The organism is Streptomyces sp. NPDC054796 (genome assembly GCF_053611545.1).
This window is the reverse complement of the sequence record NZ_JBSHAO010000029.1, coordinates 1-56,405: the sequence shown is the minus strand read 5'-3', so window position 1 is coordinate 56,405 and position 56,405 is coordinate 1. Positions and strand designations below refer to the sequence as shown.

The following is a 56,405-nucleotide window of genomic DNA, read 5'->3' as shown; positions in this document are numbered from 1 at the left end:
CATGTAGAAGCCCGCCTGGGAGGCGGCCAGATAGGCGGTGAGGAACTCCACCCCGTTGGGCAGCACGACCGCGAACGCGTCGCCCGGTTTCAGGCCCGCCGCGCGCAGCCCGCCGACCAGGCGGTTGCAGTCGGCGTGCAGGCCCTCTGCGCTCCACTCCTCCCCGTCGGGCGCGACGAGCACGACGCGCCCGGGATCCTGCGCTGCCTGGGCCCAGAAGCCGTTCGGCGGCTGTGACATGGCGGGGAACCTCCTCGGGCTCTGCGGACTGGTGACGGATCAGGCGGCCTCGGGTCAGGCGCGTCCGGCGATGCGGTCGAGCCGGTCGATGGCGCGCTCGAAGCCGCGCGTGAGGTCGTCGAAGACGGCCTGGACGCTGCGCTCGGAGTTCATGGAGCCGACGATCTGGCCCACGGGCGTGCCGAGCAGTGCCTCGGTCTCGTGGTGCTGGATACGGGAGTTGGCCTCGGCCACCAGCAGCCCCTGGAGCGGCATCGGCAGCGTCCCCGGGCCCTCCGGGCCGTCCCAGGCGTCGGTCCACTCGGTGCGCAACTGCCGCGCGGGCTTCCCCGTCAGCGCGCGGGAGCGCACGGTGTCGCCGGAGCCCGCCGCCAGCAGCTTCTCGGTGAGCCTGCGCGAGTGCATCTCGGCCTCGTGTGTGGTGAGCCAGACCGAGCCGAGCCAGGCGCCCTGCGCGCCGAGGGCCAGCGCGGCGGCGATCTGCTCGCCGCTGCCGATGCCGCCGGCGGCGAGGACGGGCAGCGGGTCCACCGCGCGGACCACCTCGGGGGTCAGCACCATGGAGGCGATCTCTCCCGTGTGGCCGCCCGCCTCGTAGCCCTGCGCGACCACGATGTCGATGCCCGCCTCCTTGTGCCGCTGCGCGTGCCGTGCGCTGCCCGCGAGCGCGGCGACGGGGATGCCGCGGCCGTGTGCGCGCTCGACGACATCCGGTGGCGGGGAGCCGAGCGCGTTGGCGAGCAGCTTGACGGGGTAGTCGAAGGCGACGTCGAGCTGTGTGCGGGCGACGCTCTCCATCCAGCCCGTGATGCGCCAGCCGCCCTTCTCCCCCTCGGGCAGCTCGGGGACCTCGTGGCGGGCGAGGAGGTCGCGTACATACTGGCGGTGCCCCTCCGGGATCATCGCCTCGACCTCGGCCTCCGTCACCCCCTCGACCTTCTTGTGGGGCATGACGACGTCGAGCCCGTAGGGCAGCCCGTCGGTGTGCGCCTGCACCCAGTCCAGATCGCGTTTCAGCTCGTCCCCTGCGGCGTAGCGCACCGCCCCGAGCACGCCGAACCCGCCGGCCCTGGTGATCGCGGCGGCGACGGCGGGGAACGGCGTGAAGCCGAAGACGGCGTGCTCGACACCCAGCTTCCTGCTCAACTCCGTCTGCATGGGCGCAGGATGCCGCAGAGGGGCGTACGAGGGAAGAGATTTTCTGATGCAGCGTCAGTTTTCCCGGGGAACGTTTCCCGGGGACGTTCCCGGAGCCACCGCCGTCACCGTCACACGACGTCCCTCGCGTGCCGCGCGTCCCTCTCCAGCACCGCCATGGCGGCGTTGTGGCCCGGTACGCCGCTCACTCCCCCGCCGCGCACAGCGCCGGCGCCGCACAGCAGCACGTTCGGGTGGTCCGTCGCCACGCCCCAGCGCCGCGCCTCGGGGGAAGGGCCCGCGTCGCCCCGGCCCCGGCCCTGGTCCTCGCCGTACGCCGGGCCCGCGTCCTCCAGATACGGGAAGGACAGGTCGCCGTGGAAGATGTGCCCGCCGGGCAGGCGCAGCTCGCGCTCCAGGTCGTGCGGGGTCTTCGCCTCGACGCATGGTCTGCCGTCGGCGTCCTCGGCCAGGCAGTCGGCGATCGGCTCGGCGAGATGCGTGTCGAGCTGCGCGAGGGTGGCGGCGAGGTACTCGTCGCGGACCGCCGCGCTGTCGCGGACCCCGCCCCGTCCCCCGTCGCGCCCTGTGAACCCGCGCTCCGGGGCGAGCAGCCCGAACAGCGTCAGCGTCTGATACCCCTGCCCGGCCAGCTCGGTACCGAGGATCGAGGGGTCGGTGAGGGAGTGGCAGTACAGCTCGGACGGCGGGGTGCGGGGCAGTCCGCCGTCGTACGCCTGCCGGTACGCCGTCTCCAGCTCCCCGTAGCCCTCGGCCACATGGAACGTGCCCGCGAACGCCTCGTCGGCCGTCACTTCGGGGTCCTTCAGCCTGGGCAGCCGGCGCAGCAGCATGTTCACCTTGAGCTGGGAGCCCTCGGCCGGTGCCGGGCCGTCCTCGTCGAGGAGCGCGGCGAGGGCCTGCGGCGAGGCGTTCACCAGCACGTCCCGCGCCGGCACCATGCCCTCGCGGTCTGCGGTGCGGAAGTGCACCTGCGCCGTGCGGCCGTCCGTCTCGACGCGGTGCGCCTGGTGCCCGGTGGCGATCTCGGCGCCCGCCGCGCGTGCCGCGTCCGCGAGCGCGTCGGTGAGCGCGCCCATGCCGCCCACCGGTACGTCCCAGTCGCCGGTGCCGCCGCCGATCACGTGGTAGAGGAAGCAGCGGTTCTGGAGGAGCGACGGGTCGTGTGCGTGGCTGAAGGTGCCGATCAGGGCGTCGGTGAGCACGACGCCCCGTACGAGGTCGTCGGCGAAGTGCTCCTCGATCGTCTCCCCGAGCGGGCGCGCGAACAGCGCCCGCCACGCGGCGTCGTCGTCCACGCGCGCCCGCAGTTCGGCCCGCGTGGGAAGGGGCTCGGTGAGGGTGGGGAAGACGCGTTCGGCGACGTGCCGAGCGCGCGCGTAGAACCGCTGCCACGCCTCGAACTCCCGGTCCCCGCCGGTCAGCCGCGCGAAGGACTCCCGAGTACGCGCCTCGGCCCGGCCCCCCTCACCGCCCACCAGCAGCCCGGTCGGGCGCCCGTCGCGCACGGTCGGCGTGTACGAGGACACCCCGCGCCCGCGCACGGCGAACCGCAGCCCGAGATCCTCGGTGATCCGCCGTGGCAGCAGGCTGACGAGGTACGAGTAGCGCGACAGCCTGGCCTCGACCCCGGCGAAGGGCCGCGTGGAGACGGCGGCGCCCCCGGTGTGCGCCAGCCGTTCGAGGACGAGGACGCGGCGCCTCGCGCGAGCGAGGTAGGCGGCGGCGACGAGGCCGTTGTGTCCGCCGCCGACGATGACGGTGTCGTACGAGGCACGGTGTGGCATGACCCTTGCTAACACGGCCCCGCGGGTCCGGCCCAGACCGCAGGCGCCGCCCCCACGCCACCGGGCGCGCCACTCCCCCCGTGTGGCGGTACGCCCCCGTCACGGGCGTTCCCTGGACGGTTGCGACCGTCAGGCTGTGTTCCCGGTGGCGGGTGAGTCCTGGGCGGACAGCTCTACGGCCAGTTCCAGACAGCGCAGGCGGGCCGCGGAGAAGTCGTAGGGCATCTTGCCGACGGCTTCGACCACGCTCATGGAGTCGGCCTCCCGCCTGCCGGGGCCGGAGCCGGGGCCGGCCTCGCCCTCGCCCTCGCCCTCGCCGTCGTCGGCGTCGGCGTCGGCGTCGGCGTCGGCGGCAGGGTGCGAAGTGTCCCAGGCGTCGAAGAGCGCATCGTCGTCCTCGTCCAGGCCGGACTCCTCGATGACGGCCTGTAGCGCGCTCTCGAAGGCGTGCCGCTCGGCGGCCACTTGAGCCACCCGCGGGTCGTCGACGGCGACGCTGTCGTCGAGTGCCTCCTCGGCCTCATCGACGCGGTCGGATTCCTCGCGCAGAGCGGGATGCGTGGCCAGGGCGACGAAGCGGGTGGCCTGGACGGCCGCGCCGAGCGGGCCGAAGATCCGCTCGGTGACCAGCAGACTGTCCAGGTCCGCCTGCCGCAGGGAGCCCTCGGGCAGGCTCTTGAGGCGTTCGGTGACGACGTCGGAGAGCAGGCCCATCCGGCTGCCTTCGGTGCGCATCCGCCGCACGGCGGTCCGCTGCCGCCGCAGTTCCGCCTCCTGCTCGGCGAGGGTTTCCTCCAGCCGCTCCAGGATGTCCGCGATGCCGTCTCCGCTGTCCGCACCGGCGGAAGCGGTGCCGGTGGTGAAGGCGTCACGGATGTCGTCCAGGGCGATCCCGGCGTCGGCCATCTTGCGGATCCACAGCAGGCGGATCATGTCCTCGTACCCGTAGCGGCGGCGGTCGTCGCCGCCCCGCTCGGGCTCGGGGAGCAGGCCGATCTCGTGGTAATGGCGAATCGCCCGTGGCGTGCTGCCGGCGAAGGCCGCCGCGTCACCGATCTTGACCTGACGGGGTGGCACGAAGGACGGATGCATGAGCGGGGACCTTTCCGCAACGGACCGGGACGTGGGTCAACGGGACCACATGCCGCTACGGAAGGTGCAACCGCCTGCACAAACCCCCTGCACACCGCCCCGCGCCCGTGCCGGGTACCTGGAAGACGGCCTACCCGCGGCGGCCTACCCGCGGCGCGTCGCGACGCGGCGGTAGAGGGCGACCGCCTCGCCCGCGCGGCCGAGCTGTTCGAGGCAGTGGGCCTCGTCGATCCTGCTGGCGAGCGCGTCCGGATGCTCGCCGCCCAGCACCCGTTCACGCGCCGACGCCACCTGCCGGTACGCCTCGAGCGCCTCGGCCCAGCGCCCGAGCCAGCCCAGGCCGACGGCGATCTCGCGGCGGCTGACGAGCGTGTCGGGGTGGTCGCGCCCGAGGACGCGTTCCCTCATCGCGCAGACCTCGCGCGAGGTGGCCAGCGCTTCCTCCCAGCGGCCCAGCCGCCCGAGGTTGACGCCCAGGCCGTGCCGTGCGCGCAAGGTCTCCGGGTCCGTGGGGCCCTGGGCCCTGGCGCGTGCGGACACCAGATCGCGGTACACCTCCAGCGCCTCGGCCGAGCGCCCGAGCTTGCCCAGGCCCACGCCGCTCTCGTAGCGCGCGGCGAGCGTGTCCGGGTGGTCCGGGCCCAGGACGCGGGAGCGGATCGCGGCGACGTCGCGGTAGATGTCCAGGGCCTCTTCCCAGCGGCCCAGCCGTCCCAGCGCGTACGCGACCTCGTAGCGGGTGACCAGCGTGTCCGGGTGCTCGGCGCCCAGGACGCGGACCCGGGCCTCGGCGACCTCGCGGGCCATGCGGTAGGAGTCCTCCAGCCTGCCGAGGCGGCTGAGGTTGAAGGCGAGGTTGTGGCGGCAGCGCAGGGTGTCCGGGTGGTCCCGTCCCATCGTGCGCTCGCGGACGGCCAGCACCGCCGCGTACACCTGGTGCGCCTCCAGGTGCCGCCCCAGCCGGCCCAGTACGTAGGCCGACTCCTGGCGCGCGGCGAGGGTGTCGGGGTGCTCGGCGCCCAGGGCCCGCTCGCGGCCAGCGGCGACCCGCTCGTACTCGGTCAGCGCCGCCGCGTGCTGTCCGAGGCGGCAGAGGGTGAAGCCGACCTCGTAGCGGCTGGCGAGGGTGTCCGGGTGGTCGGGGCCCAGCGCGCGTTCGCGTTCGGCGGCGACCGCGCGGTGCACCTCGCCCGCCTCCTCCCAGCGGCCGAGGCGGCCGAGGCTCAGCCCTGCGTTGTGGCGGCTGGCGAGGACGGCGAGCAGTTCGGGCGAGGGCGTCGGGCGCTCCCCTGCCTCGTCGGTCTCCGGCTTCCCCGCCTCGTGCGCGGCGCCGCTTCCCCATGGGTCCCCGGCCGGAGGCTGACCGGGCTGGCCGGGCTCACCGTGCTGGCCGGGGTGGACGACGAGGGGCGGCTGGGTCGGCCCCGTCACACCGCTCCACCGGCCGGTGAGCGCGGCCTGCGGCTCGGGCGGCGTGGCCATGCGCACAGACCACGGTCCGGTGGCCGTCGCGCCCGCGCCCTCGCCCATGCCCTGCGTCCAGGAGGGCAGCCGCTGGGGCGCCCTGCGCGAAGGCGGCCGTGCGCCGACGCCGGACGACGTGCCGGGCGCGCCCGCGACGCCGGAGCCACCGGAGCCACCGGAGCCCTCGTTCCCCGCCGCCCCGCCGGGCTCGCCCGCCCTGCGTACGGCCTCCAGCGCGCCCCACAGGTGTGCCGCGCTCGAAGGCCGCTCCTCGGGTTCCTTGGCGAGCAGCCCCAGGATGACCCGCTCCAGCGGCTGCGGCACCTCCGGCCTGTGGCTGCTGGGCGGATCGGGCACGGTGTCGCGGTGGCCGACGAGGACCGCCCAGGCGTCGCCGTGGTCGAAGGGGGGCACGCCTGTGGTCAGTTCGTACAGCACGCAGCCCAGTGAGTAGAGGTCGCTGCGGTGGTCCACGGCGTTGCCCGCGATCTGCTCGGGCGACATGTAGTGCGGCGTGCCCATGGCGATGCCGCCGCCGGTGAGCTTGGCCGTGAAGCCGATGTCGTGCGCGAGGCGCGCGATGCCGAAGTCGCAGATCTTGACCGTGCCGTCGCCGGTGCGCATCACGTTGGCGGGCTTCAGATCACGGTGGACGATGCCCTGGTCGTGGGTGTACGCGAGGGCCGCCGCCACCTGGCCCGCGATGTCCACGACATCGGGCACGGGCAGCGGCTGCCGATTGTTCTCGTCCAGCAACTGGCTGAGATTGCGCCCGTCGAGCAGCTCCATGACGAGATAGAGCAGCCCCTCGTGCTCGCCGAAGTCGTGCACGACGGTCACGCCCCGGTGCTGGAGCGAAGCGGCGACCCGCGCCTCGCGCCGGAAGCGCTCGCGCAGCACGCGCATGAACGAGCGGTCGTTCTGGTTCCCCGTGGGCTTGAGGCACTTGACGGCCACCCGCCGGCCCAGTGACTCGTCGCGCGCCCGCCACACTTCGCCCATGCCCCCGCGCCCGATGAGTTCGAGCAGCCGGTAACGGCCGTGGATGAGCGTGGATTCCGCCATCGCCTGATGTCGCCCCCGTCGTCAGTGCGGCCCTCCCCCTGCCCGCCCAGTATGGCTGCCGCGATCCGCCATGTGTATGCCGGAAGTCGGCACCGTGCGACGGATGACGGCGTATGGCGCGATACGGACGGGAGGCGCGGGCGCGCTCAGCGCCGGACCCGGGGCATTCCCAGGCCGATCCAGGAGATGATCTCGCGCTGGATCTCGTTGTTGCCGCCGCCGAAGGTGAAGATCACGGCGCTGCGGTAGCCGCGCTCCAGCTCACCCCTGAGCACCGCGCCCGCCGAGCCCTCCTTCAGGGGACCGGCCGCCGCGGCGATCTCCATCAGCCAGGCGTAGGCGTCTCGGCGGGCCTCGGAGCCGTAGACCTTGACGGCCGAGGCGTCCTGCGGGGTCAGGGTGCCCTTGTCGAGGGCGTCGACCATCTGCCAGTTGAGCAGCTTCATGGCGTCGAGCCTGGTGTGTGTGCGGGCGAGCAGGGAGCGCACCCAGCCGAGGTCGACGACGCGGCGCCCGTCGCTCAGCTTCGTCTCCGCCGCCCAGCGCCGCACGTCGTGGAAGGCGCGGATCGCCATGGTGCCGTGGGCCGCCAGCGTCACCCGTTCGTGGTTGAGCTGCGTGGTGATGAGGCGCCAGCCCGCGTTCTCCTCGCCGACGCGCCGGGTGACGGGGACGCGGACGTTCTCGTAGTAGCTGGCCGTCGTGTCGTGGGAGGCGAGGGTGTTGATGAGGGTGCAGGAGTAGCCGGGGTCGGACGTCGGCACGAGGAGCAGGGTGATGCCCTTGTGCGGCTTGGCCTCCGGATCGGTGCGGACGGCGAGCCAGACCCAGTCGGCGGTGTCGCCGTTGGTGGTCCAGATCTTCTGCCCGTTGACGACGTACTCGTCCCCGTCACGCACGGCGCGTGTCTTCAGCGCGGCCAGGTCGGTGCCCGCGTCGGGCTCGCTGTAGCCGATGGCGAAGTCGATCTCGCCGGAGAGCACGCGGGGCAGGAAGTACGCCTTCTGCTCCTCCGTGCCGAACTGCATGATCGTGGGCCCGACCGTGTTGAGCGCCATCAGCGGGAGCGGGACGCCCGCCTGGGCCGCCTCGTCGAAGAAGATGAACTGCTCGATGGCGCTCATCCCCCGGCCGCCGTACTCGGTGGGCCAGCCCACGCCCAGCCAGCCGTCGCTCCCGAGACGGCGCACGGTCTCGCGGTAGTAGCGCTTCTGCGCCGCGGGATCGTCGTAGCGGGCGTAGGCGTTGTCGGGCACGAGCCCGGCGAAGTAGCCGCGCAGTTCGGTGCGCAGCCGCTGCTGCTCCGGCGTGTATTCGAGGTGCACGGTGACCCTGCCCTTCGACGGCTGAGGGCGGTGACCGCTCCGGCGTCGCGTCCACCGCTTCCGGCGGCGCACACCGTAGAACGTGTTCCACCACAAGGGAATGCCGACGACCGGGGAATGGTGGCCGGGATCGCCGACCAGGGGTCAGCGCGCGGGCGGGGCCCAGTCGTCGGGGCAGGCGCGGGCCGCTGAGCCGTAGACGTAGTCGACGAAATTGCGCAGGTCCTGGACCCACAGCTGCATGTCGTGGCCGCCGGAGCCCGTGCAGTAGCGGTGGGTGACGCCGCGGTCGAGGAGCGGCTGGTGCAGTGCCTGGTTCCAGCCGTACACGTCCGTCTCGCCCGTGCCCGCGTAGAGCGCGAGCCTGCCGTCGTACGCGCGGTACGAGGCGGCGCTGCCCGCCACCTGTACGGGGTTGAAGGCCGCCCAGTCCGACGGGGGCCCGAACACGGTGGACATGCGGTAGGCCGTGCCGCCGGTGACGCGGTAGGTGCCGTCGAGCAGGCCCGTCGTCGCGAACGAGGCGCCGTAGACCCACATGGAGTCGTTGACGATCCGCTGCGCGTCGGCGGGGCGTATGTCGGTGCCGCCGGAGAAGGAGCCGATCGCGGAGAACAGGTCGCTGTACGTCGCGCCGTACTTCAGCGCGCCCAGCCCGCCCATGGAGGCACCGGCGATGGCACGGCCCGAACGCCCCTCCCTGGTCCCGAAGTTGGCGTCGATCCACGGCAGGAGCTGACGGATGTGGAAGGTCTCCCACTGGGGCGCGAAGTTGCCGTCGGTGTGCCCCTTCCAGTCGCTGTACCAGCCCGCCCTGCCACCCTCGGGCATCACGACGATGCCCTGGAACGCCGTGCCCCTGAGCGTCTCGGCGATGTCGCCGCCGCCCGGCTCGGACCACTGCCCGACGTCGGCCGCGCCGCCGTGCAGCAGATACAGCACGGGGTAGTCCCCGGCCGGGTCGTAGCCGACGGGGAGGAGGACGCGGGCCTTCACGGGCTTGCGCACGGGGTCGATGGAGGGCTGCCCCGGACCGGCCGCCCGGTAGACGGCGTCGGTGCGGAAGGTGGCCTCGCCGAGGCGCCCTTGGTGGCCCGGCACCTCGGACCAGGACAGCAGGTCGAGACCGTGCGAGTCGGGCGCTGGCAGCGGCGGGAGCGCGGCGGCTTCGGCGCTCGCCTGCTGCCCCGGCAGCCCGGCGAGGACCAGCCCGACGGCGAGCGCGACGGCGGCGGACCAGGCGCGGACGGTCAGCGGGCGGCGACGGCGGTTGCGGCGACGGGGCGCGAGCCGCCCGTCGTGGTCCTCGCCGGACTGCCGGGGTCTGCGCGCGGTGGCGCGCTTCGCGGACGGACGCATGACGTCTCCTTCGCTGGTCCCTCGCTGGTCCCTCGCTGGCGCCCGACGGGCCCGCCCCCGGCCGGTACCGCGAGGAAGGGCCCGCTGAGCCGGGCCGGTTCGAGAGGACCGTAGGCCGGGCCCGCGCGCCCCCGCATCCAGCGGACGGTGGGTCCGGCGGGCACGGCGGAGGGAACCAGCGGGGTAGCCGCGTCGCACCAGCACGGTAGGCACGGTGATCGCGGGGCGGTGGTGGCGCGGTAAGGCGGCCCCTCACGCCCTGGCCCGGAGGTAGGGCCCCGGCCCCTTCAGGGTGCGGTGGATGGGCGCGGTCGCCGTGTGGCGCAGTCCGGGCAGCTTCGCCACCGACTCGGTGAGATAGCGGTAGAAGAGCGGCGCGCTCGGGACGTCGACGCTCGCGAAGAGATTGGCCGTGCCCGTCACGGCGGCGGCGAAGGCCACCTCGGGGTGCGCGGCGAGCGCGGCGCCCGCTTCGGCGAGGCGAGCGGGGTCGATCTCCAGCCACAGCACGGCCCGGAAGTCCCGGTGCAGGACGTCCGGGTGGTACTCGACGTCGAAGTAGAGGACGCCGCTCGTCCTGAGTTCCGCGATACGGCGGCGCACCGTCGACGGCGACAGGCCCGTCGCGGCGGCCAGTTCGCCGGGGGCCGCCCTCCCGTCGCGCGCCAGCAGGTCGAGCAGCTGCCGGTCGCCGTCGTCCAGCACCACGGGTGACGCGGCCTCCGCCACCCGTTCGGGCGTCTCCGGGAAGGCGAGCAGCGCGACCTGCTCGGGCGTCAGCGGCCCGCGCTTGGTGAGCGGGCTCAGGTCCTGGCCGAAGTAGACGTGCAGCAGGCAGTGCGCCGACACGTCGACGACCTGGGGCGTACGGGGCAGCTTCTCCAGCAGCAGGGTCTCCTCCAGGCCAGGGCCGCGGGTCCGCACCGAGCAGTTGATCTCCGTACCGCCCGAGCTGAGGTTGACCCACGTCGTGTCCGTACGCCGCGCCATCGCCGCCCCGATGGAGAGCGCCGCGTCGGGCGCGCACCGCACGCGGACGACCCACAGCGCGTCGCCCAGCCGCAGCGGGTCGGTCAGGCCCAGGACCCGCAGCTTCCCGGCGGAACGCAGCCGCGCCCAGCGGCGCGCCGCGGTCTGGTCGGACACGCCGAGGGCCTCGGCGATCTCCCGGAACGAGGCGCGGCCGTTGATCTGGAGCGCGTGCGCGAGCGCGGTGTCCTCGTCGGACAGCCCACGGACCACGGGGTGACCGGTACCGGTGTCGAGATACGTCTTCATGAACCCGATTCTGTCGGATCCGCGCACGAGACCCCTTCTGGCTCAGCGAAACGCCTGCCGACTGCTCACACTCGCCGGAGAAAACACACCAGGGCGCACCACGTCCGCCGCACCGGTCCCGCAAGAGCCCGGTCCCGGACAGCGCGCCCGACTCGAACGGAGAACCCGATATGCGCAAGTGGTGGCCCCTGCTGGCGGTCTGCCTGGGCGCCTTCATCCTGCTGGTCGACGTGACCATCGTGAACGTGGCACTGCCCCGCATGGCCGACGACCTCGACGCGTCCTTCACCTCGCTGCAATGGGTGATCAACGGCTACACCCTCGCCCTCGCAGCGCTGCTCCTGGCCTCCGGCTCCCTGGCCGACCGGTTCGGGCACCGGCGGCTCTACGTCTACGGACTGGGCCTGTTCGCGCTGGCCTCCGCCGTGTGCGGTCTCGCGCCCTCAGCAGAGGTGCTGATCGCCGCACGCGTGATGCAGGGCGTCGGGGGCGCCGCCATGTTCGCCACGGCGCCCGCGCTGCTGCTCTCCTCCTACCAGGGCAGGGACCGGGGGACCGCGTTCGGCGTGTGGGGCGCGGCCAACGGCGCCGCAGCGGCGGCGGGCCCCCTGCTCGGGGGGCTGCTCACCGAGCATCTGAGCTGGCCCGCGATCTTCTGGGTCAACCTGCCGATCGCCGCCGTCGCCATCGCGATGACGCTGCGGGTCATCCGAGCGGACCGGCCTGCGGGCGTACCCGGTGCGGGCAGCGCGGACGGCGCGGGCGCACCGGCCCGTATCGACGTGCCGGGCGCGGCGGCCTTCACCGTCGCCGCCGGTGCGCTCACCTATGGGCTCATCCGCGGCGGGGAAGCGGGCTGGTCCTCTTCCCTCACGCTGGGCGCCTTCGCCGTCAGCGCACTGGCGCTCGCGGTGTTCGCCGTCGTCGAGCACCGCACGGCGCGGCGCGGCGGTACGCCGATGCTGGATCTGGCGCTGCTGCGCCGCCCGTCGTTCGCCGGGCTGATGGCGGGGGCGCTGCTGCTCCAGGGCGGCGCGTTCGGCTGCCTGGTGCTCGTCTCGCTGTGGCTCCAGTCCGTACTGGACCTCACCCCTGTCGCGGCGGGCCTCGCCCTGACCCCGCTGGCCGGGGCCTCGTTCCTCGTCGCCGCCGTGTCGGGGCGGCACATCCAGCGGCTCGCGCCGCGACTGCCGATCGGCCTGGGCCTGCTGTGCGTCGCGGCGGGGATGCTGCTGCTGCGTGCGGGGATGTCGGCCGACGCGGGCTGGGCGTCCCTGACGGGCGGCCTGGTGGTCACGGGTGTCGGCGTGGGCCTGGCCACGCCCGTGCTGGTCTCGGCAGCCACCTCCACCGTGCCGCCGCGACGGGCTGGCATGGCGGGCGGCGCGGTCAACACCTTCCGCCAGCTCGGCATGACCCTGGCCATCGCGGTCCTCGGCGCGGTCTTCACCAGCCGGACGGCCACCGCGCTCGCCGGGCCCGGCACGGTGCCAGACCCTGACCGGGGTGCCGCCGCGCTGGCCGCGGGCCAGGCGGGGCACCTGCTGGAGGCGTCGCCTCCGGCGCACCGCGACGCCGCCCGCCACCTGGTGCACCAGGCGTTCGCCGCCGGACTCGACCGCGTCTTCCTGCTGGCGGCCCTCGCGGCGGCCGTCGGCGGGGTACTGGTGCTGGCGCTCGTACGCCCTTCGGGCCGGGCGTCGGACCGGGCCGCGTCCGCGGGAGCGCCCGGAGAGACACCCGCAGCCGATGGCGCAGCCGTCACCCCGAAGCGTGACGGCCGGCAGGACCGGGGCCGACGCCGGGTGTCCTCGGGAGTGTGAACCGGCAGGCGCCGGGCGGCCGGTTCACCGGGCGGGAGGGCCCGGAGGCTCAGCGGGCCGGGGCGACGGCCTCCGCCGGGACGCCGGAGCCACCCCCGGCCCCGGCCCCCGGCCCCCCGGCAGCCGCTTCGCCCCGTGCACGGCGGCGATGATCCGGACCGAGAGCTCTGCCGTCATGGCGCCGGACCTGCCGGCGACGGGGGCTTCACCGTTCGCCGGGGGCACCCGTGTCCCGGTCGCCGTCCGCGCGCGTCAGTACGGCGCCGGTGACGAGGTCGAAGAGGTGGTTGGCGCGGGGTGCGAGCGCGGATTGATCGCCGACCCACGCGAGCATCGCGATCAGGGCGAAGAGGTCATCACCGTCGATGTCGTTCCGGGCCGCGCCTGTGGCCTGAGCCCGGGTGAGGAGCCGGGCACCGGCCGCGCGCAGGGTGACGCACGAGGCATGCAGGGCGGATTCGGGGTCCTCGATGGCCGCGGCCATCAGTACGGTCACCCCTCGGTACTCGGTTGTCCAGGCGACGCAGTCGCGCACCCATGAGACGAGAGCGTCCTCGGCCGTGTGCGCCGTCTCAAGCTCGCTCGCCCTGGTCGTCAGGTCACCGAAGCTCGCGTGGAGCAGGCCCTCCAGGAGCGCCTCGCGCGTCGGGAAGTGCCGCAGCAGCGTCGCAAGGCCGACACCGGCTCTGCGCGCGATGTCGCGCATCGACACGTCGATGCCCTGCTCGGCGATGACGGGACCCGCCACGGCGAGCAGATGGTCGCGGTTTCTCTGCGCGTCGACTCGCATCGGTCTCCTCACTTGACTAAGTGGTTCACTGATCCATATATTCGGATCAGTGAACCACTTACGTGGACCACTGATCCGAATAAGCGTATACCGTGCCATAGCCAGGAGGAACACGATGCCGGCCCGCATGATGAAAGCGATCCAGCTGCACGAGTTCGGCGGCCCCGAGGTGCTGCGTCACGAGGAGGTCCCCGTACCCGAACCGGCCTCGGGCGAGGTACTCGTCCGCGTGAAGGCGGTCGGCCTCAACCCGCCCGACTGGTACGTACGCGAGGGCATGCCCGGCATCCCTCCCGAGTTCAAGCCCCCGTTCGACCTGCCCCTGATCCCGGGGACCGACGTCTCGGGTGTCGTGGAAGCCGTCGCCGCCGATGTCCCCGGTTTCACAGCCGGGGACGAGGTGGTGGGGCTGCTGCGCTTTCCCGTCCTGATGCAGAGCGGCGCGTACGCCGAGTACGTCACCGCACCCGCGTCCGACCTCGCGCCCAAGCCGGCCGCCGTGGACCACACACACGCTGCCGCACTGTCCATGTCGGGGCTGACGGCGTGGCAATACCTGATCGACGTCGGGCACGACCACCCCTCCCCGTTCCAGGAGGCAAGGCACCGTCCCATGGCGCTGGGCAGCGACACCACGGTGCTCGTCAACGGAGCCGGCGGCGGCGTCGGCCACCTCGCCCTGCAACTGGCCAAGTGGAAGGGAGCCCGCGTCATCGCCGTGGCCTCCGGCACCCACGAGGACTTCCTGCACGGCCTCGGCGCCGACGCGTACATCGACTACACCGAGCAGCGCCCCGAGGACATCGTCCGCGACGTCGACCTCGTCCTGGACACCGTCGGGGGCCCCGACAGCCGACGCTTCCTGCCCACTCTCAAGCGCGGCGGCGCACTGTACCCGGTGTACTTCGGAGAGTTCGACGACGCGGAGAACGCGAGGCTGGGCATCACCGTGTCCGGCACGCAGGTACGCGCGAACGGCGCTCAGCTCGCGGAACTGGGACGCCTGGTGGACGCGGGCACGATCCGCGTCGCCATCGACAGCACGTTCGCGCTCGCGGACGCCCGAGCGGCACACGAGCGCGCCGCCCAGGGGCACATCCAAGGCAAGATCGTGCTCACGGTCCCTTAAGGCTGGTCGACGACCCGGCCGCGCACCTCGCCCAGTCCGATACGGGTGCCGTGGGGACCGGGCGCGGTGGCCGTGATGGCCACCTCGTCGCCGTCCTCCAGGAAGGTCCGGGTGGAGCCGTCCGCCAGCGCCACGGGGTTCTCGCCGTTCCAGGTGATCTCCATCAGGCAGCCGCGCTCGTCCGCGCCGGGCCCGCTGACGGTGCCGGACGCGTAGAAGTCGCCCGTCCGCAGTGCGGCGCCGTTGACGGTCATGTGCGCCAGCATCTGCGCCGGTGTCCAGTACATCGAGGTGAACGGGGGCGACGCCAGGAGCTGCCCGTTCAAGCGCACTTCGAGCGTCAGGTCGAGGCCCCAGTCCGCGCCGTCGCGCAGGTAGTCGCGCAGGGGTGCGGTGCGCTCGGGCGGTGCGGTACGGGCGGCGCCCAGCGCCTCCAGCGGCACGACCCAGGGCGACACGGACGTGGCGAACGACTTGGCGAGGAACGGGCCGAGCGGCACGTACTCCCATGCCTGGAGGTCGCGGGCGCTCCAGTCGTTGACCAGGCAGACGCCGAACACGTGGTCCTCGAAGTCTCCGACGCCCACCCGGCTGCCCTGCGGCGAGGGGATGCCGACGACGAAGCCGACCTCGGCCTCGAGGTCGAGCCTGCGCGACGGGCCGAACGGCGGTTCGCCGTCGTCGGCGGGGCGGGTCTGGCCCCAGGGGCGCACGATGTCCGTGCCGGAGACGACGAGGGTCCCGGCCCGGCCGTGGTAGCCGATGGGCAGGTGCTTCCACTGCGGGGTCAGCGGGTCCTGGCCTGGACGGAGCATGCGCCCGATGTTCGCGGCGTGGTGCTCGGAGGCGTAGAAGTCCACGTAGTCGCCGGGCCGGAACGGCATCAGCATCCGCACGGCGTCCCGGGCGTGCAGCGCCGGCTCCGTCGTCGGCCGTGCGGCCTCGTCCGTGAGCAGGGCCGTGACGCGGGCGCGTACTTCCCGCCAGCGCTCCCGGCCCTGCGCCAGGAAGGTGTTCAGGTGCGGCCGGGCGAACGTGTCGTCGTCGCCGAGCGCGTGCGCCAGGTCGAGGACGTGGTCGCCGATGGCGACGCCGATCCGGGGCGGGCCTTCGGCGGGCGCGAACACGCCGTAGGGGAGGTTGTGCAGGGGGAACGGGGAGTCCTCGGGGACGGGGACCCAGCAGGGGGAGGTCATCGGGAGCTGTTCCTTTCAGACGGTGCCGAGGAGGGCGCGGGCCTCGGCCACCGGGGTGTCGGTGGAGCAGGAGCCGTAGGAGACGAGCAGGGCGCGGGCCGCGCGGACCGCGGACTCCGGCAGGCGGGCGAGGTCCTGGGCGAGGACCGCCGCTTCGGTGGTCTCCAGCGCGCGCAGGACGGGCCCCGGCGGGGGGCCGCCCGAGGCTCCGGGACCGGCAGCGGCGTGCGCGGCGGCCAGCAGCAGGTTGAGGTAGCCGTGGTGGCGGAACCCGGTGTCCGGGTCCTGGTGGCGCACCGCGTGGTGCAGTCCGGCGGTCGCCTTCAGCGGCACACCTGCGCGGGCGCACGCCGTGAGGAAGTGCCCCACCTCCGCCGGAGTGGGGAACAGTCCGGCCCGGACGCCGCCGCAGCGCAGCTTCGCCCCGGCGTGCGGGGCCCCGGCCCCGGCCAGTGCTTCGAGGAGGCCGTCGACGCCGGACGGGGCCGCGGGCTCCAGGAACAGCGGCAGCCCGGTGCCCGCGACGGCGGCCAGCGCGGCGGGCACCGCCGTGGCGGGGTCGGTGCCGAAGGCGCTCAGCGGCGCCTCGACCAGGGCCGCCTCCAGACGGCTGTCCGCGGCGACGGTGGCCAGGGCCGCGCGCAGGCGCGCGGCGGGTCCGGCGGGTCCGGCGGGTCCGGCGGGTCCGGCGGGTCCGGCGGGGTCAGCGGGTCCGGCGGCGTCGGCGATCAGCCCGAGGCGGAACCGGTCGTCGGGGCGCAGCTCGGCGCGGATCTCCTCCAGCCGGTGCACGGGGACGAGGAACCGCCGGGTGTGCATGGCCTCCCCGGCCGCGAGGTCCCTGCGGTGGCGTGCGACGGCCTCGGCCGGGGGCAGCGCGGTCGGCGGGAAGAGTCCGGCGTCGTCGACGAGTCCGGTGAGCAGCGCGCTCATACGCCCTGTCCCCGTCCCGCCCAGGTCCAGGCGTAGGCCGGGTCCTCGGCGGCGAGTGCGCCCTCGCCGAGTTCCAGCGGGCGGAAGGTGTCCACCATGACGGCGAGTTCGTCGAAGAACTCGGCGCCGATGGACCGCTCGTATGCACCGGGCTGGGGCCCGTGTGCGTGTCCGCCGGGGTGCAGGGAGACGGAGCCCTGGCCGATCCCCGACCCCTTGCGGGCCTCGTAGTCGCCGCCGCAGTAGAACATGACCTCGTCGCTGTCGACGTTGGAGTGGTAGTAGGGCACGGGGATCGACAGCGGGTGGTAGTCCACCTTGCGCGGGACGAAGTTGCAGATGACGAAGTTGTCACCTTCGAAGACCTGGTGGACGGGCGGCGGCTGGTGCACCCGCCCGGTCAGCGGCTCGAAGTCGTGGACGCTGAAGGTGTACGGGTACAGGCAGCCGTCCCAGCCCACCACGTCGAACGGGTGGGTGGCCTGGGTGAACACGGTGCCCAGCAGTTCGCCCCTCGGGCCGCGGTGCTTGACGTGCACCTCCACGTCCTCGCCGGTCGCCGACAGCACGTCGGCCGGACCGTGCAGGTCCCGCTCGCAGAAGGGCGCGTGCTCCAGGAGCTGGCCGTACTTCGACAGGTAGCGGCGTGCCGGCGCGATGTGCGAGTTGGCCTCCACGCAGTACAGCCGCAGCGGCTCGTCCCCCTCGGGCAGCCAGCGGTGCGTGGTGGCGCGGGGCAGCAGCACGTAGTCCCCCGCGCGGGCGGCGAGCGTCCCGAAGACCGTCTCGACGGTGGCCGAGCCGGACTCGACGTAGACGCACTCGTCCCCGGTGCCGTTGCGGTAGAGCGGGGAGGCGGCACCGGCGACGGCGTAGGAGATCCGCACATCGGCGTTGCCGAGCAGCAGCCGCCGCCCGGTGACGGCGTCGGTGCCGCGCCACTCCTCGCCCGGCCACAGGTCGTGCGGCCTGAGATGGCGCGGCTTCAGCGGGTGGTTGGCCGTGGTGTCCTGGCCGGTCTGCTCCCAGACGCGGGAGCCGGTGATCGCGGAGGGGATCTCCCGGTGGTAGAGCAGCGACGAGTCGGAGGAGAAGCCCTCCTCCCCCATCAGCTCCTCGTACAGCAGCCGCCCTTCCGCGTCGCGGTGCTGGGTGTGCCGCTTGGGCGGGACGTGGCCGACGGAGCGGTAGTAGGGCATGGCGGTTCCTTGCTTCGGGTGCGGGACGGGCACGGCGGGGCGGGCTCGGCGGGACGCGGGGCGGGGCGTCAGACCTTCGCCGGGGTGCGCTCGGCGGGAAGCCCGTCGGGCGTCCTCTCCCTGGGCACCTTGAGGACGGCGAGCATCACGGCGCACACCACGAGAGCGCCGATGGGGAAGTACAGGCCGACGGTGACATCGTCCTCGGTGGCGAACAGGCCGATCAGGTACGGGCTGACGAAGCCGCCGAGCGCGGCGATGGAGTTGATGCCGGCGAGGCCGACCGCGGTCTGCTCGCGCGAGAGCACCTGGGCGACCAGCGCCCAGTACGGGGCCATGTAGCCGAGGACACCGATCGCGACGAGCGAGAGCGACACCATCGCGGGCACGGGGTCGTGCCGGAAGACGATGGCGCCGGACAGCCCGAGCGCGGCCAGCAGCATGAGGCCCACGACGTGGAAGCGCCGCTCGCCCGTGCGGTCGGAGGTACGGGCCAGGACCAGCATGCCGACGGCGCCGACGAGGAAGGGGATGGTGCCCAGCAGGCCGATGTTGGTCGCCGAGTAGCCCGGGTCGAGCTGCTGCACGATCTTGGGCAGGAAGAAGGAGAACCCGTACAGACCGCACGCGGCGAAGAAGTTGGCGACGCCCAGGTAGAGCACCTTGCGGTTCTTCATGGCACGCAACTGGTCGCGCGCCGTCTCCTTCTTCGCGCCGCTGTCCGCGTACTCCTTGTCGATCGAAGTCTTGAGCCACTCACGTTCGTCGGGAGCGAGGAAGCGCGCTTCGGACGGCTTGTCGGGCAGCCACAGGAGGGTGGCGATGCCGATGAGGACGGCGGGCGCCCCCTGGAGGATGAACACCCAGCGCCAGCCGCTCAGGTCGAACCAGTGGACGTGGTCGAGGATCCAGCCGCCGGTCATGCTGCCGAGGACCATGGCGATGGGCTGGGCCAGCGCCAGCGCGGCGATGGCACGCCCCCGCTCCCTGCCCCGGTACCAGAACGTCAGGTACAGCAGCAGGCCGGGGAAGAGCCCGGCCTCGGCGATCCCGAGCGCGATACGGGCGATGTAGAGGTGGGTGATGGTCTCGACAAAACCGGTCACCACGGTCACCAGGCCCCAGCTGATGGCGATCCGGGCCAGCCACAGCCGGGCGCCGACCTTCTTCATCATCATGTTGCTGGGGATCTCCAGCACCACGTAGGCGAGGAAGAAGACGGCGGCGACGGCCCCGAAGGTGGCCGTGGTGATGCCCAGCTCGTGCTGCATGCCGAGCTGCGCGTAGCTGATGTTGGACCGGTCCATGTAGTTGAACACGTACAGCAGTCCGACGATGGGGAAGATCCGCAGGGAGACCTTCCTCATCGTCCTGCTGCCCAGGCCGGGGTCCTCGACGTTGAGGTGCGCCATGACGGCTCCTGAGATGAGGGGATGGGCGGCCCGCCGCCCCCGCGGAACGCGGGGGTGAGGGTCCAGCGGGTGCGGGGTCCAGACAGGTGCGGCGTCCAGACGAGTGCGGGGGTCCAGACAGGTGCGGGGTCAGCGCCGAGGTGCCGCGTGGCGCCCGGCGAGCCGTCCCATGGTGAGGGCGTTGGCGACGGCGTTGCCGCCGCCGACGTAGCGCATGCCGAGCACGCCGCCGCCCGCCTCGCCCGCGGCGAAGAGCCCGGGTACGGGAGTGCCGGTGCGGTCGAGCACGGCGGCGGTGCGGTCGATCTCCAGGCCCGTGTGCGTGCAGACGAGTTCCGCGGGCAGCACACGCGCCGCGTAGTAGGGCGGGGCCGCGATCGGGGCCGGGCTCTCCGGGCTGCCCTTCGCGGCGAGGGACTCCTCGCGGAGGAAGTCGGGGTCCGTGCCGTCGGCGGCGAGCCGGGTGTTCCAGCGGGCGACGGTGGCACTCAGCGCGTCGGCCGGGACGTCCATGGCCGCGGCCAGTCCGGGGACCGAACCCGCGCTGAGCAGCCGTCCCGCACGCACCTCCTCGGCGATCCGGTCCGGGGTCCAGTCGGCGTAGCCTGCCGGGAGGCCGGCCCTGGCCCTCTCGTCGAACACCGCCCACACGGGGCCGCGCTGGGCACGGATGATGCCGCTGGAGACGGCGTAGGAGGCGTCCTCGTCCATGAAGCGGCGTCCTTCGCCGTTCACGTACACGCGCGACTTCGGCGGGAATCCGGCCTGCCAGTGGTGGTAGCGCTGGAAGTAGGCGGTCGGCAGCATCAGGCCCCAGCCGTGTCCTGTCAGGGAGCTGCCGGTCTGCTCCGCGAACGCGAAGTGGTCGCCACGGCTGCCGGGGGCCGCCACGACGAACAGGGAGTCGCCCGCGTCGTGCGCTTCGGGGTAGTAGCGGTCGAGCAGCCCTGGATCCCGCGCGAAGCCGCCGCTGGCGACCACCACGGCGGCGGCGCGGACCTCGATGCCGTCGGCGACGACGCCGGTCACGCGGCCGTCCTCGCACAGCAGCCGCTCGACACGGGTGTCGAGGACGGCCTCCACACCGTGCCCGCGCCGTGCCCGGTCGAGCACCTGCACCAGGCCGTAGCCCTGGTCCCGGGGGACGTGGCCGCGCCAGACGTCCTCCACGCCGGCCCGGCACAGGCCCGGGGTGTGGGCGTCGGGCGACACGGTGTGCGGAACGTCCAGGCCCAGGCCGAGCAGCCACTCCAGGGTCGGCCCCGCGGCGGTGCAGAACTCCCGGATCAGGCCCGGTGCGAGCTGCCACTGGTTGAGGTCCATGTAGTGCTGGAAGTGCCGTTCGGCGGTGTCCTCGACGCCCAGGCCGCGCTGCACACTGGTGCCCGCTGCCGTGAACATCCCGGCGGAGAGCTGTGTGGAGCCGCCCAGTTCCCGCTCGGACTCGAACAGCGCCACCTGGGCACCCTGCTCGGCCGCGGTGACCGCGGCGGCGAGACCGGCTCCGCCACCGCCCACGACGATGACGTCGAGTGCGTCGAAATCCGTCATCACAGCGCTCCTTCCGCGTCGGCGAGGATGCGGTGGTAGAGGCCGTTGGAGACGAGGCCGCCGTCGAGGGTGACCTCGCTCCCGGTCATGTAGCCGCTGCGGTCGGACAGCAGGAACAGCACGGCGTCGGTGATCTCGCCCGGTGTGCCGAGGCGTCCGGCGGGGATGCTGCGCCGGGCGGACTCCACGAAGGCGTCAGAGCCGGCGAGCAGCCCCGTCCCGACGAGCCCTGGGTGGACGGAGTTGACGCGGATGTTCCAGGCGGCCAGCTCACCGGCCGCTGACTTCGTCAGCCCGGTCAGGCCCCACTTGCTCGCCGAGTAGGAGGGCGAGAAGTAGCCGATCTGCCCGGAGACGGAGGAGATGTTGACGACCGAGCCGCCCCCGCCGTCGCGCATGAGGGGCGCCGCGGCCCGGATGCCGTGGAAGGGGCCGTGGAGGTTGACGCGCAGGACCCGCTCCCACACCTCCTCGGTGGTGTCCATGAAGCGGAGGCGGCGGGAGACACCGGCGTTGTTGACGAGCCCGTCCAGGCGCCCTTCGGCGGCCCGCACGGCGTCCACGACGGTGTGCCAGTTGTCCGGGCTGGTGACGTCGAGGGTGTGCGCGGTGGCGTGGCCGCCCGCCGCGGCGATCTCCTCGGCCACCGGTCCGCAGTCGGCGATGTCGGCGAGGTGGACGCGGCTGCCGCGCCGGGCGAGCGCGCGGGCGTGCTCGGCGCCCATGCCGGCGGCGGCGCCGGTGACGAGGACGACAGAGGGGTAGCCCACGTCCTCGCGGTGCGCGGTCTCACGGTGCGCGGTCTCACGGTGCGCGGTCTCACGGTGCGCGGCCCGTGGCCGCGGCGCGGGTGCGGGCGCGGGGTCCTCGGGGCCGCCGTCCCGTCCGGCCTCAGACATGACGCGAGCCGCCGTCGACGGCGATGCTGTGCCCGGTGACGTAGCGGGCGCTGTCGGAGAGCAGGAAGAGCAGGACGCCGAGGACCTCCTGCGGGGAGCCGAGCCGGTGCAGCGGCACACTGTCCAGCGCGTGCTGGAGCGCGGCCGGGTCCTCGCGCACCCACCGGGTCATCTCGGTGTCGATGTAGCCGGGCGCGATGGCGTTGACGCGGATGCCCTGGTCGCCGAACTCGACGGCGAGGGACTCGGTCAGGTGCGCCACGGACGCCTTGGAGGCGCAGTAGGCGCCGCGCCCCTTGCGCACCCGGACGGCGGACACGGACGACATGTTGACGATGGCCCCGCCGGGCCGCATGTGGCGCGCCGCTGCCTGTGCCCCGAACAGCACACCCTGCACGTTGACCTTCAGCACGGCGTCGATCTGCTCGGCCGTGATGTCGGCGGCGAAGGCGTGGGGGAAGATCCCGGCGTTGTTCACCCAGTGGTCCAGGCGGCCGAACTCGCTGTGCGCGAGCCGGGCCAGTGCCTCGTGCCCTTCGGGGTCCACCACGTCCACGGCGGCGGGAACGACCCGGCCGCGCCGGCCGCCCTCGGGGACGGCGCCGGACTCGGCGCCGATCTCCTCGGCGGTGCGCGTCATCGCGTCGAGGTCGATGTCCCCGGCGACGACGTCGACGCCGCGCCGCACCAGGCCACTGGTGAAGGCGGCGCCCATGCCGCGTGCCGCGCCGGTGACGACGGCGACGGTGCCTGCCAGTTCGGGGTGCACGGCGACGGGCCGCCTGTCATCGACCCGGCCGGGCCCTTCGGCGCCGGTGGCCTGCGGTTCTGCGGTGTTGCTCATCGGTTCTGGTCCTTCGTCGTTGAAGTGCCCCTCGTGGCGGGGGTACCGGTGGCGCGAGGTGTCCGGCGCGTGGGCCGGGAGTGTCCGGCGCGTGGGCCGGGAGTGTCCGGCGCGTGGGCCGCGGGCCGGGTGTCAGCTCCCGGCGGTGCCGGGAGCGTCGTCGCGGCGTACGACACGGGCGGCGATCCGCCAGCCTTCGCCGTCGTGCACGACCTGGTCGGTGAGGGTGGTGAACCGCTCGATGCGCGGTGTGCCGCCCCTGGGCGTCGCGACGATCTGCAAGTACGCCTCGACCTGTAGTGTTCCGGCCCCGTCGTCGCCGGTCACGGCCACGTTGCCGACGACGTGACGACGCGTCACCCCCTCGGCGGCGCAGTCGGCGGCGAACCGCTCGGCGAACGCGGTCAGCGCGGCCGTGCCGGTCACCGGTGCCGGATAGGTCGGTGAGGTGAAGGTGCCCGCGGCGGTGAAGGTCGCGGCCCATTCCGCGGCGTGGCCGGCGTCGATGAGGTGGCTCTGGAGGTAGTAGAGCTGATGGATCTCGGCCAGCCGGGCGCCGGCGGGCGGCGCGAGGGCGCTGGGATTCATGCGGATGTCCCTTCGGCTCGTGACCCCGCTCCGGCGGCTGTCCCGAGCGGCCGGGGCGGGGAACTTGCCTCACCCGAAGGCGATGTGCGATATTCGCACTAGCCGTGCGAATAATGCGAGCTTAAGCAGCGTGCCCGAGCCCGTCAAGGGATGAATTCGTGACCTCACCAGCACCACAGGCCCGGCCGGTACCGGAACTCGACGGCGGGATGTCCAAGACGCTCCACCACGGACTGCTGATCCTCAGAGTCCTCTCGGAGCATCCGCAGGGCCTGACCGTCAGCGAGCTGGCGGACGCCATCGGAGTGCACCGCACCGTCGCGCACCGCCTGACGCGGACCCTGGAGGCGCACCAGTTGTGCCGCCGCGACCACCTGCGCCGCGTCGTCCTGGGCACCGGCCTGGTCACCCTCGCCGAACCCGTCCAGCAGGACCTGCGCACCCTGGCCCGCCCGATCCTGGACGAGCTGGCCGAGACCACCCGGGCCACCGCCCATCTCCTGGTACGGGAGGGCGCCGCCGAGATGCGGGCGCTCATGGTGGTGGAACCGCGCGGCGCCCTCGTCCACGTGTCCTTCCGCCCCGGTCAGACGCACTCCATCGAGCAGGGCTCCGGCGGCCTCGCCCTCCTCGCCCACGGCCCGCACCGCGAAGGGGAACGCCCCGAAGTCACCCGCGCCCGCGCCGCCGGGTACGCCGTCACCACGGGCGAGGTCATCCCGGCCGTGACCGGCGTATCCGCCGCCGTAGGGCGCCGCACGGGCGAGGCGACGACCAGCATCGGCATCTCGGTCTTCGAGTACACCTCCCTCGACGACCTGGGCGCCACCGTCATCCACGCCGCGGCACGGCTCGGCGAACTGCTGGATCAGTAGGCCCCGTCGGCGGACGGAGCGGAAGCAGCGGAAGCACCGCGGGATCTTGGCCGGGTCGGCACCAACGCCTGAACCCCGGCCGCCGATGCGGGCGCCGGGGTTCAGGGGTTCAGGGGGTGACGAGGACTTCAGTGCGGGGGCTCGGCCCCTTACTGCATCGCCTGCTCCATGGTGGAGTTCCAGTAGGAGACGCGCGAGTTGTCGCTGATGGCCAGACCGGCGCCCGCGGGAGCGCTGACCGTGGCGGTGGAACCGGTCCCTTGCAGCTTGGCGTTGGCCAGCTCCACCGTCAGCTCCTTCTCACGGTGCATGTTGCCCCCGTCGCCGTCCTCCAGGCTGAGCGACGCGTAGGCCGACTTGCCCGGCTCCAGCGAGACCACCGACTGCGGCTTGCCGCCGCCCACCGCGATCGGGGACTGCGCGTCGGGGTAGCCCACGAACGGGTAGCCGTACAGGTCGCAGCGGGTGCTGCCCCCGTTGGTGGCCTTGAGCAGGATGACCGGCGCGCTGCCACCGGTCTCCTGGAGCCGGACGGTGACCGTGCCCACGTCGCACGTCGTGCGCTTGGCCCCGGAGGCCGCCGCCTCGTTCTGCGTGTCCTCGGCGCCCTTGGCCGCACTGCCCCCGCTGCTCCCGCTGCCGCCCGTGGAGCCCGAGCCGGTGGAACCCGTCGAGCCGGTCGAGCCCGTCGAGCCGGAGTCCCGCTCCTCGGAACCGGCCGCCTTCGAGTCCTCGGCCCCCGCGTCCTTCGAGTTTCCGACCGAGGAGGCGGACCCGGCGTCGTCCTTGCCGCCCCCGTCCTGGCAGGCGGTCAGCGAGAAAGCGGCGACGGCGGCGACGGCGACAAGACCGGCGGAACGAGCGGTGCGCGCGGCGCGACGAGCAGTGTTCATGGAATCCCCCACAGGTATCGGATCCGGCGGGCCCCCGCTCCCCGCGGGGCACCTCGACCGGTCTCTTCGGTCGGTACATGCGGTGTGATGGCCCCCGCCCCGCCGTTGTTCACGGCATCAGGTCCGCGTTCTGTAACAGCCGGTCCATGGGCGCTGGAGTACCCGGTGCGCTGACGGCCTTCCTGCCCGACCGTACCGACGACCGCCCGCTGCCGTCCCGCGACGAGAGGCGAACCCGCGGCCCCAGCGATGGCGTCCCAGCCGCTGGGAAGGCTGTGTTCGGGCTGGTCACCCTGGCCGGGTCACCTACGGCCCGCGGCTCGCGAAGACGCGACGCAGCAGGGCGCCCGGGCTCACACAGGTCAGGTCAGGACACGGCACGGCCTGTTCGTCGCGCTGTACGGGCTGGACCTTCACCCACGCCTCGGACCGCGAGGCGCCCCGGACGGTGCTGCCCGCCATGGCGCAAAGCCCGGGTTCCGGCGACGACCGCATGCCCGCCGACCTGTCTCCCGCGAGGCGCGTCGTGTGCCAGGTGGAACCGCCACGGCACAAGGAAGAGGTCGTTCGGACTCCAGCGGAGCGCTGATCGACAGTGCCGCCGACGCGCACCGAACGGTCGCGCGTGACCTTCGCGGCCGCAAGGTCGATACTGCCCCGTGAGCAGCTCGCCGGAAGGCAGCCGTGCCCCCGCCGGCATCTTGCGTACCGTCAGCAAAGTCAGCATCAGTACCGCCGGAACCCGCGTACGACCGCCGCGAACCGCCAAGATCAATATCGGCCGCAACCTACTCGCCCAGCCAAGACGCAGGCTGGCAGCCCATGTGCCAACCCCGCCAGGAGGTCCCCATGAAGATGCTCATCAACGTCCCCGAGCGGGTCATCACCGACGCACTGCGCGGCATGGCAGCCGCACACCCCGAGCTGGCCGTCGACGTCGAGCACCGCGTCATCGTGCGCCGCGACGCCCCCGTGGCGGACAAGGTGGCCCTGGTGTCGGGCGGCGGCTCGGGGCACGAACCGCTGCACGGCGGCTTCGTGGGCCCTGGCATGCTGGACGCGGCCTGCCCCGGCGAGATCTTCACCTCCCCCGTGCCGGACCAGATGACCCGCGCCGCCGCCGCGGTGGACAGCGGCCAGGGTGTGCTGTTCATCGTGAAGAACTACACGGGCGACGTGCTCAACTTCGACATGGCGGCCGAGATGGCCGAGGACGAGGGGGTGCGGGTCGCGAAGGTGCTCGTGCAGGACGACGTGGCCGTCACCGACAGCCTCTTCACCGCCGGGCGGCGCGGCACCGGCGCCACCCTCTTCGTCGAGAAGCTGGCCGGGGCGCTGGCAGAGGAGGGCGCGCCGCTGGAGCGAGTGGAGGCGATGGCCCGGCAGGTCGCTGACTCCTCGCGCAGCTTCGGTGTCGCGCTCAGCGCGTGCACGACCCCGGCCAAGGGCAGCCCGACCTTCGACCTCCCGCCCGGCGAGCTGGAGCTGGGCATCGGCATCCATGGCGAGCCGGGCCGCGAGCGGCGCCCGATGATGACCTCGGGCGAGATCGCCGACGCGGCCGTCGACGCGGTGCTGGAGGACCTGAAGCCGGACGGCCCCGTGCTGGCCCTCGTCAACGGCATGGGGGCCACTCCGCTGATCGAGCTGTACGGGTTCTGTGCCGAGGTCCAGCGTGTGCTGGGCGAGCGCCGGGTACCGGTGGCCCGTACGCTCGTCGGCAACTACGTCACCTCGCTCGACATGGCGGGCGCCTCGGTGACGCTGTGCCGGGCCGACGAGGAGATGCTGCGGCTGTGGGACGCGCCTGTGCGCACCCCGGGGCTGCGCTGGGGCATGTGAAAGGGGACTGTCTTGACCGACGAGAACGGCGGAAGCGGCACCGGAGACGGTGCCGGGAACGGTGCGGGAGGCGGCGCGGCAAGCGGTGCCGGGAGCGGCCCGGCGGCCGGCGGCACGGGTGACGGCGGCGCTCTGGACGCCCGCTTCGTCGTCCGCTGGCTGACGAGGGCCGCCGAGTCCGTCGACCGCGAGGCCGACCGGCTCACCGAGCTGGACTCGGCCATCGGGGACGCGGACCACGGCAGCAACCTGCGCCGCGGCTTCGCCGCCGTCAGGGACACGCTGGAGCGGGACCGGCCCGACACGCCCGGCGCGGCGCTGATGCTGGCGGGCAGGCAGCTCGTCTCGACCGTCGGCGGGGCCTCAGGCCCGCTCTACGGGACGCTGCTGCGCCGTACCGGCAAGACGCTCGGCGACGCGCGGAGCGTGACGGTGGGTCAGCTCGCCGACGCGCTGCGCGCGGGTGTCGACGCGGTCGCGCAGCTCGGCGGCGCCGCCGAGGGCGACAAGACGATGCTCGACGCGCTGTACCCGGCACTCGGCGCGCTCGCCGCCGCCGCGGAGAAGCCGCCGGGCGAGGCGTTCACCGCCGCGCGTGCGGCGGCCGAGGAGGGCGCGCTCGCCACGGTGCCGCTCCGGGCCCGCAAGGGCCGCGCCAGCTACCTCGGCGAGCGCAGCGAGGGGCACCAGGACCCGGGTGCGACGTCGTCCGCACTGCTCGTCGCGGCGCTGGCGGAGACGGCGGAGGCGGGAGCGGAGGCGGCCGATGAGTGAGCCGGAGAAGGGAGCGGAGGGCGCGGAGGGCGCGGCGAAGCCGCTGGTCGGGATCGTGCTGGTCTCGCACAGCCGCGAGGTCGCCGATTCCGTCGCGCGACTGGCCGCCGGGCTCGCGGGCGTCCACGAGGCGCCGGTGACGGGCGCGGGCGGTACGCCCGACGGCGGCCTGGGCACGAGCGCCGAGCTGATCTCGGCGGCCGCGGAACGCGTCGACTCCGGCGCCGGGGTGGCCGTCCTCGTCGACCTGGGCAGCGCCGTGCTGACGGTGAAGGCGCTGCTGGCCGAGGGCGACGAGCTGCCCGCGCACACGCGCCTGGTGGACGCGCCCCTGGTCGAGGGCGCGGTGTCCGCCGTGGTGGCCGCTTCGGGCGGTGCCGATCTGGACGCGGTGGCCGCGGCTGCCGGGGAGGCGTACGACTACCGGAAGGTGTGAACGCGCCGGTCACGGGGTGGGCGACAGAGCGGGAGGGGCCCGGCGTCATCGGCCGGGCCCCTCCCGTATGCCCGCGCGGCGGCCCCGGGTCAGGTCGGGCCCATGGCGCGGTACGGGCGGCAGACGCCGCCGTCGTAGTCGGTGGCGATCTCCAGCACCCGCCGCCCGTCGGCGCTCGGCAGGAGGCTGGAGCTGTAGTTGGGGCAGTGGTCGAGCTTCGCCGACCGCACCGGAACCGGCGCCTTCCTCTCCTGCCAGGGGCCCTTCCCACCGTCGCTGTTGGTCCACATCTCGCGCCGGTCCCCGGGCACCCGCCGCCCGTCCCTGGTATGCGCGGCCTGCCCGATGAGCAGCAGCTTCCCCTCCGGGTTCCCGGCCTCGGGCGCCCAGGCGAGGTTCGGGGTGTGGGCGAAGTAGTGTCCGTCGGCGGTCTCGGGGCGCGTTCCCAGGTCGGCGGGGTCGCCCCAGTCCCAGCCGTCCTCGGACGTGCGGTAGTGCACGACGCAGCGGTACTTCCCCGAGGGCGCGCAGATTTCGTACACCATGAAGAAGGTGCCGTCGGGAAGACGCCGTACGACGGCCATACCCGGCCGGTCCGGCTCTGGTACCGAGGCGACCGTCGCGTGGTGGCCCGTCCAGTCCCTGCCGTCGGAGGTCCGCGCCGCGACGAGCTTCTGGCTGTGCGCCGGGTCGGTCTCGTCCGAGTAGTGGCAGACCAGCCGCCCGTGCGCGTCGAGGGAGAACTCCGGTTCCCACAAGCCCCCGCCTTCACCGCGCGCCGTGGCGACCGTCGAGAGGTACGACCAGGAGCGGCCCACGTCCGTGCTCTTGAACACACGGACGCTCATCCGCCGCCCGCCGTCCTCGTCCTGCCCCGTCGAGGCGGCCCACAGCAGCGTGCCAGGTGGCATGTTCCCGATGCGGCGCGGCAGTTCGTAGAGGGTGCCGCAGCACTGGCCCTTGCCGTCCGCGGCCGCGGGATCCGAGACGTCGCCGACCCGGCGGAACGTACGGCCGTCGTCGGTGCTCTCGTGGATGGCGCCCAGGCCGTCGGCGCCCCGGAAGGTGACGGTGGAGGCGAGCACGTGGCCGTTCGCCGCGCCGCTGTGCCGCAGCCGGATCGCGCGCGGGTACAGCCCGGTGCCCTGCTGCAACGGCTCCCGCTCCGTGGCCGCCTCGCTCCCGTCCCCGTCCCCGTCCCCGCCCTCGCTTTCGCCTCCGTTTCCGCTTCCGTCGGAACTCCTCCCCGGCACGGGTTCCTTCCCCGACGGCCCGGACTCCGGCCCGGAGAGGGTGTGGAAGGCGACCACGGCGACCGCGCCGAGCACGGCGGCCACGAGCACGCACACCAGGGCGACGCGCGCGGGCCGCCGTCCGCGCGAGGTGGCCGTGGCACGAAGGGGGGACATCGGGACTCCAGGCTGGTACGGGACCGCTGACGACCGCTGACGGCGGACAGCGGTCCCGCCGCACACCCGCGAACCGCGAGCCGGGAACCGCGAACGGCCTGGTCCGGTCCGGTCAACTGATCGTTTGCCGCACCACGTTCGCACGCCGCGCAGCCCCGCGCCCAACGGGGTCTCCCCCGCCACGGCTCCGCACCGTGCCCCGCGCGGAAGGGATCACGTCGCGCGGAGGCCGTACTCGCCGAGCGGGACGGCGACGCCGGTGAACGTCGTATCGGGCTCCTGCGGCGAGGTGAAGCGGGCGTTGACGAGGTAGAGCCGGTCGCGCCAGCGGGCGGCCGTCGCGGGAACGTCGAAGCGCGGGTCGGTGATCGGGCCGAGCAGGGTGGCGGAGCGCAGCGAGCGGTCGAGCCGCCACACGCTGACGAGGTTCAGCCGGTTCTGCACGACGTACAGGGTGTGGCCGACGCGGACGAGACCGTCCCCGTTGAGCACGTCGGCGGCGCCGCGCAGGGCGATCCCGGTGGCGTGACCGGTTCTCAGGTCCACGTGGTAGAGGCTGCCGGAGGTGCTGCTGACGACGATCAGCCCCTTGCCGTCCGGGGAGCCGACGAGCCCGTTGGCGTTGATCACGTCGGGTGTCTGCACCCACTCACCGGTCAGCGGCAGCCGCTCTGCCTCTCCCCGACGGCCGCGCGGCACGCTGTGGAGCGTCGCGTCGCGCGAGTCGGTGAACCAGGCGCGGTCGCGGAGCAGGACGACGTCGTTGACGAAGTGGCCCGTCGCCTCCGTGAGCTGGTACGTCCACACGACGCGGCCTGAGCGGGAGTCGATGACCCGTGCCGTCCCGCCGCCGCCTCCGGCGACGTAGAGCAGGCCGTCCTCGTCGAGCTTGAGCCCGATGGAGACGGTGCCCTCGGCGCCCTCGTGCACGACGCGGCCCTCGCCGGTGCGCAGATCGGTGCGGTATACGGCGCCGTTGGCGCGGGAGCCCATGTACGCGTACGGGCGCGAGCCGATGGTGATGCCCTCGGGGAGGAAGCCGTCGGGGAGCGGGAACTGCGTCGGCCACGCGTCGGGCCGGGAGGCCGGCGCGGCAGCAGCGGTGCCGGAGCCCAGGGCGAGCGCGGTGGCGGCGGTGCCGCCGAGAAGCGCCCGGCGGGACAGCCGGGACGAGGGAGAGGAAGAGGGTAACGAGGGAAGGGTCATGGTGCAGGACCTCCGTGACGGAAGGGGAACGGGACCTGTGCACGCACTGACGCGGCGGGCCCGCCCCCTGTCGGCAGCGAGCCCCGGCCGTACGTAACGGACCACCGCCCTCCGGAGTTCCCCCGCACCGCACCGCACCACGGTGCCGACGGCTCCAGCGGCTCGCCCTCAGAGCCGCGGCATGCCCTCGAACCAGGCGGGCCCCTCCTCCTGCGCGGCCTGCTTGATGCGGAAGGTGGCGAACTCCTGCAACGGCGGCAGCTCGTCCAGGCCGAACCAGCCGACCTCCAGCGACTCGTCGTCGTTCACCCTCGGCTCGCCGCCCGTGGCCCGGCAGCGGAAGCAGATGTCCATGAACTGGCAGGTGTCGCCGTTGGGATACGTGACGGGACGGTTCATCGCCTGGACGAGGACGACGCGTTCCGGCGCGCAGCGCACCGCCGTCTCCTCCTCGACCTCGCGCACCACGGCGTCAGCGGGCTGCTCGCCCGGGTCGGGGATGCCGCCGATGATCGACCACTCGCCGGTGTCCGCACGTCTGCCGAGCAGCACCCGGCCCTCGTCGTCGAAGACGACGGCGCTGACACCGGGGAGGTAGAGGAGCTGGTGCCCGGCCGTGGCCCGGATCTCGCGGATGAAGTCTGGTGTCGCCATGCCGCCGACTCTACGTCGCCGCTCCCGCCACCCACCTGGTCCCTGCCCGGCCCCCGCACGCCCTCCGCCTCCACAACCGCGCATAGATCCCGCGCAAGACGTCCACATCCGACCACCGCACCCATTACGGTGACTCCCGAAGCCGCGACCGCGCCGCGCACCGTTCGGGCACGGGTCCGGAGACGGGTACGGGGGGGTAGGCGATGGTGTCACCGGCGCTCGGACCGCCCGCCGCGCGGGAACGGGGCGGCAGCGTCCCGGATGTCTCGGGAGTGCTCGTACTGGGCTGCTGCGCCGCCTGGGCCCTGATCACGGCCGCCGGGCGCGACGCGCGCCCCGAAGGGCTGCTGCTCGCGGTTCTCGCCGTCGGCGCCGGATACGCGGGCGGCCGGATCTCCGGTTCGCTGCTGCCCGTCGGCGCCCCGGCGATGGCGGCCCTCGCGGGGCTCTCCCTCGCCCTGGCCACCCCGCAGGCGCTGCCCGGCGCGGCCGAGCCCTCGGGCCCTCCCGGGCGCACGGGCGCGACGGCCGCGCTGCTGGTCCTCGCCGTGGGGGCCGCCTGCTGCGCCGCCTGGGCAACCCCGTCGCGGGGGACGCGGCTGGCGCTGCGCCTGGTCGCCGCGGGGATCGCGGCCTCGGCGCTGGTGACGGGGGCGCTCGCGGGGTTCGGCGCGGCCCTCGGCGTCCTGCTGTGCTCGCTGGCCGCCGACCGGATGCGGCGGCGGGCCGTGGGCCTGGCGGGACTGGCCCTGGTGGCGGGGGCCGCCGTCGGCCTGACCTGGGCCGTCGCGCGGGGCTCCGTGCCCGGAGGGCTGTCGGCGGCGCTCGAGGGGCAGCTCACCGAGCACCGGGTGGGGCTGTGGCAGGACGCGCTGGCGCTGGCCGGGGAGCGGCCCCTGCTGGGCACAGGGCCGGACACGTTCGGCGAGCTGAGCCAGGTGGCGCAGCGGGCCGCCGAGTCCGACGGCAAGCCGCACTCCGCTCCCCTCCAGATGCTCGCCGAGCAGGGCGTACCGGGGCTCGCACTCCTTGCCGCCGCCTTCGGCTGGCTGATGCTGGCCCTGTGGTCCTCGCCGCGGCCGACGCCCGTGGTCCTGACGGCCGGGACGGCGCTGACCGCACTGGCGGCGCTCGCGTGCGTCGGCAACGTGCTGAGCTTCACCCAGGTCACGGCGGGCGCCGCGCTGCTGGCGGGCATCGCGGGAGCGCGTCGGCTGGGCTCGGAGCCCTGAGCCCTGAGCACACCGGCCCCTGAGCACGTCGGCTGGGCTCGGGCGCTCGGGCGGAAGCCCCGTCCGGACCCGCGCACATCGGCTCAGTTCAGGGCCCTGAACCGGCCCTCCATGGCCTCGATCCGCTCCCGGATGTGGCGGACGGCGGCCTCCGCGTCGTCCACGGTGACCGTGAACGTACGGCCGTCACCGAGCCGGACGAGGACGCCCTCGCCGCGCCGTACGACGACGGCGGTGCCCCGCTCGGGCCGCCATCTGTAACCCCAGCCGCCCCAGTGGCGCGGGGTCACGACCGGTGCCAGCTCGACCTCCACGACGTCGCCGAGGGAGATGCGGCGGCGCGGCAGGCCTGCGTGGCCGCAGCGGACCTCCATGGCCTCGTGGTCGACGCGCACGCGCACGTTCACGAACGCGAGCGTGCCGAACAGCGCCAGCAGCCCGGCCGCCACACAGCCGACGACGGCCATGAGGAGCGGTGCGAAGTCGTGGTCCCAGGCGGTGCCCACGGCGAGCGCGATGCCGAGCGCCAGACATCCGGCACCCAGCGAGGCCAGCAGCCACTGGAAGTGATTGGTCGCGCGCCCCGTCCAGACCTCGACGGAGGGCGCTTCGTCTCGGGAGTGGTCGCCCATAGGGGGAGGGTACGCCGAACGTCCCGGGAAGGCAGCGTGTGCGCGCGGCCCGGAACGGTTCGCTCCGCGAAGTCCCCCCGGGGGGGGGACGCGGACCGGGTGACCGCGGACCGGCGCGCTACGGGGTGGCGGGCGCCGCCGCGAGCAGCCTGCCCTCCGCGTAGGTGCGGGCCGCCTCCGGCAGGGCCGCCGTGCGGCCGCTGAGCAGGACCGTCAGCTCGCCGGAGGGACCGGCCGCGGGATCGGCGCCCTCGCCGATGCGGCGCAGTGCCTGCGCGGCGACGGCTCCGGCCGAGCCGTAGAGGACGGGCCGGGGCGCCCCCGGCGTCCGGACGGCACTGCGGATGCGCTCGCCGACCAGCTCGTAGTGGGTGCAGCCCAGGACGACGGTGCCGGTGCCCGCCGGGGTGAGCGCCGCCGCCGCGGCGATGGCCGCGTCGATGGCCCGCTCGTCGGCACGCTCGACGGCGTCGGCGAGCCCGTGGCAGGGCACCTCGGTGATCTGCGCGCCGTTCCCGTACTCGGAGATGAGGCGCCGCTGATACGGGCTGCCCGTGGTCGCGGGGGTGGCCCAGACCGCGACGGTGCCGCCGCCGGCCGCGGCGGGTTTCACGGCGGGGACGGTCCCGATCACGGGCAGTCCTGGCTCCAGCTCGGCGCGGAGCGCGGGCAGGGCGTGCACCGAGGCGGTGTTGCAGGCGACGATCAGCGCGTCGGGCCGGTGCTCCGTTGCCGCGCGGGCGCAGGCGAGTGCGCGGTCTCTGATCTCCTCACCCGTCCGGGGCCCCCAGGGCATCCCGTCCGGGTCGGAGGAGAGCACGAGCCCTGCGTCAGGGCGGGCCCTTCGCACCGCCGCCGCGGCGGCCAGCAGGCCGATTCCGGAGTCCACCAACGCGATCTTCACGGAGAGCAACTCTAATCGATCGGGCATACGGACCGGCGGCGCCACCGCCCGGGCTGCCCCGGACCACGGCCGGGAACGGGGACGTTGCGGCGTCCCCGTCTCCCGTGGAACCGTCTCCCGCGCGCCGCCGCACGACACCGCACGACACCGCGCGATGCCGCGCGCGTCCCGCCGTGTGCCGTGCCCGTGCGGCAGACTGCGCCGCGTGAGCGCCCTTACCTGGACCGCCCTCGTCTCGCTCGCCGCCTGGCTGTGGCTGCTGCTGTGCCAGGGGTTCTTCTGGCGTACGGACGTCCGTCTTCCGCCCCGTCCCCGTCCCCCTCGCGAACCGGAGTCGTGGCCCTCGGTCGCGGTCGTCGTGCCCGCGCGGGACGAGGCACGGGTGCTGCCGCTGAGCCTGCCCGCCCTCCTCGCGCAGGACTATCCCGGTCACGCGGAGGTCTTCCTCGTCGACGACGGTTCCACCGACGGCACCGGCGCCCTCGCCCGCCGCCTCGCCGAGGACCGCCCGGACGGGCCGGAACACGGGCCGGAGCACGGACCGCCGCACGCGCTGCCGCTGACCGTGGACACGCCGGGCGAACCCGAACCCGGCTGGACGGGCAAGCTGTGGGCCGTACGCCATGGGATCGCGCTCGCGCGGTCCCGCTCAGAGCCCGCGTTCCTGCTGCTGACGGACGCGGACATCGCCCACGCCCCGGACTCGCTGCGCCGGTTGGTGAGCGCCGCGCTCACCCACCGGCTCGACCTGGTCTCCCAGATGGCGCGGCTGCGGGTGCGCAGCCCGTGGGAGCGGCTGATCGTGCCCGCCTTCGTCTACTTCTTCGCGCAGCTCTACCCCTTCCGCCGCGTCAACAGCCCCGCCTCCCGCACAGCAGCGGCTGCCGGCGGCTGCGTGCTGCTGCGGACGGAGACGGCCATACGGGCGCGGGTCCCGGAGAGCATCAGGCACGCCGTGATCGACGACGTCACGCTCGCGCGCGCCGTCAAGCGCGCCGGGGGCGGCCGGATCTGGCTGGGGCTGGCGGACGGGGTGGAAAGCGTGCGCCCCTACGAGGGGCTGTCCGAGCTGTGGGGGATGGTGGCGCGCAGCGCGTACGCGCAACTGCGGCACAACCCCGCGCTGCTGCTGGGCACCGTCGCGGGGCTGGTGCTCCTGTACGCGGTGCCGCCCGTCGCCGCGCTGAGCGGTTCCCTGGCGGGAGCCGCCGCGTGGGCGGTGATGGCGGGCACGTACGTACCGATGCTCCGCTACTACCGGCAGCCGCTCCTGCTCGCGCCGGCGCTCCCGTTCACCGCCGCGCTCTACGCACTGATGACGCTGGACTCGGCGTGGCAGCACTACCAGGGGCGGGGCGCGGCCTGGAAGGGGCGCACGTACACGAAGGACGCGCGGTGAACGGTGCCCCGGTGAGGTTCGCTCCGCGAGGGGCCGTCGCCCCGTCACACCACGGGCGTCACGCCCCACCCGTCACTTGCGGCCCGGCGCCCACTGCATGCCCCACCCGTACGCCTGGTCCACGGTGCGCTGGGGGCTGACGCCACGGTCGGGGACCAGATAGCGGGCCTCGCGCTGTACGACGAGATCGCCGCCCTGGTTGGTGAGCAGCGCGAGGGCGCAGACCGTGGAGGGAACGGTGCACTCGTCGAGCGAGAAGTCGACGGGGGCGCCGTGCTGCGGGGTGAGGGTGACCGTCGCGTTGAGGTTGGCGAAGCTGCGGGCGCCCTCGTAGATGGTCACGAAGATGAGGACGCGGCGCAGGTCCTTGGCGTGGTCCAGGTTGACGGTGAGGTTCTCGCCCGAGGAGACGGCTCCCGTGCGGTCGTCGCCGTCGAGGTGGATGTAGGGCGGCTGGTGCAGGGCGCCGAAGGTGTTGCCGAGCGCCTGGACGACGCCCTTGCGGCCGTCGGCGAGTTCGAAGAGGGCGCACAGGTCGAGGTCGAGATCGTTGTGCATCGCCATGGCCCGGCCCAGCTTGCGGCCCCAGCCGCTGAACTGCTTGCGCACCTCCCAGTTGAGGTTGACGCGCAGCGCGCCCGACGTGCCGCCCTGCTTGCTCAGCGAGACGGTGGGCGACTCCTTCGTCAGCGTGACCTTGCTGAGGCGTACCGGCGCCGGGGCCTGCGGCGCGGGCGCGGATGGCGCGGGCGCGGCGGCCTGTGCGGGAGGCGCGGGCGGCATGGGCGCGGCGGCGGGGGCCGAGGGGGCGGGCGCCGGGGGTGCGGGAGGCGCGGGCGGCGCGGGAGCGGGCGCGGGGGCCGGCGCCGGTTCGTCGACGGTGATCCCGTAGTCCGTGGCGAGCCCGGCCAGCCCGCTGTCGTACCCCTGCCCGACCGCGCGGAACTTCCAGTTGCCCTGCCTGCGGTACAGCTCACCGAGCACGAAGGCGGTCTCCACCGTCGCGTCGGCGCTCTCGAAGCGGGCCAGCTCCGTGCCCGCCGCCGCGTCCAGCACCCGTACGTACAGACCGGCGACCTGCCCGAAGGTGCCGCCGTCCGCCGAGGCGACGACCACGATCTGCTCGACCTCGGGCTCCACAGCGCCCAGGTCCACGCCCAACGTGTCCGTCACGGCGGCGCCTTCGGGGCGCTTGCCCTCGTGGCGCACGGCCGACTTGGCGTGCCGGGGCTGGTTGTAGAAGACGAGGTCGTCGTCCGATCTGACCTTGCCCGCGGTGAGCAGCAGGGCCGACGCGTCGACGTCCGGCGTGCCCTGGCCGCTCCGCCAGCCCAGTTCGACCCGCACCGACGGCGCGGGGACGGGCACGTTGGCGCCCTTGCTCATGGTCATGCCGCTCCCCATTCCGCTCCCCCTCTGGTCATTCCGCTGCCCTTCCCGGTCTTCGCCGGTCTCTGCCGGACCCGGCCGGTCCATGGGCCCTGTGCGGCGTTGCCGCTCCCCCAACGTATTCCACGCCGCCGCCACGAGCGAGGAACACGGCATTTACCCGCCCCCGGCGCACCCTCGGCCCCTATTTCCCGGATTTGCGGAAATCCCCAGCTCAGCGGATGGAAGAGCGCGGAATTCCAAGACCCTCCGCGCGCACTTCCCCGCGCACAGGAGAAGCACAGCCGGAAGGACAGCGAAGAGTGCCCGGCGTACAGGCTCCGTTCACACGCCGGATTCCACGCCGCGGAAGCCGAACACACGGGCGCACGCGGATCGTTCCCTGTGTCCTGCAATGGGCTTATGCTTCTGACAGCTTCTCCTCTCGTATGCATCCACCCTCCTGGGGCCGGTGGGGCGAGTTCCGTCCGCATGCCTGACGATGCGTCACAGAAGTCGGCGTCGGGCCAGCGTCCGCCCTGCCCGGACCCCCGGAAGTGACCCCCGGTGCACGCGGTGAGGACGGGGTGAAAACCGGCTCTGACCTGCACCGAGGCAGGTGAGACGGGGGATCCTGCGTACCGCTCTAGTGTCGATGCAAATTTTGGGCTTAACTTATGGACATGACCTCCCCCCGCAGTAGCTACGGCGGCGGCTACTACACCGCACCCTCCTACCCGGACACACCGATCTACGACATGCTCGTCGCCGAGCGGGGCACGCCGCAGATCGCTCCTATCAGGGTGCCCGCGGAATATCAGGCGGGGAACTCACTGCCCGCGCTGCCGCCCGCACTGCCCGCGCTCCCTTCGGGGCCGAGCCATCAGCCGCAGCACCACACCCCTCCGCACGGGTATCCCTCGCAGGGCTATGCGCCCGTTCCGCAGCAGCCCGTGCCGCAGCCTTCGCCGCTCCAGCAGGCTCCCGCGCCGTACATCCCGCAGCAGGCGCCTCCGCAGCGGGGTTATCAGGACCCCCGGCAGCAGCAGCCTCCGCAGCAACAGCCCCAGCAGCACCCGCAGATGCGTCCCGTGGCCCCGCCGCGGCCCGGCGCGCCCCGCCCCGTCGCACCCCGTCAGATGCCGGGCCCCTACGAGGACCCGTACGGCGGTGGCGGCCAGTACCCCGGCCAGTACCAGGGACGCGGTTACTGACGCACACGTTCACCGGGCCCCGTCCGCCGGGTCCCGGGCTTTCGGTCAACTGTCAGAGCCGGGTGACAGGATGACTGTATGAGGTCACCAAGGCTGGCAGCGCTGCACGTTTACCCGGTGAAGGCACTCGGCGGCACCGCCCCCGCCGGGGCGACGGTCGAGCCGTGGGGGCTGGCCGAGGACAGACGCTGGCTCCTGTCCACGCCGGACGGCCGCAAGCTGCTGACGCAGCGCGAGCAGCCCCGGCTCGCGCTCGCCTCGGCCGAGCCGCTGCCGGACGGCGCCGTGCGGTTGACGGCTCCGGGCATGGAGCCGCTGGAGGTCGCCGTTCCCCCCGTCGGCCGGGAGACCACCGTCGTCGCGGTCTGGCACAGCAAGGTCGAGGCGGTGCCCGCCGCGGAAGCGGCGAGCGCGTGGCTGTCCGCGTATCTGGACACCGAGGTCCGTCTCGTGCACCTGGACGCGCCCGAGCACCGGCGCCCGATCGATCCCCGCTACGCCGAGCCGGGCGAGACCGTCTCCTTCGCCGACGGCTTCCCCCTGCTGCTGACCACCGTCTCCTCCCTCGACGCGCTCAACTCCCTGATCGCCCAGGGCGATCACGCCGACGAGGGCCCGCTGCCCATGAACCGCTTCCGCCCCAGCCTCGTCATCGAGGGCACGCCGCCCTGGGCCGAGGACGAGTGGCGCAGGATCCGGGTCGGTGAGGTCACCTTCCGCGTGGCGAAGCCCTGCGGACGCTGCGTGGTGACCACCACCGACCAGTCGACGGCCGAGCGCGGCAAGGAGCCGCTGCGCACCCTGGCCCGCCACCGTCGCTTCGGTGATCATCTGGTATTCGGCCAGAATCTGATACCGGAGCGTACGGGCAGGGTGCGCAGCGGGGACTCGTTCGAGGTGCTCGCCTAGGCCGGAGCGGAGCTAGGCAGGCGGCCCCTCCTCGCCGGTTCCGCTCTCGTCCAGGAGCCGGGAGCGGATCAGGAAGCGGAAGCCCTCCGGCGCCTCCAGCGAGAAGCCGCTCCCCCGCCCGGGGACCAGGTCCACGGTGAGGTGGGTGTGGCTCCAGTAGGCGTACTGGCTGGCGGACATCCAGAACTGCACCGGTTCCGGCACGCCCTCCACCGCCAGCTCGCCGAGGAGGACGTCGGAGCCGCCGGTGCGGAACTCCCCGCGCTCGTAGCACATGGGGGAGCTTCCGTCGCAGCAGCCGCCGGACTGGTGGAACATCAGCGGCCCGTGCTTGGCGGTCAGTTCGCGGAGCATTCCGGCCGCCGCCTCGGTGACCGCGACGCGCTCCACCTGCCCGGTACGCGCCTGGCTCTGCTCCTGGCCCGCCCTGTGCCCGGCGCCGTCCATCAGAAGAACCCGAGCTTCTTGGGCGAGTAGCTGGTCAGGATGTTCTTGGTCTGCTGGTAGTGGTCGAGCATCATCTTGTGGTTCTCGCGGCCGATGCCCGACTGCTTGTAGCCGCCGAAGGCCGCGTGCGCGGGGTAGGCGTGGTAGCAGTTCGTCCACACCCTGCCCGCCTGGATGGCGCGCCCCGCGCGGTAGGCGGTGTTGCCGTCGCGGGTCCACACGCCGGCGCCGAGGCCGTACAGCGTGTCGTTGGCCGTCGCGATGGCGTCGGCGAAGTCGGTGAAGGGGGCGACGGAGACGACGGGGCCGAAGATCTCCTCCTGGAAGACCCGCATCTGGTTGGAACCTTCGAGGATGGTCGGCTGCACGTAGTAGCCGCCCTCCAGCTCGCCGCCGAGTTCCGCGCGGGCGCCTCCCGTCACCACGCGGGCGCCTTCCTTCTGCCCGATGTCCAGGTAGGAGAGGATCTTCTCCAACTGGTCGTTGGACGCCTGCGCGCCCACCATCGTCTCGGTGTCGAGCGGGTGCCCCTGGACGATCCGCTCGGTCCTGGCCGTCCCCGCCTCCAGGAAGCCGCGGTAGTGGCCCTGCTGGATGAGGGCACGGGAGGGGCAGGTGCAGACCTCGCCCTGGTTGAGGGCGAACATCGTGAAGCCCTCCAGCGCCTTGTCGTAGAAGTCGTCGCTGTCGTCGGAGACGTCGTCGAAGAAGATGTTGGGGCTCTTGCCGCCCAGCTCCAGGGTGACGGGCTTCAGGTTCTCCGAGGCGTACTGCATGATCAGCCGCCCCGTCGTGGTCTCACCCGTGAAGGCGACCTTGGCCACGCGCGGGCTGCTGGCCAGCGGCTTGCCCGCCTCGGCGCCGAAGCCGTTGACGATGTTGACCACGCCGGGCGGCAGCAGGTCGGCGACGAGGCTCATCCAGTAGTGGACGGAGGCCGGGGTCTGCTCGGCGGGCTTGAGGACGACGGCGTTGCCCGCGGCGAGCGCGGGCGCCAGCTTCCAGACGGCCATCAGGATCGGGAAGTTCCACGGGATGATCTGGGCGACGACGCCCAGCGGCTCGTGGAAGTGGTACGCGACCGTGTCCTCGTCGATCTCGGAGAGGGAGCCCTCCTGGGCCCTGACGGCACCGGCGAAGTACCGGAAGTGGTCGATGGCCAGCGGGATGTCCGCGGCGAGCGTCTCGCGTACGGGCTTGCCGTTCTCCCAGCTCTCGGCGACCGCGAGCTGTTCGAGGTTCTCCTCCATGCGGTCCGCGATGCGGTTGAGGACCTGCGCCCGCTCCGCCGCGGGCGTGCGGCCCCACTGGCCGGCCGCCGCGTGGGCCGCGTCGATGGCGCGCTCCACGTCGTCGGCCGTGCCGCGGGCCACCTCCGTGAAGCTCCGGCCGTTGACGGGGCTGGGGTTCTCGAAGTAACCCCCTTGCTTGGGGGCGACGTAGGTGCCGCCGATCCAGTGGTCGTATCGCGACTGGTAGGACATGAGAGCGCCGTCGGTCCCGGGCGCGGCGTAGCGGCTCATTGTGCGGGCCTCCCCTGCCTCGATGTGCCCGCCTGCTGACGTCCGGCGGGGCGTCCCGCGTCCGCGACCAGTGGATCAGTGGATCAGTGATCCGATCCGTGATCGGTGATCCGTGATCCGGTCCGTGATCCGTGGACGCCCTGCCACCGGCGGGCTCTTGTGCGGGACGTTAGGAGAGGCGACGTTGCGGATACGTTGCGCGGCGCGCGGGAACGCGCCCCTCGTGTCCGCCAGTGCGCTCGCCCGATTCGGCCAGCCCGTAGGCGCGGCGCAACTGGCCCACCCGCGCGGCCAGGGTCGGCCGCAGCGGATCGCCGTCCAGACGGCTGCCGAGCAGCGCCTCCCACGCCTCCAGATCGTCCTCGCCCCACGGGCTGCGCACCCACGTCTCCAGGAGCGAGGCGTCCCTGCGCGCCAGCAGCCTGCGCCGCAGCCGGTCCTCCAGGAGCTGCCGCAGCCTGACGACGCCGGGCGCCTCGGACGACGGGAGCAGCGGCCCTCGGTAGGCGGCGAGCGCGCCCGCGAGGTCACCGGCGGCGAGCGCGTCCGTGACGGTGTCGAAGTCCGTGGTCAGGCGGCGGCGCAGCCGGTACGGGCGGGATTCGAGGAGCGGCCCGAGCAGTTGCCGCAGCCGGGAGAGTTCGGCGCGCAGGGTGACGGGCGTGACGTCGCGCTCCCCGTACAGTTCGAGGCTCAGCCGGTCCCCGGTGAAGCCGTCGGGATGCGCGGCCAGGAGCAGCACGATCTCGCTGTGTCTGCGGCCGAGACGCAGCGAGGGGCCGCCTCCGGCGTGGAGCACCGCCTCGTCGCGGCCGAGGACTTCGAGCACGTCCGGGCTCTGCCGGCCGGGTCCGGGCCCGGCTCCGGGTCCCGGCCCGGGGCCGAGTTCGGCGAGGTGGGCCTCGGCGGCGCGGGCCGTGGCCTGGACGAGGGCGAGGCTCTGCGGGGAGGCGAGGTGATCGCCTCCCGTGATGTCGACGGCGCCGATGACGCGGTGGGTGCGCGGGTCGTGGAGGGGCGCGGCGGCGCAGGTCCAGGACTGGACGAGGCGGTTGTAGTGCTCGGCCGCGAAGATCTGCACGGCGTGGTCGACGGCCAGTGCCGTGCCGGGCGCGTTGGTGCCGACGAAGCGCTCGTCCCAGCGCGCGCCGGGCACGAAGTTCATGCGCTCGGCGCGGCGCAGCACCTGTGAGTGGCCCTCGACCCACAGCAGGCGGCCCGTCTCGTCGCAGACGGAGAGCAGGTGGGCGCCGTCGTCCGCGATGGTGCCGAGCAGCTCGCGGAAGAGCGGCATCACCCGGGCGAGCGGGTGCTCCTCGCGGTAGGCAGCCAGATCGGCGTCGGCGAGTTCGACGCGGGCCAGCCGCTCCGGCTCGACGGCGGCTCCGGCACTGCGGCGCCAGGAGTCGGCGACCACGTGCCGCACGGGCGCGGTGATGGCGCCCTCCGTCAGAAACGCCTCGTGGGCACGGAGCACCTCTCCGGTCCGCTCGGCGGGATCCGACCCCGTTTTCAGCGCCAGCCATGGATTCAGCACCCTGTCATCGTGCCGCCGGGCAGGCCGGTCGGCAACGCTCTGCACCGAGTCATCACAGAGTGTGAACAAGGTGGGGGTGCGCGAGGCACGTGCGGTTGCCTCCGGGCTCCGGTGCCGCGCGAACCGGACCGGACCCGTGTGTCAGCCGCGGCGCACCCTGGTACCCATCCCGCATGCACACGGACGCTCCCCTCACCACCCTCACCGACGCCGAGGCCCAAGGGCTGGACGCGCACTGGCGCGCCCTCAACTACCTGTCGGCCTGCCAGCTCTATCTGCGGGACAACCCGCTGCTCACGGAGCCGCTGCGGCCCGAGCACATCAAGCCCCGGCTGCTCGGCCACTGGGGCACGGTCCCCGGTCTCGGTCTCGTCTACACGCATCTGAACCGGCTCGTCCGCGCCCGCGACCGGGACGCGCTGTGCGTCTGGGGCCCGGGGCACGGCGCCGCCGCCGTGCTGGCCGGAGCGTGGCTGGAGGGCACGTACGGGGAACTGGAGCCGGACCGTTCACGGGACGCGGCGGGCATGCTGCGCCTGTTCCGCGACTTCTCGCAGCCGGGCGGCGTCCCCAGCCACACGGCCCCCGGCGTGCCCGGCTCCATCCAGGAGGGCGGCGAGCTGGGCTACTCCCTGGCGCACGCCTACGGCGCCGCCTTCGACAACCCGGACCTGCTGGTGTGCGCGGTCGTGGGGGACGGCGAGGCGGAGACGGGCCCGCTGGCCGCCTCCTGGCACGCCGACAAGTTCCTCGACCCCGTGCACGACGGCGCCGTCCTGCCGGTGCTGCACCTGAACGGGTACAAGATCGCCAACCCGACGGTGCTCTCCCGCATCCCGGAGGACGAGCTGGACGCGCTGCTGCGCGGCTACGGACACGAGCCGCTGTACGTCACGGCCACACCCGGCTCCGACCCTGCGGACGTGCATCGCGCGATGGCGTCGGCGTTCGACGGGGCGCTGGACCGTATCGAGCGGTACCAGCGCGAGGCACGCGAAGGGGGCGAAGGGGCCGGGCCGCGCCGCCCGTGGCCGATGATCGTGTTGCGCACGCCGAAGGGCTGGACGGGACCGCACGAGGTGGGCGGCAAGCAGATCGAGGACACCTGGCGCGCCCACCAGATCCCGGTGTCCGGAGTGCGCGAGGACCCGGAGAAACTGGGCGAGCTGGAGCGCTGGCTGCGCTCGTACCGCCCGGAGGAACTGTTCGACGACGAGGGCCGCCCGCGGGAACAGGTGCTGGAGTGCGTGCCGGAGGGCGACCGCAGGCTGGGCGCGAGCCCGCACGCCAACGGCGGTCGGCTGCTGCGCGAACTGCCGCTGCCCGCGCTGGAGGAGCACGCCGTGCCCGTCGAGGCGCACGGGCGCGGCACGCACGAGCCGACCCGGGCGCTGGGCGGGCTGCTGCGGGATCTGATGTCGGCCACGGAGGGGCGGCGCGACTTCCGGCTCTTCGGCCCTGACGAGACCGACTCCAACCACCTCCAGGACGTGTACGACGCCACGCCGCGCACCTGGCAGGCACGGCAACTGGAGGGGGACGAGCATCTGGGCCCGCACGGGCGGGTGCTGGAGGTGCTGTCGGAGCATCTGTGCCAGGGCTGGCTGGAGGGCTATCTGCTGACCGGGCGGCACGGGCTGTTCGCGTCGTACGAGGCGTTCGCGCACGTCGTCGACAGCATGGCGGGGCAGCACGTCAAGTGGCTGCACAGCGCTCGCGAGGTGGAGTGGCGGCGGCCTGTCGCCTCCCTCAACTACCTGCTCACCTCGCACGCGTGGCGCCAGGACCACAACGGCTTCTCGCACCAGGACCCCGGCTTCATCGACCACGTCATGAACAAGAGCCCCGAGGTCGTCCGCGTCTATCTGCCGCCGGACACCAACACCCTGCTGGCCGTCGCCGACCATGTGCTGCGCACCCGGGACACCGTCAACGTCGTCGTCGCTGGCAAGCAGTCGTGCTTCGACTGGCTCGGCCTGGAGGAGGCGCGGGCGCACTGCGCGCGCGGGCTCGGCGTCTGGGACTGGGCGGGCACGGAGGGGCACGGGCAGGAGCCCGACGTGGTGCTGGCGTGCGCGGGCGACGTGCCGACGCAGGAGACGCTGGCCGCCTCCGCGCTGCTGCGCGAGCACCTGCCGGGGCTGTCGGTGCGGGTGGTGAACGTGGTGGACATCGCGCGGCTGATGCCGCTCACCGCGCATCCGCACGGGCTGCCCGACGCGGAGTTCGACGCGGTCTTCACCCGGGACCGGCCCGTCGTGTTCGCGTACCACGGCTATCCGTGGCTGATCCACCGGCTCGCCTACCGGCGCGCCGTCCACGGTTCGCTCCATGTGCGCGGCTACCGGGAGATGGGCACGACGACCACGCCGTTCGACATGGTGGTGCGCAACGACCTGGACCGCTACCGGCTGGTGATGGACGTCATCGACCGCACACCGGGTCTCGCGACGCGCGCGACGGCGGTGCGGCAGCGGATGGAGGACATGCGCACCCGGCACCATTCCTGGATCAGGGAGCACGGCACCGACATGCCGGAGGTCGCCGAGTGGACGTGGTCCGGGCCCGAGGGGTCCGAGGGGCCGGAGGAGAAGCACGGGGCGGCCACGCGCACATGAGGCACCGTCACGCACGACACCGCGCCGAGGTCCGTGTTCCGGCCCCGGCGCGGTGTCCTGTGTGACGGCCGGCTCAGATCTCGACGTCCTCCAGGATGCCGAGCGCGTCGGGCACGAGCACGGCGGCCGAGTAGTAGGCGCTGACGAGGTAGGAGATCAGCGCCTTGTCGTCGATGCCCATGAAGCGGACGTTGAGGCCGGGCTGGATCTCGTCGGGGATGCCGGTCTGGTGGAGGCCGACGACGCCCTGGTTCTCCTGGCCGACACGCATGGCCAGCACGGAGCTGGTGTTGTCCGCGTTGACCGGGATCTTGTTGCAGGGCAGCAGCGGGATGCCGCGCCAGGAGCGCACGCGCGAGCCCTGGACCTCGGTCTCCGGCGGGTAGATGCCGCGGTTGCTGCACTCGCGCCCGATGGCCGCGATGGTGCGCGGGTGCGCGAGCAGGTACTGCGTCTTGCGGCGCCGCGAGATCAGCTCGTCCATGTCGTCGGGCGTGGGCGGGCCCGAGCGGGTGTGGATGCGCTGCTTGAGGTCGGCGTTGTGGAGCAGCCCGAACTCCCGGTTGTTGATCATCTCGTGCTCCTGCCGCTCCCGCAGGGCCTCGACGGTGAGCCGCAGTTGCTCCTCGACCTGGTTCATCGGGTCGTTGTAGATGTCCGCGACACGGCTGTGGACCCGCAGCACGGTCTGCGCGACGCTCAGTTCGTACTCGCGCGGCTTCAGCTCGTAGTCCACGAACGTGCCGGGCAGCGACGCCTCGCCGACGTGCCCGGAGGACATGTCGATGTCCGCCTCACCGCGCTTGTTCTGACGCGGCACTGACCGTCCGAGATAACTGTCCAGGTGCTGGCGCAGGGCCGGGGACTGCTGGGCCGCCTCCTGGAAGGCGGAGGCCGGGAGGGCGAGCACCGTGCAGCGGGTGAGCGCCTTGAGGGTGTAGTCCCAGTCGCCGGGGTCGGGGGTGAGCGCCTCGTCGCCCGCGTGGTCGCCGTCCGCGAGGACGCCGAGGGTGACGGGCTCGTCGTACTTGCCGCTGCCCTCCTTCTGGAGCTTGCCGTGCGCGATGAGGAGCAGCTCGTCGGCCGTGCTCCCCTTGGAGACGACGGTGTCGCCCGCGCTGTACTCGCGCTGGGTGAAGCGGTCGGCGAGCGCCTCCAGCGACGCCTGGTCCTCCAGCTCGCGCAGCAGGGGCAGTTCGCGCAGTTCGCTGGGGATGACGCGGATGTCGGCGCCCGTGTTCGAGAACTCGACCCGTCCGTCGCCCAGGGTGTGGGTGAGGCGCCGGTTCACGCGGTAGGCGCCGCCCGTCGTCTCCACCCAGGGGAGGATCCGCAGCAGCCAGCGGGTGGAGATCCCCTGCATCTGCGGGACGGTCTTGGTGGTGGTGGTGAGGTTGCGTGCTGCCGCTGTGGCGAGGCTCAGGTTCGGGGCTGCGGGCTGCGCTTCGGGCTGCGTGGTCATCGGGAGAGGACCTTCCGTGCTGTCGCTGTGGGAGTGCGGGCGGCGCGACGGGCCCGCGCGCGGTGCGGGGCCTGCCGGGGCGGGAGCTGGAGGGGCTACGGGCTACGGGGCCACGCGGTACGGGCTTCGTGCGGCGTGGGGCGTAAGGCGTGGGGAAACGGCCGGGCCGTCCGAACCCGGAGAAGAGCCCGGAGAAAATCCGGAATTTCCGTTTTCCCGCGCTCCGCCGGAGCGCGCTGCCGCGGACACCGTGCATGTCACCGTGGAGTATTCAGTGCCCGATCTCCACATCCTCAAGAATCCCGAGCGCGTCGGGCACCAGCACAGCCGCCGAATAGTACGTGCTCACCAGGTACGAGATAATGGCCTTCTCATTGATCCCCATGAAACGGACGGAGAGCCCCGGCTGGTATTCATCGGGAATTCCGGTCTGGTGCAGGCCCACGACACCCTGCTTCTCGCCCGTGCGCATGGCCAGGACCGAGGTGGTGCCGTCGGAGGTGACGGGGATCTTGTTGCACGGCAGGATCGGCACCCCGCGCCAGGCGGGCAGCGCGTGGCCCTCCATGTCCACGCTCTGCGGGTAGATCCCCCGGCGGCTGTACTCGCGGCCGATCGCGGCGATGGCCTTCGGGTGCGCCAGGATGACGCTCGGGTCCTTCCAGACCGTGGCCAGCAGCTCGTCCAGATCGTCGGGGGTGGGCGCGCCCGAGCGGGTGTGGACGCGGTGCCGGTTGTCGGCGTTGTGCAGCAGGCCGAACTCCCGGTTGTTGACCATCTCGTGCTCTTGCCGCTCGCGCAGCGCCTCGATCGTGAGCCGCAGCTGCTCCTCGACCTGGTTCATCGGGTGGTTGTAAAGATCGGCGACCCGGCTGTGGATGCGCAGCACGGTCTGCGCGACGCTCAGTTCGTACTCTCGCGGGCTCAGCTCGTAGTCCACGAAGGTGCCCGGCAGGGACGGTTCCCCCGCGTGCCCGGCCGCCATCTCGATGGCCCGCTCGCCGTCCTCGGTGCGCTGCCCGGGGATGCTCTCGCGGTCCGCCTCCACATGGGAGCGCAGGCTCTCGGTGCGGCCCGCGACCTCGTCGAAGTCCGCGCGGGAGAGGGTGAGGACGGTGCCGCTGGTGAGCGAGGTCAGGGTGTAGTCCCACTCCCCCGCCTCACCGGCCAGCCGCTCCGATCCCGCGTGCTCGCCGTCCGCGAGGATGCCGAGGGTGGTCTCCTCGTCGTACTTGCCGCGGGCCGTCTTGCGCAGCTTGCCGTGTGCGACGAGGACGACCTCGTCAGCGGGCCGCCCGGCCTCGACGATGGTCTCCCCCGGCCGGAAATCGCGCTGCCGGCAGCGGGAGGCGAGGGCTTCGAGCGCCTCCGCGTCGTCGTAACCGCGGAGCACCGGCAGCTCCGTCAGCTCCATCGGGATCACCCGCGTCTCGGAGCCCGTGGAGACGAAGTCCACCCGGCCGTCGCCGAGCGTGAGCGCCAGCCTCCGGTTGACCCTGAAGGCGCCGCCCGAAACCTGCACCCAGGGAAGGACCCTCAGAAGCCAACGGGAGGAAATCCCCTGCATCTGCGGGGGCGTTTTGGTAGTGGTCGTAAGATTTCGGGCCGCAGCAGTCGCAAGGCTGAGCTGCGCCTGCTCCTCCGTCCCCTCGCCGCCCGAATTCTGCTCTACCGCAGTCGCCATCGATACCGCCTATCTCCATACCAGTGCGAGGAATTCGCCCCCGCTGCGGCCACGAAACTAGTCCGGCCAGGAAAGAGCGGCAATCGCTCGAAAGAGTAGGCGGCTCCGGGAATGCTCACCGGCCAGACGGGGTAACCCTCGTCACCTGATTCCACATTCGACACATAGGGTGACACGGCACCCGTGATGCTCACTGTCCGCGACAATTCCGGCCGCCGGGCGCACAAATGGATCACGGGTGCACGGGAAGACACGCCCCCGCAACCCGTCGGCACGGCGCGACGAGTAAGGTCGGTTCCCTCGCGAGGGGGAACCGCGACCGGACCCGGGGAGGGCTGACCATGCCCCGGTGATTTCGCTCTCTTTGCGCCTCTCGCGCATGTACCGCACTCAGTGAGGTACGCACGAACGGGGAGAAGGGGGTGAGAGCTGTGCGTTCCATCGTCGGCCTGTGGCGGTGGCGCGGCAATCCGCTGTGCCGCCGCAGCGACCGCCGGGAAGCGTGGCTGGCCTTCTGGGCGGTGGTACTGATCGTCCTCGGAGCACCGCTCGTCGGCTGGCTCGGCACCGTCAAGGCACACGACGCGCTGCTCAGCACCGTCGAACAGCAGCGGCAGAACCGCCACCAGGTGTGGGCCAGCGCGGAGAGCCTGGCGACCCGTCCCCCCGTGGACACCGACCCGGAGTCCGCGGCGGAGCCCGACACCCGGCGCCAGGTGACGGCCCGCTGGACAGGGCCCGACGGAACCAGCCACTCCGGCACGGTACGCGCGGGGCACGGGGTGCAGCCCGGTGAGCGCTTCCGCATCTGGACCGACGACCAGGGCCGCATCGCCTCCCGCCCCATGACGGAGCGCAGCGCGGGCTCCCACGCCGCGCTGGCCGGGCTGGCGGCGGCCGCGGGTACGGCCGGGGCGCTGGAGGCCGCACGGCGGCTCGCGATACGGCAGGTCATGCGACGGCGCTACGCGCGCTGGGACGCGGAATGGCACCGCATCGGCCCCGACTGGGGCAGGACGGGCACCAGCAACTAGACGGCGGCTGGACGGTGGGGCCGCTGTGGCTTCCCGTCGGCTGCGGTGCGCCGAAGTTGTGGGCAATCGTCCCGCCGACGTGTGCGTCTCCGCAGGGCGGCAAGCGTGGGACCCGTCAACCTGGTGGTCCGGCGCACGCTACGGTGGTGCCCAGCCAACGCGCGCAGCGATGCGCCTTAGTACGCACGAGGTTGGGGCACAACTCTCCATGGCACAGGGCTCGGTCCAGGTGACGCACGCCGGTACGTCGCGGTGGCGGCGGCGCACGGGAGAGTACGCCACCCTCTCGGCCGCCCTCGAAGCCGCGGCGGACGGTGATGTGCTCACCGTCGCGCCCGGCACGTACCGCGAGAACCTCGTCCTCGACCGCGCCGTCACCGTCCGCGGCCCGGAACGCGCGGCGAGCGGCTCCGTGCGCATCGCCCCGGCCGACGGCGTCGCGCTGACCGTCCGCGCCTCGGCCGTCGTGCAGGACCTCCAGATCGAGGGCCAGGACTCCGCTTCCCCCGCGCTGCTCGTCGAGGACTGCGCCCCCGAGCTGAACGGGGTGCGGGTGATGACGCGTTCGGCCGCCGGGATCGAGGTGCGCGGCGGCGCCCGGCCCACGGTGCGGCGCTGCACCGTCGACAACCCGGCAGGGCTCGGCATCAGCGTGACGGGCGGCGCCGGCGGGGTCTACGAGGAGTGCGAGGTCGTGGCGGCCGGGCAGTCCGGGATAGCGGTGCGCGACGGCGCACACCCCCGCTTCGAACGCTGCCGCGTCCACCACGCGTCGGGCGCCGGGCTCTCCCTGCACGGTGAGGGCAGCGCCGCCGAGGCCGTCGGCTGCGAGGTGTACGAGATCAAGGGCAGCGGCGTGCAGGTCACCGCGCGCGCCACGGGCCATCTGACGGACTGCCAGGTGCACCGCACCTCGGCCGACGGCATCACCCTCGACACCGACGCCGTGCTCACCCTCGCCGACTGCGACATCCACGACATCCCCGAGAACGCCGTCGATCTGCGCTCGCGCTCGGTCCTCACCCTCACCCGCTCCACGGTGCGCCGCTTCGGCCGCAACGGCCTGTCCGTCTGGGACCCCGGCACCCGCGTGGACGCCAACAACTGCGAGATACACGAGAGCACGGGCGACTACCCCGCTGTGTGGGTCAGCGACGGCGCCACCGTGGTGCTGGACTCCTGCCGGGTGCACAGCGTGCCCGACGCGCTGTTCGTGCTCGACCGGGGCTCGCGGGCCGACGTCGTGGACAGCGACCTCACACAGGTGCGCGGCACGGCGGTCTCCGTGAGCGACGGCGCGACGGTCCAGCTCGACGACTGCCGGATCAGGGACGCCGCCACGGGCGCCTGGTTCCGCGACCACGGCAGCGGCGGCACCCTCGCCAACTGCACGGTGGACGGGGTCGCGACGGGCTTCATCGTCACCAAGGGCGCCGACCCCACCGTCGAGCGCTGCACGGTCACCTCGCCCGCCGAGGCGGGCTTCTACGTCTCGGCCGAGGGCCGCGGCACCTTCCACGGCTGCCGCGTCACAGGATCCCAGGGCTACGGCTTCCACGTCATCGACGGCTGCCGCACGACGCTGCGCCGCTGCCGTACGGAACGGTGCGCGCGCGGTGGCTACGAGTTCGCGGAGGAGGGCCCGACGGTCGAGGACTGCACCAGCGACGAGAGCGCCGCCGCCGTCTCCCCCGCTGCCGACCTCGCCGCGCCCGCCGCCCCCTCGACAACGGGGCTGCTGACCGCGCCCGCCGCCGTACCGGCCCCGGCCCGTGCCACGGCCGAGGCGAAGGCCGCCGGGGCGGGCGGCGGTGCGGCGCAGGGACAGCCCGCCGAGGACGGCCCGTCGCGCCCCTCGTCGGAGGTGCTGGGCGAACTCGACGCGCTGGTGGGCCTGGAGAGCGTCAAGCGCGAGGTGCGCGCGCTCACGGACATGATCGAGGTGGGCCGCAGACGGCAGCGCGCCGGTCTCAAGGCGGCCTCGGCCCGCCGCCACCTGGTCTTCACCGGCTCCCCCGGCACCGGCAAGACGACGGTCGCGCGGCTGTACGGGGAGATCCTGCGCTCCCTCGACGTGCTGGAGCGCGGCCACTTGGTCGAGGTCTCCCGGGTCGATCTGGTGGGCGAGCACATCGGCTCGACGGCGATCCGTACGCAGGAGGCGTTCGACCGGGCGCGCGGCGGGGTGCTCTTCATCGACGAGGCGTACGCGCTCTCCCCCGAGGACTCGGGGCGGGACTTCGGGCGCGAGGCGATCGACACCCTCGTGAAGCTGATGGAGGACCACAGGGACGAGGTCGTGGTGATCGCGGCGGGCTACACGGCGGAGATGGAGCGCTTCCTCGCCGTCAACCCCGGTGTGGCGTCCCGGTTCTCGCGCACCATCACCTTCGGCGACTACTCGCCCGAGGAGCTGCTGAGCATCGTGGAGCAGCAGGCCGAGGAGCACGAGTACCACCTGGGCGAGGGCACGGGAGAGGCGCTGCTCAAATACTTCACCGTGCTGCCCAAGGGGCCCTCGTTCGGCAACGGGCGCACGGCGCGGCAGACGTTCGAGGCGATGGTCGAGCGGCACGCGGGCCGGGTCGCCCAACTGGGCGACCCGAGCACCGACGACCTCACGCTGCTCTACGCCGACGACCTGCCCGACTCGGTCTGAGCCACCGCCTCCCGGCGGCCGTCGGCGGCACCCCGGGCCCCGGCGGCGCGGTTCTCCGCCTCCTTGGCCGCCACGTCCGGGTCCACCACCAGAGGGGGCTCGGCGACACCGGCCGTCTCCGCCGTCCCGGCCGTCCCCGCCTCCGTCGGATCCGCCGCACTCGCGGCCCCGCCGGGCCGCTCCGGCGCCGACCGCTCCGGCTGGCGCGGCACGCCGCACAGCCCGGTCTCGACGGGCCGCCGCTCGCGCAGCCTGGCCAGCAGCCGGTCGCGTTCCTCGCCGAACGCGGGGTCCGCCTGGTACTCGCCGTGCCCCAGTATCGGCGCGGGCAGCGGGTGTGCGACGGTGCGGCCGTAGGCGAGCGGGTCGAGCAGGGGTCCCCTGTCGACGTCGGGGCCCTTGCCGTTCGGCAGCCGCACGGGGCCGCCGATGGGGTCGGTGAAACGCCACAGGTTGCGCCAGCAGTCCAGCTCCCGGTGCAGGTCCCGCAGTTGCTGGGGGCCGAAGTAGGCGGGGAACCAGCGCCCGTAGAGCCGTTCCAGTGGCGAGCCGTAGGTCAGCAGGGCCACATGGCGGCGGGTGACCGGGTCGAGCTGCCAGATGGCCGCCGCCGACAGGACGCTGCCCTGGGAGTGCCCGGAGAGCACGAGCCGTCCCCCGGTCTGCTGGGTCCACATGCCGATGCGCCAGGCCAGGTCGGGCACGGCGCGCTCGGCGTAGCAGGGCGGCGCGAAGGGGTGCGCGGCGCGGGGCCAGAAGGTGCCCACGTCCCAGAGGATGCCGATGGTGCGGCGCGCCGAGGGGTCGCGGTAGGCGCGGCGGCCCCAGGTCAGCAAGAGCAGGAACGCGAAGCCGATCAGCCAGGAGCCGAGCGCCTGCACGGTCTCGGCGAAGCCGTCGACGATGGCGGGCAGCCCGTCGGCCGCGCGCCCCGGCACCTCGCCCGTGGTCCAGGCGCCGAGCACGGCGAGGCCGCCGAGCAGCAGCGTGATGAGAGCGACGGTACCCACCAGCCAGGGCGCCGAGTCGGTGAGCCCCGCGCGCGCCACAGCACCGGCGATGCGGCGGGAGCGGGTGGCGTCGGGAACCACGCCCGGGTAGCCGCGCTCGACGTCCTCGGTCAGCGCGCCCGCCTGCCGCCACACGTGGACGCCGAACCAGCACACCAGCACCAGGACGACCGCCAGCAGCAGCGGGATGACGGACGCCTGCCAGCTCAGCACCGTGGGCGGGCCCTCCAGGTGGGCGCCGCGCATGCCGGGAGTGCTGGAGCCTCCGTCGAGCCAGTCGCCCATGCGCTGTGCGACGCCGCCCGACATGATCCCGCCCAGCCCGCAGGCCAGCATGGCGACCGAGGCCGAGCCCAGCCCCTTGAGCGCGGTGCGCGCGACGGGGCGCTGCGAGTACAGGAGAAGGCCCAGGGCGCCGAGGGCCACGACGAGGGCGCCCTGGAGGACGGCGATGACGCCGAACGTCTCGTCGCCGGGGAGTTCGCCTCCGGCCGAGACCCAGCCGGGGCGGGACCAGAGCGCGTGCCCTACGGCGAGCACCAGCACGGCGACGGAGGCTCCCGGCAGGGCCCTGACCGCCAGTTCGTCGACGCGGTCGTCCGGAGTGCTCTCCTTGCGGCCCCTGCTGCACACCACGTACAGGACGCACAGGGCACCGGCCACGGCCAGCAGCCCGATCGCCCAGCCCGCCGCGTTCAGCGCGGCACTGCCGCCCGGCTCGCCGTCGTGGCGGGTGGTGGCGGCCGTCAGCGCGGCGGCGACGGTGAGGAACCCGGCAGCGGTGTGCGCGGCACGCAGCCGGGCGACGAGCCGCTTGCCGTACCAGAAGCCGGGCAGGCAGAGCGCGGGCCTGCCGTCGGCGGCGCAGTCGTCCTCGTCGACGGGCTTCTGAAGCGGCGGCTGCGACTCGTAGGCGCTCCAGGTGCGGTGCGAGAGCCACCACAGCAGGACGGTGAGCGCGACGGGCAGCAGCGCCGCCAGGGCGAGGCGGCGGCCCGGCTGGCTCCACCAGCCGCCGTTGCCCGCGCGGTCGGCTGCCATGAAGCCGAGCCAGGAGTGGTCGGCCACGCAGGGGACCGCTCCGGCGCACTGCCAGGCGACGAGGTCGAGCGCCACCTCGCAGGCGGCGGCGACGAGCAGCACCGTCAGGCTGAGCGAGAGCAGCCGCACCAGGACGCCGTGGACCCGCACGGCCTTGCGGCTGCCTCCGGCGGCGGGGCGCATCCAGTGCGCGAGGTTGGCGACCATGAAGGGCAGCAGGAGCAGCCAGAGCGCGCGGGCGCCGTTGCCCGAGGTGAGGTTGCACCAGGAGTACGCCTCGGGCACCGGCTTGTCGGTGTAGTCGCCGGGGCGAGCTTCGGCGTCCATGTCCTCGCCGCGCCGGTAGACGGCGGCGGTGGCGTCTCCCGTGACGCGTTCGGGGAAGGGGGCGTCGAGCATCTCGTCGGGCGTGGTGCCGCCGACGCCGTGGACGAGGAGTTCGAGGTTGAGCCCGGAGGCATCGGGCCCGGGAGCGGGTCCGGGTCCCGACTGGGGAGCGGAGTGGGCGGGAGGCGGTTCGGAACGCGTCGCCGAGGCGTGGGAGTGCTTCTTGTCGGAATGCATGCTGATGGTCCCCCGAGGTCTGTGGCTGTGATCGCCTTCCAGGATCGCTTCCCCGTACCGTCACGCGCATCCCCTACCGGTGAAGGTGCAGCGAAATCGTCACTCGCGCGGCGGCCCTGCCCCCATGGGAGGATGAGCGCGACCGACGTGCGGGTGACGAAGGGACTATGGCGCGGTGAGCGACAACCAGAACCTCCTCGCGGAGCAGCGGCGGGCGCTCATCCTCGAAGAGGTGCGCCGCCGTGGCGGGGCGCGGGTCAACGAGCTGACCCGCAAGCTGAACGTCTCGGACATGACGGTGCGCCGGGACCTGGACGCGCTGGCCAGGCAGGGCGCGCTGGAGAAGGTGCACGGCGGCGCCGTCCCCGTCGCCGAGGCGAGCACGCACGAGCCGGGGTTCGAGGCGAAGTCGTCCCTGGAGCTGACAGCCAAGGAGGACATCGCGCGGGCCGCCGCCGCGATGGTCCAGCCGGGCAGCGCCATCGCCCTGTCCGGCGGCACCACGACGTACGCGCTCGCGCAGCACCTCATCGACGTCCCGGACCTGACGGTCGTCACCAACTCGGTCCGGGTGGCCGACGTCTTCCACACCGCGCAGCGCGCGGGGAGCGCCGTCCGCAATCCGCGCCCCGGCGCCGCGACGGTGGTGCTCACGGGCGGGGTGCGCACACCGTCCGACTCGCTGGTGGGCCCCGTCGCCGACGCGGCGATCCGGTCCCTCCACTTCGACGTGCTCTTCCTCGGCGTGCACGGCATATCCGTCGAGGCGGGCCTCTCGACGCCGAACCTGGCCGAGGCGGAGACGAACCGGCGCTTCGTGGGCTCGGCCCGCCGGGTGGTGGTGGTCGCCGACCACACCAAGTGGGGGACGGTGGGCCTGAGTTCGTTCGCCACGCTGGACCAGGTCGACACCTTCGTGACCGACGGCGGGCTGCCGGAGGCCGAGCGCGCCGAGATCGAGGAGCGGCTGCCGGGGTTCGTGGTCGCGGGCGTCTCGGACCCGGCCTCGGGCAACGGCGGCGACGGGCAGGAGACGGCGGACCCGGAAGGCGCGGACGAGTCCGGAGGCGCAGACATCTGACGGGGCCGGGGCTAGGGTGAGCGCGCCCGAACGGCAGACCCACCACAGGGGGTACGTCCATGGCGCGCCGACTGCGTCCCGTAGAGCTGGACTTCTCGGACACGGCGCCGGTACGGCTGTCCTTCACCGCACAGCTCACGGCCGGTCCCGAAGCGGTGTACGTGGCACTGGCCGAGGACGTCGAGAACTGGCCGCGCTGGTTCACGGCCGTCACCTCGGCGACGCCGACGGGCGGGGGCAGGGGCCGGGACGTGCGGCTCAAGGGCGGCGGCTTCTTCGCCGAGACGATCATGGCGGCGCACGCACCCCAGCGCTACGCGTACCGGATGGACACGACCAACGCGCCCGGCATGCGCGCGATGCTGGAGGACTGGCGGCTGACGCCGACCGCCTCCGGCGGCACCGGCGTCCGGTGGACCATGGCGGCCGACGGCACGGCGGCGCTGCGGCTCGCGATGCGGCTGGCGAGGCCCGCCGTGGCCCGCTCCTTCCGCGACGCGATGCGCAACCTGGACCACCGCCTGAACCCAACGCGCTCCCCTTCGCGGGGTGCGGAATGAAACGGTGGGTTGCCCCGTTCGTCGGGGGTGTTGCGCGGGACGGTTGGCCTGTGTGGTGGGTGCCGTAGGGTCCCGCGCTGGTTTTTGTGCGGCGGCACGGGGGCGCTACGCGTGTGGCGGGGCGCCGTTTTCGGGTGCGGGTGGGTGGCTTCGGTGCGGTGTGTGGTTGCGGTGCGGTGTGGCTGGCGCCGCGTGGTTCTTGGTTTGTGCTGGTGGTCGTGTGGGGTTGGTGTGTGGTGGGGGTCGGTGCCGTGGTGGGGTGTCTCCTCGGACGGCGACAAGTGCGGGTCTCGTTTACGGGTTTCC

General features: G+C 73.2%; 46 protein-coding genes (1 of these 46 running past the window's edge). 15 read left to right on the top strand and 31 right to left on the bottom strand.

The features are described 5' to 3' along the window. The 8 genes from ACWGJ2_RS23550 to ACWGJ2_RS23515 all read right to left on the bottom strand — a co-directional run. Positions 1–240, bottom strand: the 5' end (the start) of a protein-coding gene (locus ACWGJ2_RS23550) for an acyl-CoA synthetase (protein WP_453348158.1). The gene continues 1,347 nt to the left of window position 1, outside the view; the window shows 240 of its 1,587 coding nt (coding positions 1–240); it begins with the start codon at positions 238–240; its stop codon lies beyond the left edge, outside the window. Between the two features lie 54 nt (positions 241–294). Further along, positions 295–1,398 (bottom strand): NAD(P)H-dependent flavin oxidoreductase, encoded by a 1,104-nt coding sequence (locus ACWGJ2_RS23545; RefSeq protein WP_453348157.1) that lies wholly within the window; start codon positions 1,396–1,398, stop codon positions 295–297. 110 nt (positions 1,399–1,508) lie between these two features. Beyond that, positions 1,509–3,185, bottom strand: coding sequence for a phytoene desaturase family protein (locus ACWGJ2_RS23540; RefSeq protein WP_453348156.1), 1,677 nt, complete (start codon positions 3,183–3,185; stop codon positions 1,509–1,511). A 129-nt stretch (positions 3,186–3,314) separates the two neighbouring features. Next, positions 3,315–4,277 carry a MerR family transcriptional regulator gene (locus tag ACWGJ2_RS23535; RefSeq protein ID WP_453348155.1) on the bottom strand — a complete coding sequence of 321 codons (963 nt, stop codon included), beginning with the start codon at positions 4,275–4,277 and terminating at the stop codon, positions 3,315–3,317. 144 nt (positions 4,278–4,421) lie between these two features. Beyond that, complete coding sequence (locus ACWGJ2_RS23530) at positions 4,422–6,806, bottom strand: tetratricopeptide repeat protein (protein ID WP_453348154.1); 2,385 nt, start codon at positions 6,804–6,806, stop codon at positions 4,422–4,424. A gap of 146 nt (positions 6,807–6,952) precedes the next feature. After that, the gene (locus ACWGJ2_RS23525; RefSeq protein ID WP_453348153.1) at positions 6,953–8,131 is read right to left on the bottom strand and encodes an acyl-CoA dehydrogenase family protein; all 1,179 of its coding nucleotides are present in this window, start codon (positions 8,129–8,131) and stop codon (positions 6,953–6,955) included. A gap of 144 nt (positions 8,132–8,275) precedes the next feature. Continuing rightward, positions 8,276–9,490, bottom strand: coding sequence for an alpha/beta hydrolase (locus ACWGJ2_RS23520; RefSeq protein ID WP_453348152.1), 1,215 nt, complete (start codon positions 9,488–9,490; stop codon positions 8,276–8,278). Positions 9,491–9,742: 252 nt separating this feature from the next. Continuing rightward, positions 9,743–10,768 carry an Lrp/AsnC family transcriptional regulator gene (locus ACWGJ2_RS23515; RefSeq protein ID WP_453348151.1) on the bottom strand — a complete coding sequence of 342 codons (1,026 nt, stop codon included), beginning with the start codon at positions 10,766–10,768 and terminating at the stop codon, positions 9,743–9,745. 170 nt (positions 10,769–10,938) lie between these two features. Between ACWGJ2_RS23515 and ACWGJ2_RS23510 the strand changes: the two genes are divergently transcribed. Continuing rightward, positions 10,939–12,591: an MFS transporter gene (locus ACWGJ2_RS23510; RefSeq protein ID WP_453348150.1), complete on the top strand. Its 1,653-nt coding sequence runs from the start codon at positions 10,939–10,941 to the stop codon at positions 12,589–12,591. 205 nt (positions 12,592–12,796) lie between these two features. On the opposite strand, the gene ACWGJ2_RS23505 is transcribed toward ACWGJ2_RS23510, so the two are convergent. Continuing rightward, positions 12,797–13,381, bottom strand: coding sequence for a TetR/AcrR family transcriptional regulator (locus tag ACWGJ2_RS23505; RefSeq protein ID WP_453348149.1), 585 nt, complete (start codon positions 13,379–13,381; stop codon positions 12,797–12,799). Positions 13,382–13,511: 130 nt separating this feature from the next. Between ACWGJ2_RS23505 and ACWGJ2_RS23500 the strand changes: the two genes are divergently transcribed. Further along, a complete protein-coding gene (locus ACWGJ2_RS23500; protein ID WP_453348200.1) occupies positions 13,512–14,510 on the top strand; it encodes an NADP-dependent oxidoreductase in 999 nt (332 codons plus the stop codon). On the opposite strand, the gene fahA is transcribed toward ACWGJ2_RS23500, so the two are convergent. The 8 genes from fahA to ACWGJ2_RS23460 all read right to left on the bottom strand — a co-directional run bounded on the left by fahA (position 14,507) and on the right by ACWGJ2_RS23460 (position 23,132). Next, positions 14,507–15,706, bottom strand: a complete 1,200-nt coding sequence (gene fahA, locus ACWGJ2_RS23495) for a fumarylacetoacetase (RefSeq protein WP_453348148.1) — start codon at positions 15,704–15,706, stop codon at positions 14,507–14,509. The two genes, ACWGJ2_RS23500 and fahA, sit on opposite strands and share 4 nt — an antisense overlap. A 15-nt stretch (positions 15,707–15,721) precedes the next feature. After that, positions 15,722–16,639, bottom strand: coding sequence for a hypothetical protein (locus ACWGJ2_RS23490; RefSeq protein ID WP_453348147.1), 918 nt, complete (start codon positions 16,637–16,639; stop codon positions 15,722–15,724). Beyond that, positions 16,636–17,838: a cupin domain-containing protein gene (locus ACWGJ2_RS23485; RefSeq protein ID WP_453348146.1), complete on the bottom strand. Its 1,203-nt coding sequence runs from the start codon at positions 17,836–17,838 to the stop codon at positions 16,636–16,638. The genes ACWGJ2_RS23490 and ACWGJ2_RS23485 overlap by 4 nt, the downstream gene beginning before the upstream one ends. Before the next feature lie 68 nt (positions 17,839–17,906). Further along, positions 17,907–19,250: an MFS transporter gene (locus tag ACWGJ2_RS23480; RefSeq protein ID WP_453348145.1), complete on the bottom strand. Its 1,344-nt coding sequence runs from the start codon at positions 19,248–19,250 to the stop codon at positions 17,907–17,909. A gap of 129 nt (positions 19,251–19,379) precedes the next feature. Then, positions 19,380–20,801, bottom strand: coding sequence for an FAD-dependent oxidoreductase (locus tag ACWGJ2_RS23475; protein WP_453348144.1), 1,422 nt, complete (start codon positions 20,799–20,801; stop codon positions 19,380–19,382). Further along, complete coding sequence (locus ACWGJ2_RS23470; RefSeq protein WP_453348199.1) at positions 20,801–21,571, bottom strand: SDR family NAD(P)-dependent oxidoreductase; 771 nt, start codon at positions 21,569–21,571, stop codon at positions 20,801–20,803. Before ACWGJ2_RS23470 ends, ACWGJ2_RS23475 begins: the two co-directional genes overlap by 1 nt. A 121-nt stretch (positions 21,572–21,692) precedes the next feature. After that, positions 21,693–22,544 carry an SDR family NAD(P)-dependent oxidoreductase gene (locus ACWGJ2_RS23465; RefSeq protein ID WP_453348143.1) on the bottom strand — a complete coding sequence of 284 codons (852 nt, stop codon included), beginning with the start codon at positions 22,542–22,544 and terminating at the stop codon, positions 21,693–21,695. 132 nt (positions 22,545–22,676) lie between these two features. Further along, positions 22,677–23,132: a nuclear transport factor 2 family protein gene (locus tag ACWGJ2_RS23460; RefSeq protein ID WP_453348142.1), complete on the bottom strand. Its 456-nt coding sequence runs from the start codon at positions 23,130–23,132 to the stop codon at positions 22,677–22,679. A 209-nt stretch (positions 23,133–23,341) separates the two neighbouring features. On the opposite strand from ACWGJ2_RS23460, the gene ACWGJ2_RS23455 reads away from it, so the two are divergent. Further along, positions 23,342–24,007 carry an IclR family transcriptional regulator gene (locus ACWGJ2_RS23455; RefSeq protein WP_453348198.1) on the top strand — a complete coding sequence of 222 codons (666 nt, stop codon included), beginning with the start codon at positions 23,342–23,344 and terminating at the stop codon, positions 24,005–24,007. A gap of 149 nt (positions 24,008–24,156) precedes the next feature. On the opposite strand, the gene ACWGJ2_RS23450 is transcribed toward ACWGJ2_RS23455, so the two are convergent. Both ACWGJ2_RS23450 and ACWGJ2_RS23445 read right to left on the bottom strand, forming a co-directional pair. After that, on the bottom strand, positions 24,157–24,900 hold the full coding sequence (locus ACWGJ2_RS23450; RefSeq protein ID WP_453348141.1) for a DUF4232 domain-containing protein: 744 nt from the start codon (positions 24,898–24,900) through the stop codon (positions 24,157–24,159). Between the two features lie 306 nt (positions 24,901–25,206). Then, entirely contained in the window at positions 25,207–25,362 is a 156-nt protein-coding gene (locus ACWGJ2_RS23445; protein ID WP_453348140.1) for a hypothetical protein, read from the bottom strand. 387 nt (positions 25,363–25,749) lie between these two features. Between ACWGJ2_RS23445 and dhaK the strand changes: the two genes are divergently transcribed. The 3 genes from dhaK to dhaM all read left to right on the top strand — a co-directional run bounded on the left by dhaK (position 25,750) and on the right by dhaM (position 27,952). After that, complete coding sequence (dhaK, locus tag ACWGJ2_RS23440) at positions 25,750–26,742, top strand: dihydroxyacetone kinase subunit DhaK (protein ID WP_453348139.1); 993 nt, start codon at positions 25,750–25,752, stop codon at positions 26,740–26,742. A gap of 132 nt (positions 26,743–26,874) precedes the next feature. Next, positions 26,875–27,516, top strand: coding sequence for a dihydroxyacetone kinase subunit DhaL (dhaL, locus tag ACWGJ2_RS23435; RefSeq protein ID WP_453348197.1), 642 nt, complete (start codon positions 26,875–26,877; stop codon positions 27,514–27,516). Beyond that, entirely contained in the window at positions 27,509–27,952 is a 444-nt protein-coding gene (gene dhaM, locus ACWGJ2_RS23430; protein ID WP_453348138.1) for a dihydroxyacetone kinase phosphoryl donor subunit DhaM, read from the top strand. The genes dhaL and dhaM overlap by 8 nt, the downstream gene beginning before the upstream one ends. An 89-nt stretch (positions 27,953–28,041) precedes the next feature. Here the strand turns inward: dhaM and ACWGJ2_RS23425 are convergent, their stop codons facing one another. The 3 genes from ACWGJ2_RS23425 to ACWGJ2_RS23415 form a co-directional block, all read right to left on the bottom strand. Then, positions 28,042–29,361, bottom strand: coding sequence for an exo-alpha-sialidase (locus tag ACWGJ2_RS23425; protein WP_453348137.1), 1,320 nt, complete (start codon positions 29,359–29,361; stop codon positions 28,042–28,044). 213 nt (positions 29,362–29,574) lie between these two features. Beyond that, a complete protein-coding gene (locus tag ACWGJ2_RS23420; protein WP_453348136.1) occupies positions 29,575–30,567 on the bottom strand; it encodes an SMP-30/gluconolactonase/LRE family protein in 993 nt (330 codons plus the stop codon). A 168-nt stretch (positions 30,568–30,735) separates the two neighbouring features. Beyond that, the gene (locus ACWGJ2_RS23415; protein WP_453348135.1) at positions 30,736–31,221 is read right to left on the bottom strand and encodes an NUDIX hydrolase; all 486 of its coding nucleotides are present in this window, start codon (positions 31,219–31,221) and stop codon (positions 30,736–30,738) included. 203 nt (positions 31,222–31,424) lie between these two features. On the opposite strand from ACWGJ2_RS23415, the gene ACWGJ2_RS23410 reads away from it, so the two are divergent. After that, positions 31,425–32,453, top strand: a complete 1,029-nt coding sequence (locus tag ACWGJ2_RS23410; RefSeq protein ID WP_453348134.1) for an O-antigen ligase family protein — start codon at positions 31,425–31,427, stop codon at positions 32,451–32,453. A gap of 83 nt (positions 32,454–32,536) precedes the next feature. Here the strand turns inward: ACWGJ2_RS23410 and ACWGJ2_RS23405 are convergent, their stop codons facing one another. Both ACWGJ2_RS23405 and ACWGJ2_RS23400 read right to left on the bottom strand, forming a co-directional pair. Next, a complete protein-coding gene (locus tag ACWGJ2_RS23405; protein ID WP_453348133.1) occupies positions 32,537–33,085 on the bottom strand; it encodes a hypothetical protein in 549 nt (182 codons plus the stop codon). A gap of 118 nt (positions 33,086–33,203) precedes the next feature. Next, positions 33,204–33,989 (bottom strand): glutamate racemase, encoded by a 786-nt coding sequence (locus ACWGJ2_RS23400; protein WP_453348132.1) that lies wholly within the window; start codon positions 33,987–33,989, stop codon positions 33,204–33,206. Between the two features lie 154 nt (positions 33,990–34,143). Here ACWGJ2_RS23400 and ACWGJ2_RS23395 point away from each other — a divergent pair, with 154 nt between their 5' ends. Then, positions 34,144–35,388 carry a glycosyltransferase gene (locus ACWGJ2_RS23395; RefSeq protein WP_453348131.1) on the top strand — a complete coding sequence of 415 codons (1,245 nt, stop codon included), beginning with the start codon at positions 34,144–34,146 and terminating at the stop codon, positions 35,386–35,388. A 72-nt stretch (positions 35,389–35,460) separates the two neighbouring features. Here ACWGJ2_RS23395 and ACWGJ2_RS23390 read toward each other — a convergent pair whose 3' ends face one another. Next, positions 35,461–36,774: a TerD family protein gene (locus ACWGJ2_RS23390; RefSeq protein WP_453348196.1), complete on the bottom strand. Its 1,314-nt coding sequence runs from the start codon at positions 36,772–36,774 to the stop codon at positions 35,461–35,463. Between the two features lie 665 nt (positions 36,775–37,439). Between ACWGJ2_RS23390 and ACWGJ2_RS23385 the strand changes: the two genes are divergently transcribed. Together ACWGJ2_RS23385 and ACWGJ2_RS23380 are read left to right on the top strand one after the other, a co-directional pair. Further along, positions 37,440–37,970: a DUF6643 family protein gene (locus ACWGJ2_RS23385; RefSeq protein ID WP_453348130.1), complete on the top strand. Its 531-nt coding sequence runs from the start codon at positions 37,440–37,442 to the stop codon at positions 37,968–37,970. Positions 37,971–38,048: 78 nt separating this feature from the next. Continuing rightward, on the top strand, positions 38,049–38,879 hold the full coding sequence (locus tag ACWGJ2_RS23380; protein WP_453348129.1) for an MOSC domain-containing protein: 831 nt from the start codon (positions 38,049–38,051) through the stop codon (positions 38,877–38,879). A 12-nt stretch (positions 38,880–38,891) separates the two neighbouring features. Here ACWGJ2_RS23380 and ACWGJ2_RS23375 read toward each other — a convergent pair whose 3' ends face one another. The 3 genes from ACWGJ2_RS23375 to ACWGJ2_RS23365 form a co-directional block, all read right to left on the bottom strand. Beyond that, positions 38,892–39,326: a DUF779 domain-containing protein gene (locus ACWGJ2_RS23375; RefSeq protein ID WP_453348128.1), complete on the bottom strand. Its 435-nt coding sequence runs from the start codon at positions 39,324–39,326 to the stop codon at positions 38,892–38,894. Next, positions 39,326–40,849 carry an acetaldehyde dehydrogenase ExaC gene (gene exaC, locus ACWGJ2_RS23370; RefSeq protein WP_453348127.1) on the bottom strand — a complete coding sequence of 508 codons (1,524 nt, stop codon included), beginning with the start codon at positions 40,847–40,849 and terminating at the stop codon, positions 39,326–39,328. Before exaC ends, ACWGJ2_RS23375 begins: the two co-directional genes overlap by 1 nt. A 169-nt stretch (positions 40,850–41,018) precedes the next feature. Then, on the bottom strand, positions 41,019–42,386 hold the full coding sequence (locus ACWGJ2_RS23365) for a GAF domain-containing protein (RefSeq protein ID WP_453348126.1): 1,368 nt from the start codon (positions 42,384–42,386) through the stop codon (positions 41,019–41,021). Positions 42,387–42,559: 173 nt separating this feature from the next. Between ACWGJ2_RS23365 and ACWGJ2_RS23360 the strand changes: the two genes are divergently transcribed. Beyond that, complete coding sequence (locus ACWGJ2_RS23360; RefSeq protein WP_453348125.1) at positions 42,560–45,004, top strand: phosphoketolase family protein; 2,445 nt, start codon at positions 42,560–42,562, stop codon at positions 45,002–45,004. A 73-nt stretch (positions 45,005–45,077) separates the two neighbouring features. Here the strand turns inward: ACWGJ2_RS23360 and ACWGJ2_RS23355 are convergent, their stop codons facing one another. Together ACWGJ2_RS23355 and ACWGJ2_RS23350 are read right to left on the bottom strand one after the other, a co-directional pair. Then, on the bottom strand, positions 45,078–46,466 hold the full coding sequence (locus ACWGJ2_RS23355) for a family 2B encapsulin nanocompartment shell protein (RefSeq protein ID WP_453348124.1): 1,389 nt from the start codon (positions 46,464–46,466) through the stop codon (positions 45,078–45,080). A 271-nt stretch (positions 46,467–46,737) separates the two neighbouring features. Continuing rightward, positions 46,738–48,150 carry a family 2B encapsulin nanocompartment shell protein gene (locus ACWGJ2_RS23350; RefSeq protein ID WP_453348123.1) on the bottom strand — a complete coding sequence of 471 codons (1,413 nt, stop codon included), beginning with the start codon at positions 48,148–48,150 and terminating at the stop codon, positions 46,738–46,740. A 422-nt stretch (positions 48,151–48,572) separates the two neighbouring features. Here ACWGJ2_RS23350 and ACWGJ2_RS23345 point away from each other — a divergent pair, with 422 nt between their 5' ends. Continuing rightward, positions 48,573–49,184 carry an Rv1733c family protein gene (locus ACWGJ2_RS23345; protein WP_453348122.1) on the top strand — a complete coding sequence of 204 codons (612 nt, stop codon included), beginning with the start codon at positions 48,573–48,575 and terminating at the stop codon, positions 49,182–49,184. 208 nt (positions 49,185–49,392) lie between these two features. Next, positions 49,393–51,843 (top strand): right-handed parallel beta-helix repeat-containing protein, encoded by a 2,451-nt coding sequence (locus tag ACWGJ2_RS23340; RefSeq protein WP_453348121.1) that lies wholly within the window; start codon positions 49,393–49,395, stop codon positions 51,841–51,843. Here the strand turns inward: ACWGJ2_RS23340 and ACWGJ2_RS23335 are convergent. Continuing rightward, a complete protein-coding gene (locus ACWGJ2_RS23335; protein WP_453348120.1) occupies positions 51,813–54,458 on the bottom strand; it encodes a hypothetical protein in 2,646 nt (881 codons plus the stop codon). The two genes, ACWGJ2_RS23340 and ACWGJ2_RS23335, sit on opposite strands and share 31 nt — an antisense overlap. A 175-nt stretch (positions 54,459–54,633) precedes the next feature. Between ACWGJ2_RS23335 and ACWGJ2_RS23330 the strand changes: the two genes are divergently transcribed. Together ACWGJ2_RS23330 and ACWGJ2_RS23325 are read left to right on the top strand one after the other, a co-directional pair. Next, on the top strand, positions 54,634–55,539 hold the full coding sequence (locus tag ACWGJ2_RS23330) for a DeoR/GlpR family DNA-binding transcription regulator (protein WP_453348119.1): 906 nt from the start codon (positions 54,634–54,636) through the stop codon (positions 55,537–55,539). A 59-nt stretch (positions 55,540–55,598) separates the two neighbouring features. Then, positions 55,599–56,099 (top strand): SRPBCC family protein, encoded by a 501-nt coding sequence (locus ACWGJ2_RS23325; RefSeq protein WP_453348118.1) that lies wholly within the window; start codon positions 55,599–55,601, stop codon positions 56,097–56,099. Positions 56,100–56,405: the final 306 nt, after the last annotated feature.

Bases quoted from the DNA above. Each gene is read 5' to 3' on its own strand.
- ACWGJ2_RS23455 (WP_453348198.1), top strand. From the start codon at position 23,342: ATGTCCAAGACGCTCCACCACGGACTGCTGATCCTCAGAGTCCTCTCG.
- ACWGJ2_RS23545 (WP_453348157.1), bottom strand. From the start codon at position 1,398: ATGCAGACGGAGTTGAGCAGGAAGCTGGGTGTCGAGCACGCCGTCTTC.
- ACWGJ2_RS23335 (WP_453348120.1), bottom strand. From the start codon at position 54,458: ATGCATTCCGACAAGAAGCACTCCCACGCCTCGGCGACGCGTTCCGAA.
- ACWGJ2_RS23500 (WP_453348200.1), top strand. From the start codon at position 13,512: ATGAAAGCGATCCAGCTGCACGAGTTCGGCGGCCCCGAGGTGCTGCGT.
- ACWGJ2_RS23490 (WP_453348147.1), bottom strand. From the start codon at position 16,639: ATGAGCGCGCTGCTCACCGGACTCGTCGACGACGCCGGACTCTTCCCG.
- dhaK (WP_453348139.1), top strand. From the start codon at position 25,750: ATGAAGATGCTCATCAACGTCCCCGAGCGGGTCATCACCGACGCACTG.
- ACWGJ2_RS23530 (WP_453348154.1), bottom strand. From the start codon at position 6,806: ATGGCGGAATCCACGCTCATCCACGGCCGTTACCGGCTGCTCGAACTC.
- ACWGJ2_RS23340 (WP_453348121.1), top strand. From the start codon at position 49,393: ATGGCACAGGGCTCGGTCCAGGTGACGCACGCCGGTACGTCGCGGTGG.
- ACWGJ2_RS23460 (WP_453348142.1), bottom strand. From the start codon at position 23,132: ATGAATCCCAGCGCCCTCGCGCCGCCCGCCGGCGCCCGGCTGGCCGAG.
- ACWGJ2_RS23395 (WP_453348131.1), top strand. From the start codon at position 34,144: ATGCCGCGCGCGTCCCGCCGTGTGCCGTGCCCGTGCGGCAGACTGCGC.
- ACWGJ2_RS23515 (WP_453348151.1), bottom strand. From the start codon at position 10,768: ATGAAGACGTATCTCGACACCGGTACCGGTCACCCCGTGGTCCGTGGG.
- ACWGJ2_RS23510 (WP_453348150.1), top strand. From the start codon at position 10,939: ATGCGCAAGTGGTGGCCCCTGCTGGCGGTCTGCCTGGGCGCCTTCATC.
- ACWGJ2_RS23375 (WP_453348128.1), bottom strand. From the start codon at position 39,326: ATGGACGGCGCCGGGCACAGGGCGGGCCAGGAGCAGAGCCAGGCGCGT.
- ACWGJ2_RS23355 (WP_453348124.1), bottom strand. From the start codon at position 46,466: ATGACCACGCAGCCCGAAGCGCAGCCCGCAGCCCCGAACCTGAGCCTC.
- ACWGJ2_RS23480 (WP_453348145.1), bottom strand. From the start codon at position 19,250: ATGGCGCACCTCAACGTCGAGGACCCCGGCCTGGGCAGCAGGACGATG.
- fahA (WP_453348148.1), bottom strand. From the start codon at position 15,706: ATGACCTCCCCCTGCTGGGTCCCCGTCCCCGAGGACTCCCCGTTCCCC.
- ACWGJ2_RS23475 (WP_453348144.1), bottom strand. From the start codon at position 20,801: ATGACGGATTTCGACGCACTCGACGTCATCGTCGTGGGCGGTGGCGGA.
- ACWGJ2_RS23325 (WP_453348118.1), top strand. From the start codon at position 55,599: ATGGCGCGCCGACTGCGTCCCGTAGAGCTGGACTTCTCGGACACGGCG.
- ACWGJ2_RS23445 (WP_453348140.1), bottom strand. From the start codon at position 25,362: ATGGCGGGCAGCACCGTCCGGGGCGCCTCGCGGTCCGAGGCGTGGGTG.
- ACWGJ2_RS23385 (WP_453348130.1), top strand. From the start codon at position 37,440: ATGACCTCCCCCCGCAGTAGCTACGGCGGCGGCTACTACACCGCACCC.
- ACWGJ2_RS23425 (WP_453348137.1), bottom strand. From the start codon at position 29,361: ATGTCCCCCCTTCGTGCCACGGCCACCTCGCGCGGACGGCGGCCCGCG.
- ACWGJ2_RS23420 (WP_453348136.1), bottom strand. From the start codon at position 30,567: ATGACCCTTCCCTCGTTACCCTCTTCCTCTCCCTCGTCCCGGCTGTCC.
- ACWGJ2_RS23505 (WP_453348149.1), bottom strand. From the start codon at position 13,381: ATGCGAGTCGACGCGCAGAGAAACCGCGACCATCTGCTCGCCGTGGCG.
- ACWGJ2_RS23485 (WP_453348146.1), bottom strand. From the start codon at position 17,838: ATGCCCTACTACCGCTCCGTCGGCCACGTCCCGCCCAAGCGGCACACC.
- ACWGJ2_RS23390 (WP_453348196.1), bottom strand. From the start codon at position 36,774: ATGAGCAAGGGCGCCAACGTGCCCGTCCCCGCGCCGTCGGTGCGGGTC.
- ACWGJ2_RS23350 (WP_453348123.1), bottom strand. From the start codon at position 48,150: ATGGCGACTGCGGTAGAGCAGAATTCGGGCGGCGAGGGGACGGAGGAG.
- ACWGJ2_RS23465 (WP_453348143.1), bottom strand. From the start codon at position 22,544: ATGAGCAACACCGCAGAACCGCAGGCCACCGGCGCCGAAGGGCCCGGC.
- exaC (WP_453348127.1), bottom strand. From the start codon at position 40,849: ATGAGCCGCTACGCCGCGCCCGGGACCGACGGCGCTCTCATGTCCTAC.
- ACWGJ2_RS23360 (WP_453348125.1), top strand. From the start codon at position 42,560: ATGCACACGGACGCTCCCCTCACCACCCTCACCGACGCCGAGGCCCAA.
- ACWGJ2_RS23535 (WP_453348155.1), bottom strand. From the start codon at position 4,277: ATGCATCCGTCCTTCGTGCCACCCCGTCAGGTCAAGATCGGTGACGCG.
- ACWGJ2_RS23405 (WP_453348133.1), bottom strand. From the start codon at position 33,085: ATGGGCGACCACTCCCGAGACGAAGCGCCCTCCGTCGAGGTCTGGACG.
- ACWGJ2_RS23380 (WP_453348129.1), top strand. From the start codon at position 38,049: ATGAGGTCACCAAGGCTGGCAGCGCTGCACGTTTACCCGGTGAAGGCA.
- ACWGJ2_RS23520 (WP_453348152.1), bottom strand. From the start codon at position 9,490: ATGCGTCCGTCCGCGAAGCGCGCCACCGCGCGCAGACCCCGGCAGTCC.
- ACWGJ2_RS23450 (WP_453348141.1), bottom strand. From the start codon at position 24,900: ATGAACACTGCTCGTCGCGCCGCGCGCACCGCTCGTTCCGCCGGTCTT.
- ACWGJ2_RS23415 (WP_453348135.1), bottom strand. From the start codon at position 31,221: ATGGCGACACCAGACTTCATCCGCGAGATCCGGGCCACGGCCGGGCAC.
- ACWGJ2_RS23410 (WP_453348134.1), top strand. From the start codon at position 31,425: ATGGTGTCACCGGCGCTCGGACCGCCCGCCGCGCGGGAACGGGGCGGC.
- dhaM (WP_453348138.1), top strand. From the start codon at position 27,509: ATGAGTGAGCCGGAGAAGGGAGCGGAGGGCGCGGAGGGCGCGGCGAAG.
- ACWGJ2_RS23540 (WP_453348156.1), bottom strand. From the start codon at position 3,185: ATGCCACACCGTGCCTCGTACGACACCGTCATCGTCGGCGGCGGACAC.